Genomic DNA, 55,165 nt, shown 5'->3' with positions numbered 1-55,165 from the left:
CGCGTCATCCGTAATGTGCAGCGCGTATTAACAACTTGCGAATCTGATCATGTCCCACACCACCCGCCGCGCATTTCTGGCAGTCCTGGGTGCCACCGCCGTATCCGCGTGTAGCGCTTCGCCGACCCCGGCCCCTGCCCCAACTGGCCCACCACTTTATCCCAATGAGACGCCTCAGTTGCGCCAAAAGATCAACAAGTGGGCGGATTTTTATGATGTCCCTCGTCCCCTTGTTCATCGGCTGGCCATCCGCGAAAGCACCCACCGCCCCGGTGCGCGCAACGGTCCCTATTATGGGCTGCTGCAAATTCTGCCCGCCACAGCGCGCAGTATGGGTTTTCAGGGCAGTCCGAAAGATCTGCTGGATGCGGACACCAACCTGAAATACGCCGTAAAATACCTGCGCGGCGCATGGCTCTTGGCGGACGGCGACCATGGCACCGCTGTTAAATGGTATTCACGCGGTTATTACTACGAGGCAAAACGCCGTGGCATGTTGGTCGAAACCGGCCTGCGGAGCGGCTGATTTGATTTAATTCTTGTCATGGCATCGTCACAGGCAGACCATATCGGTGTATCGTCACTGAAAAGGAACGCTGTTATGACCCTTCTCCTCAATCGCCGCCATTTCCTTGCCGGTTCTGCCGGATTGCTCGCACTTCATCCGTTTTCCGTCCATGCCGCCGCCAATCAAGCGCATTTGCGGATCATGGAAACAACCGACCTGCATGTGCACGTCTTTCCCTATGATTATTACGCAGACAAGGACGTCGACACCGTCGGCCTTGCCCGCACCGCCGCCATCATCGAAGACATCCGCGCAGAGGCATCCAACGCGCTGCTGCTCGACAACGGTGATTTCCTACAAGGGAACCCGATGGGCGATTACATCGCCTATGAACGGGGCATGAAAGACGGCGATATGCATCCCGTCATCAAGGCAATGAACACCTTGGGTTTTGCCGCATCGACCCTGGGCAACCATGAATTCAACTATGGTCTTGAATTTCTGACCAAATCTCTGGCGGGTGCCGAATTTCCGGTGGTAAGCGCCAATGTTGTGAAAGAAATGGGCGGCGAACCGACAAAAGACACAACCCTGGTGCCGCCCTATGTCATTTTGGATCATCAGGTCACAGACGGTGCCGGGCAAACCCATGCGATAAAGATCGGGATCATCGGTTTCGTGCCGCCCCAGATCATGAACTGGGATCGTCGCCATCTTGAAGGTAACGTTCAGACCCGCGATATCGTCCAGACCGCCCGCGCGTATATCCCACAGATGAAGGAAGCGGGTGCCGATATCATCATCGCTCTGTCCCATTCTGGTATCGGAGCAGCGGACGAAACGGACCTGATGGAAAACGCATCCGTGCCATTGGCCGCCGTTGAAGGCATCGATGCCATTCTGACGGGGCACTCGCACCTCGTGTTCCCATCATCCACCTATGCCGATTATCCGGCCGTTGATGCCGCTGCGGGTACGATCCACGGCAAACCCGCCACCATGGGCGGTTTCTGGGGCAGCCACCTGGGGCTGATCGATCTGATGTTGGAAAACGATGGCGGCACCTGGCGCATCGCCTCTCATATGGCAGAGGCGCGACCGATTTCTCAACGCAACGAAGACCGCAGTGTCACCGCACTGGTCGAAAGTGTGCCTGCGGTGCTGGCCGCAGTGCAGCAGGAACACGACGAAACGCTAGCCTATGTCCGCCGCGCGGTGGGCAAAACAGACGCCAATCTGCACAGCTATTTCGCGCTGGTCGCCGATGACCCGTCGGTGCAGGTCGTCTCGAATGCACAGATCTGGTACATCACCCAGATGATGAAAGGCACCGAACACGAGGGGCTGCCAATCTTATCCGCAGCTGCCCCATTCAAAGCGGGAGGGCGTGGCGGGCCGGAGTATTACACGGATGTGCCCAAAGGGGATGTGGCGATCAAGAACGTCTCGGACCTTTATCTCTACCCCAACACAGTGCGTGCCGTGCGGGTGACCGGCGCTCAGGTCAAGGACTGGCTCGAACGTTCTGCGGGCATGTTCAATCAGGTGCAGCCCGGCGTGGCCGATCAACCGCTGCTGAATGATGCCTTCCCCAGCTATAATTTCGACGTGGTGGATGGCGTCACCTATCAGATCGACCTGTCACAGCCGTCGAAATTCGATCCCAAAGGGGTCCTGATGAATGAGGGTGCCAACAGGATTGTCAACTTGCAGTTCAACGGCGAACCCATTGACCTTGCTGCAGAGTTTATCATCGCCACCAACAACTATCGTGCCTCGGGCGGTGGTGATTTTCCCGGTGCCAAGGGCGATACCATCGTATTCGAGGGGCCCGATACGAACCGCGACGTGATTGTGCGCTATATCGTCGACAAAGGCACGATCAGCCCGCGCGCCGACGCCAATTGGACCTTTGCCCCCATCGAGGGTGCGACCGTTCTGTTCAACACCGGACCCAAAGCATCCGATTACATCGGTGATGTCAAAGGCGTCAAACTCGAACCCGCCGGGGATGGGCCAGACGGCTTTGCGCAGTTCCGCATCACGCTCTGAACCACACGGACCAAAAACTGCCAACGAAAAAGGCCACGCAGCGATGCGTGGCCTTTGTCATTCTGAAATGTGTCGAAACTACGCGTCGTCTTCGAGCGCCTCAACAGCCTTTTGCAGCTTGTCCTTGGTGATTTCCTTCTCGGTCACTTTTGCTTTTTCAACAATGTGATCAATCACTTTGTCTTCAAAGATCGGAGCGCGCATCTGCTGCTGCATCTGCTGGTTTTTCTGCACAAACTCAAAGAACTGGCGTTCCTGACCGGGATATTGACGCGCCTGGTTCATGATCGCCTGCGTCATTTCTGCGTCAGACACTTCGATTTCGGCTTTCTGACCCACTTCAGCCAACAAAAGCCCCAACCGCACACGGCGCTCTGCCAGTGTTTTGTGCTCGTCTGTTGTCTCGATCTCCGGGTGATCATGGCCCTGAACCTCAGGGTTTTCTTCATGCCACAACTGGTGTGCTATCTGCCCTGCCTCTGCGTCGACCAACGAGGGCGGCAAATCAAAGCTGACCAATTTGTCCAGCGCATCAAGCAAACCGCGCTTCATCACCGCGCGTGCGGCCCCTGCATATTCGGCTTCCAGACGCTCGGCGATCTGCGTTTTCAACGCGGCAAGGTCCTCTGCGCCAAACTTTGTCGCCAGCTCGTCGTTGATCTCGGCAGCAACAGGTTCTTTGACCTCTTTGATCGTGCAATCAAAAACCGCTTCCTTGCCGGCCAAATTCTCGGCCTGATAATCGTCAGGGAAGTTGACCGTCACAGCCTTTTCTTCCTCGGCTTTCACGCCAACCAACTGCTCTTCAAATCCGGGGATGAATGAATTCGAGCCCAGCACCAGCGGATAATCCTCGGCTGATCCACCTTCAAACGCCTCACCGTCGACCTTGCCGACAAAGTTCATGACAATCTGGTCACCGTCTTTTGCCTTGGCACCCTTTTTGCGGGCTTTGAAATCCTGCGCCGTTTCAGCGAGGTTTGCGAGCGCCTCGTCTATTGCGGCGTCGTCGGCTTTCGCAACCAGCTTTTCCAGCTTGATCTTGCCCATGTCGATTTCAGGGATCTCGGGCAAGGCTTCATAGCTCATCTCAACCTGAACGTCGTCGCCTTCTTTCCAGTCTTCGTTGGTCATCTTGACCTCTGGCTGCATCGCGGGACGATCGCCGGATTTCTCAAAATGCTCGGACATCGCGCCATCAATGCTTTCCTGCATTGCTTCGCCCATCACACGCTGGCCAAACTGCTTTTTCAGCAATGCCATCGGGACCTTGCCCTTGCGAAAGCCCTTCATCTCAACAGTCGGCTGGGCCTCTGCCAGCTTTTCATTCACTTTGGCTTCCAGTTCGGCCGCCGTCACTGTGATGGCATAGCCGCGTTTCAAACCGTCGTTCAGTGTCTCGTTGACCTGCATGTGTGCTCCATAGAATAAGGCCGCACGAACAGGCGCGCGGACGAAAATTTCCGCCCTTCTATGTGCCTTAAAGGCGGCATGCAAGGGGTGCCGCCGCCCAACGCCTTCTTTAATCAATCATGAGAATGATTGCCGCCAACAGCAGCACCTCAAATCACATGCCAAGCGCTTCTTTGTACATCTCCAACACCGCCTCTTCTTCGGCAATGTCGTCTTTGTCGCGCTTGCGCAGCGCAATCACCTTGCGCAGCACTTTGGTGTCATAGCCGCGTGCCTTGGCCTCGGCCATCACCTCTTTTTGCTGCTCGGCGAGGTCTTTCTTTTCCGAATCCAACCGTTCAATCCGCTCGACAAACTGACGCAACTCATTTGCGGTCACGCGATATGTCGCATCGCCAACGGGGTCGATGACATCGGGGTTTGTGGATGTGTCGCTCATGCTGCGCTCCTTGCGAATTGATCTGGGGCCTGACTACCCGCGCAATTTGACACCCGCAAGCGGGTCTTGCCCAAACCTGCTGATTGTCGTAGCGAACGGGTCATGGAAAACGCAACCTCTTCCCCGCTCGAATGGATCATCTGGACAGGTGCGGCCTTGTCGCTCATCGGTCTTGTCGGGTTGATCTGGTGCATTGTCCGGGTGGCGCGCGCCAAACGTTCAGGTCTTGATGACGCTGCAATGCGGGCTGTGCTGAAATCTGCGATCCCTGTGAACATGGGCGCGCTGTTTCTGTCGGCAATTGGCCTGATGATGGTCATCCTGGGCATTTTCCTGACGTAACCTCTCGCCTTATTTCACCCTTTTTCAAATACCGATGCGCGCCCCTCGCGTCAGGTGCCTGGCCTGATGCCGCCGCAAACCTGCGCTTGTAACACATGCAGAAAACGCTATGTTTCCCTGTAACCAACAGGAGGCCAGCAGATGGACACGACCCTGCCCACCGTTTCCCCAAATGTGACCGCATTTTTTGATGATGCGACCAACACGGTCAGCTATGTGGTGCAAGACCCCGATGGGTCGGCCTGCGCCATCATCGATTCCGTGCTTGATTTTGACCATGCCGCCGGGCGCACCGACACATGCTCTGCCGACAGGATCATCGAGTATGTAACTGCCCACAACCTGCAGACCCAATGGATACTGGAAAGCCATGTGCACGCCGACCATTTGTCGGCTGCCCCCTATCTGCAAGAGAAACTGGGCGGCAAGATCGGCATTGGCGCTCAGATCACCACGGTTCAGGACACATTTGGCAAAGTCTTTAACGAAGGCACCGAATTTCAGCGCGATGGCAGCCAGTTTGATGCGCTTTTTCGGGATGCAGACAGCTTTCACATCGGACAGATGCGCGCGGATGTGATGCACACTCCTGGCCACACGCCAGCCTGTCTGACCTATGTGATCGGCGACGCGGCTTTTGTGGGCGATACGCTTTTCATGCCAGACTTCGGCACGGCGCGCTGCGACTTCCCGGGCGGGTCCGCCCATGACCTCTACAACTCCATTCAGCGCATCCTGTCGCTGCCTGACCAGACCCGCATTTTTGTGGGCCATGATTACAAGGCACCGGGGCGCAATGAATTTGCCTGGGAAACCACCGTTGGTGCCCAAAAAGCGGCCAACGTTCATGTAGGCGGTGGTGCGGGCGAAGATGATTTCGTCACGTTGCGCGAAACCCGTGATGCCAGTCTGCCGATGCCAAAACTGATAGTGCCATCGCTCCAAATCAACATGCGCGCAGGTCATATGCCAGAGGCGGATGACAGCGGCACGGTGATGCTCAAATTGCCCATCAACAAACTCTGAAGGTACAAAATGGAAATGGATTGGATATGGGGCCTGATCGGGGGCCTGATGATAGGCTGTGCCGGCGCGGTCTATCTGCTGGGAAATGGTCGCATCATGGGGGCCAGCGGCATATTGGGCGGCCTGATTGACGGCTCTGCGCGCGGGGCCTGGATGGAACGCGGGGCGTTTCTGGCAGGGCTGATCGCCCTACCAGCATTTCTGCAGGCGCTTGGCACACCCACAGCAGCGACCAATCTGACCTCAAACATCGGGCTGGTCATTCTTGCTGGCCTGCTTGTCGGGCTTGGCACCCGCATCGGCAATGGCTGTACGTCTGGCCACGGGGTCTGCGGCATTTCCCGGCTCAGCCCGCGCGGCATTGCCGCCACTCTGGTCTATATCGCGTCAGGGGCGGTTATGGTCGTGGCGCTGCGCAGCTTCATGGGCGGGCTTTGACATGCGGACAGCTTTCGCTATTCTCTCAGGTTCGCTTTTTGGCCTGGGCCTGCATCTGTCAGGGATGACCAACACCGACAAGGTACAGGGTTTTCTGGATTTCTTTGGGGCATGGGACCCGACACTGGTCTTTGTCATGGGGGGTGCAATCATCCCGATGTTTGTCGCTTGGCGGTTGGCTGCTGCGCGCAAGCCGCTGGTCGGGGGCGACTTTCCGGCACCAGCAGACCCGGTGTTTGATCGTCATCTGATCATTGGGGCGGTGCTGTTCGGGATGGGATGGGGCCTTGTCGGGCTTTGCCCCGGCCCTGCGCTCGCCTCGCTCAGCTATGGCGGCATTGGCGGGCTGACATTTTTGGCAGCAATGATTGCGGGCATGGCATTGGCACCCCGGGCAAAGGGTGCGCTGGACACAAACAGCGCTCGGGCGTAAATCAGCTTATGGATATTCGCCAATTGACCCCCCGCTATTACGTCAGCCCGCAGATCGAACCGGGTGATATGTCCGCGCTCAAAGCGGCTGGCATTACCCACATCCTGTGCAATCGACCGAACGCTGAGGTACCGCCAAGCCATAGCGCAGCAACGATGCAAGCCGCTGCAAAGGCAGCAGGCATCAGCTTTGCGGTGCAGCCTTTGACCCATCAAACCATGGTGCCGGACGTGATCGCCACCAACCGTGCCCTGGGGGCCGATACCGATCATGTCGTCCTGGCCTATTGTGCATCAGGCACCCGGTCCACAATTGCATGGGCCTTGGGACAGGCAGGTCAAATGACGCCGGACGCAATCATCGCGGCCGCGCGCAGTGGCGGATATGACATTGAAAATATGCGACAGGTTTTGGCACAGCCCTTTAGCTAAGCTTCTTTTCCCTTTCGCCATCTTCCTGCAACCGCCCGCTATCCAGCACCTGCACGCGGCAAGTCGGTAAGATCGTCCTCTTGCGTGAACCCCGGCAGATCCGACATGTCGGGCAAATCCGGCAGATCCGGCAGTTCAGCGAAATCAGGCAGGGCTGACACGCCGTTCATCGCGTTGCCAACGGGCAATTCTGCCAAATCCGGGCTTGGAGCGGACAGTTCCGCGTTCGGATCTGTGGCGCGGGTGCCGGTGCCGTCGCCCGTGACGTCCGGAAGGTCCAGCCCCTCACGGTCGCTGGCGCGGCGTTTTGGCGTTGTGGCCGCAATGTTCTGATGCTCGACCCGCAGCGCCCGCACCCCGTCAATCTGACCCAAAGTGCCACGGCCAACCCCGGTCCCGCACATGGTCAGCACCCGTGACTGGTCAAACGCAGTGATCCCAAGTTCAAAAACATCACCGGGGGCAAGCGCGCCAAGCGTACTCACCGGCATGGATATCCGCGCCAGGGCCACATTGAGATCGACATGCAGCGCCATGACGGTATCGTTCAACGAGTTTTGCCGTCGTGGTCCCGCGCCGTCAGTTAAGGTGCCATCGTCGTCCCGGCCCCGCGATATTTCAGACGGTTTGGGCACGATGGGCAGACATAAAATGATCTGCCCCTGCCGACAACCGCCCGCGATGTCCACGGTGATGTGCACAACCTGATACTCTGGCGCTTCCAAGCTCATCAGCAGGATTCTGGCATCCTCGGCCCGGATGCCAAACCGATACCCTTGCAAAAGCTGCCGTTCGATTTCGGTTTCCGGCAACACTGCCGCCCTGTCCAGCAGGGCGTCAAGAAACGGCGCACAAATGGCAGCGTCCGTTGCTGTCTGGGGGCGCGTTGCACCCCCGACCTCAGGCATCACTTTGCCCATCGTCTGCTGTTGGATCAGCCCACCCACCAGATTTGGATCAAAAACTGCGGCCCCCCGCCTGCCTGATGGCCCATCAAGCGCCATCAACAAAGCCGGCATTTCAAACAATTCGGCAAGGGCGTCACCGTCTCGTTTTTCCATCCGGATGCCGATTGCGGCCATGGCCATGCCAAACATTTCATTTGCCACCTTGGCCAGTGTCAGCCGCAATGCTTTGGGCACAGACATTGCATGGGTCTGATGCTCAACCCGCCCGACCTGCGCCTTGCGATGCAGCGCGGAGTGCGGTTGATCGCGTTCCGATTGTCCCGATGTCTGTGCGGTCATAATCTGCTGGTCGTGTCCCATCGCCTCCACCCGCGTTTTGCGGGCCTTGGGACACACTTAGACGATGATTGGTTACCAACGCCTTTATGTCAGCGTGGCAAGCGTGCGTTTTTCCGGCTTTGTGTCTTTGCCTTTCAGCGGCAAGGTCACACGAAAAGCGGTGCCGGCATCCCGTGGCAGATAGGCGATATCGCCGCCAAGCCGGGTCATGATCTCGTGACAAATGGCCAACCCCAGCCCGGCCCCTTCGCCCTCTACCCCGCTGATCCGAAAGAACTTTTCAAAGATGACAGCCTGCGCATCGGTGGCAATGCCATCGCCATTGTCAATAAAATCAATGGTCAGCGTCTCCCGGTCATGCTGCACATTGATCGTCAATTGGGGATCGTTCGCGCGGCAGTATTTTTGCGCATTGGCCGCAAGATTGATAAATACCTGCGCCAGCCGGTCCAAATCAGTGGTCAAGGTGACGGCCTCGGCCTTCTTATCGCGGATAATCCTGAGCGGCCGGGCCGCACCGGCAAGCGCCGTGATCACCGCCTGATCCAGTACATCCGCCAATTGCCCGGTGCGCATGTTGAGCGTCACCTGACCGTTTTCAAGCACCGACAGGTCCAGCAGATCATCGAGCAGACGCGTCAGGCGAATGGTCTCTGAATGGATAATCGAGGCATAGCGTGTCTTGTCAGCGGCTTTCATGCCCTTGGCATCGCGCAATATCTCTGAAAAGGACCGGATTGACGTCATCGGCGTGCGCAATTCATGGCTGATCTGGCTGAGAAAGCTGTCTTTTTGCAGTGACAATTGTGTCAGCTTTTCATTGGCGTTGCGCAGTTGTGCGGCGGTCTCGGACAATTCGCGCGATTTCGCCTCAAGCTGGCTGGAATATTCCAGCATCTGTGCGGATTCGTCGGCAACCGCCAAGAGATCCTGAACCGATACGGATGTGCCGCCGACGATCTGGGCCACCATCGCATGGGCCGTTGCCGCCCCCACGGATGCGGCCAGTTCACGTTCCAGCGCCTGAACAAACTGTGGGGTGGGTTCCGGCAACCCGCCCGTCACTCCTTGCGCTTTTGAATGTGTCCCAAAGAACGCCCGCGCCTCTGCGGCACCCAGAATGCGCTGCGCCATGATCATCAGGTCTTCGCTGCCCGCCACTGACGCGGTCCAGCCGCGTGTCGGGCTGGAATGGTCAAACACATTCACAAACTGCGCCCCCTGCAGCCGTTCAACCGGGTCCGGAAAGGTAAAGAGCGAGACGAGACCAAAAACCAATGTGTTCAACGACAGGCTCCATACCACGGCATGGACCGTCGGGTCCAACCCGTCGATGCCAAAAAGCGCCTCTGGCCGCAGCCATCCGATGCCCGCCAGCCCCTGTTCAAACGTCGCCACAGAAAGCGCGGTACCCGGCCCAAAGCTGGGCAGCAACATCGTAAAGACCCACAAGGCGAACCCGGTGCCAAGTCCGCAGAGCGCGCCCATCCGCGTGGCCCCACGCCAGAATATGCCGCCAAGCAAGACAGGCAGGAACTGCGCAACGCCGCCAAATGAAATGGTGCCAATCGCCGCCAGCGCGCCACTGCCCCCTGAGGCACGATAATAAAGGAAACCCAACGAAATGATCAGCAAGATTGACACCCGGCGCGCCAGGATCACCACATTGCGGACATCCCCCGATTGTGTCGCGCCATCCTGTCGCAGCGCCAGCCAGATCGGCATGACGATGTGGTTGCTGACCATGGTGCTCAGCGCAAGCGTGGCCACGATGACCATCGAGGTGGCCGACGAAAAGCCCCCCAAGAAACTAAACATCGCAAGGCCGTTCTGCCCTTGGCTCAGCGGCAGGCTGAGTACAAAAAGATCCGGGTTCGACCCCACGGGCATGAGGTCAAGACCAATCACGGCGATCGGCACCACAAAAAGGCTCATCAACATCAGATACAGCGGAAATGCCCATGAGGCGATTTGCAGGTACCGTTCATCATCGTTTTCCACGACCATGACCTGAAACATCCGTGGCAAACACAAGAAAGCCGCCGCTGACAGCATGGTCAATGCAACCCAACGGCTGCCCTGCACATGCCATTCACCGATGGCCGAAGCATCGATGCGGGTCAGGGTTTCGCTGACCCCTCCGGCCAGCCCCCAGACCACAAAGATACCGACAGCCAAAAGCGCCACCAGTTTGACCACCGCCTCAACCGCCACGGCAATGACAACACCGTGATGGCGTTCATTGACGTTCAGGTTTCGGGTGCCGAAAAGCACGGTAAAAAGCGCCAGACCCGTCGCGACCCAGAAGGCCGCCTGACCTTTGTTGATCACCTCATGTTCGGTGCCCACCAGGGCCGTATCTGGGGCCGCAAAAATCGACAGAGACAGAATAACGGATTGTAATTGCAGCGCAATATAAGGCGTCACCCCGATCACTGCCATGATCGTGACAACAATGGCCAGCGTATTCGATTTGCCGTATCGCGATGAAATCAAATCAGCAATCGAGGTCACACGCTGACTGCGCCCGATGCGCACCAACCGGCGCAATATCCACCACCAGCCGATCATCACCAACGACGGCCCCAGATAGATTGTCACATATTCAAGGCCCGACCGCGCGGCATATCCAACCGCCCCGTAAAACGTCCAGGCCGTGCAGTAGATCGACAGCGACAGCGTATAGACCAAAGGCGAGCGCAGAAGCCATCCGCCCTGCCCCTTCAGGGCCGCCCGCTCTGCCATAAAGGCAACGATGAACAGCCCAGCAACATAAAGCAGGCAAACCATGACAAGCTGATTGAGCGAAACCATCAATCAGCCTCGGCGCTTGGTTCACCATCTTTTGTGGCTTGCTCTCGGGTGTGCCGCCACAGGCCCCATGCGGCCAGCACCAGCAGGGCCCAGATGCCAAAAATATACTGCAGCGCCATGCTCAGCGGCATTGAGTCGAGGTCACCTTGTGCGGTCGTCTCTGACGCCGGCCACAGCAACGGCACCATCCATAAGCCCAATCCCAACAGCGGCAGAAACCGCAGCGCATCCATCATCCTGCGCAACCGGTAGCCGCGCCGTTCCAAAAAGATAGGGCTGCGCGCCATGGGTCAGACCTCCGTCATTGTTGGGTCAATTCGCGCACCGCTTCCAGCATTTCAGCATTGGAAAATGGTTTGGTCATGAACCGGCTTACGCCAGCTTTTTCGGCCATCTCGCGGTCCCTGCTTTGGCCGCGTGCGGTCAGCATCAATATCGGCATATCGGCAAATACCGGATCAGCGCGCAATTCGTTCAGGATTTCAAAACCGCTCTTGCCCGGCAACATGACGTCGAGCATCACCAGATCGGGCATCACCTTGCGGATCACATCAACCGCGGCGGCCCCGTTGGCCAGAGTTTCCACCCGCCAGCCCTCTTGAGACAGCAAAAAACGGATGGCCTCGGCGATGTTTATTTCGTCCTCGACCAGCACCACATGTTTGCCCATCGGCTTTGATCCTCCCCCTCGCGCGGCACCGCCCCTGTCTGACGCAAGGTGCTTGTGCAGCACGGATCAGGATGCACCGGAATGAAAGGTCTGTCAAAGCACCAACGTGTCTAAACGCCCTTTGCCAGGATCGAGGGTTCGCGCCGGGCACCGCAGTCGTCATGCGGACAGATCCGGCAGGTTGATCCCACCAGTTGTGCGGCCCCGGAATCCGTTGGCGCGGGCACCAGCAGCATGACGGCCTGCACCAAAGGTGGGGTGTTGTAAGACGGGGTGCCAATGGCTTCGCTTGCCGCAAAACAGTCGAACTGAGCTTGCGCCGGACCCATTTGTGACACGCGGCCCGCCACCACGGCCCCATGCTGCCCCAGCGCTGCAAACAACGGCCAGAGCGGGCAACAGGCACCGTGCCGCGGCACTGTGAACGCCTCGATCGACTTGCGAAAAATAACCGTACCAGAGCGGTCACAGACCACCAGTCCAGCACCGTGTTCGGGCAATGCAGCCAATCGGCGCAGCACGCGCACGACGGGTTGGCGCAGTTTGCGGGCAAGTGTGACGGGGTCTGACCCAACCTCAGCCACTGCTGCGCGCAGATCGGATATCGACAGTCGCGCCGCGTCACGGCCAACCTGATGCAAGACCGCTCTGGCGATGTGTTGCGCGGCCAGCGATTGCAGCTGCGGGGCCTGCATGACCACCGCCTCAACAACCTCTGCCACGTCGTCACCGTTTTCCAGAGCGTCAAAATGAAACCCATGCGCGGTCAAAAACGCCTCGACTTCTTCCTGGGGGGAACTCGCGGTTTCCGGGGCTTCAGGATTAGAATCCAGATAGGCCACCAGCGCCTGAGCACTGTCCGACAATCGCCGGCTGTCTTCGTTGATGTTGGCATGAAAACGGTCGCGCCATTCGGGTTGCAATGTCTTTGTTTCTGCCAGAATGGACGCGGTGGAGCGGATCGCCGCTGCGGTGGTCAACAATTCATGCATCGAGGCGGCCAGATGCGGGTCGTGCGCCAGACGGTCAGTCAATGCCTCAACCGTCTGTTCCAATGCTGCAATACGCCTGCGCGTGCCGGCCAGCACATCCGCCCAGCCGGGAAAACGCCCCGCAAATTCATCAGCGCGTGAAGCATCAGGACCGGTCAGGCCCGCATCCATCGCCGCCTCGCGCAGCGTCGCAATCAACGCGGCCTCTGCCCCTTCGGTCAGGGCCTGCGGTTCCACCCCCAGTGCCGCGGCGATGTTGAGCAACAGTTTACCGCCGATTCTGCGGCGATTATGTTCAATGAGGTTCAGATAACTGGCCGAGATTCCGATCTGACGCGCCAGATTGGCCTGCTTTTGCCCCGCCATCACCCTGCGTTCGCGAATGCGGCTGCCTGTCAATGCTTCCCGTACCATCCCCAGCCCTCACATTATCGCGCAATATCAATGGGTTTCTGCGCTGCAACATCATTTTATTTACAGAAAGGACAAAGCCTTTGCGAAGATATTTACAGAATAGTCGTGTTTATCAAGGGGCTTATTGATCCGTTTTCACAATACAGGCGATAAGATATTTGCACTTTGTGTGTTGTGCGTCCGCTCAACGATAGCGGACGCGCAGTTTCAACAATTGGGAGGAATTCATGTCATTTTCTAAATTGACACGTCGTGGTCTGATCAAAACCAGCGCTGTCGCTGGCGCAGGTCTGGCGCTGCCGACGTACCTGCGTGCCGATGGCCACACAGGTTTCACAAACGCACCAACAGGCGACACCGTCACGCTGGGCTTTAACGTGCCACAAACCGGCCCCTACGCCGAAGAAGGTCTGGACGAGCTGCGTGCACAGGAATTGGCTGTTCAGCACCTGAACGGCGAAGGCGACGGCGGCCTGCTGAACACATTCAGCTCCAAGGCGTTGCAAGGCAACGGTATCCTGGGCAAGAAGGTCACTTTTGTGACCGGTGACACCCAGACAAAGTCAGATGCGGCGCGTGCCTCGGCCAAGTCGATGATCGAAAAAGACGGCGCTGTGATGATCAACGGCGGCTCATCTTCGGGTGTGGCTGTGGCTGTTCAGGGCCTTTGCCAAGAGGCAGGCGTGATTTTCATGGCCGGTCTGACACACTCAAACGACACCACAGGCAAAGACAAGAAAGCCAATGGTTTCCGTCACTTCTTTAACGGTTACATGTCTGCGGCAGCACTGGCACCCGTGCTCAAGAACGCCTATGGCACCGACCGTCGCGCCTATCACCTGACGGCGGACTATACATGGGGCTGGACTCAGCAGGAATCGATTGCCGCGGCAACCGAAGCCATGGGTTGGGAGACCGTCAACAACGTGCTGACGCCGCTTGCGTCCACTGACTTCTCTGCCTACATCGCGCCGGTGTTGAACTCTGGTGCCGACGTCCTGGTTCTGAACCACTACGGTGGCAACATGGTCAACTCACTGACCAACGCGGTTCAGTTTGGCCTGCTCGACAAAGAAGTGAACGGCAAGAAGTTCGAGATCGTCGTGCCACTTTATTCTGAGTTGATGGCCGCTGGTGCGGGTGCCAACGTGCAAGGCGTTATCGGTTCGATGAACTGGAACTGGCAGTTGCAGGATGAGGGTTCAAAGGCGTTCACCAAATCATTTGGTGAAAAGTACGGTCGCCCCCCATCCAACTCTGCGCACACATGCTATGTTCAGACGCTGCTTTATGCGGATGCGGTTGAGCGTGCAGGCACCTTCAATCCATGTGGTGTTGTCGAAGCTCTTGAAGACTTTGACTTTGACGGCATGGGCAATGGTCCAACCACCTATCGCGGTGCCGATCACCAGTGCTTCAAAGACGTGCTTGTCATGAAGGGTAAAGAGAACCCGACAAACGAATACGACACACTGGAAATCGTCGAAGTGACACCACGGGCGCAGGTCGAATATGCACCTGATCACCCGATGTTTGCCGGTGGCGAATTGGGCAAGTGTAACCCAGGCGCGTAAAATCGTTCCAAAGAAAAGCCGTAGGGCGCGACATCTCGCGCCCTACCCCCTCATCCTGCTTGGGTGTTGGCCCGGCACGACTTCTTAATCCAATCGGTGGGGACCATGGACGCAATTCTTCTTCAAATTCTCAACGGCCTCGATAAGGGATCCGCATATGCGTTGATCGCCCTTGGCCTGACACTTATCTTTGGCACGCTTGGGGTGGTCAATTTCGCCCACGGTGCCTTGTTCATGATCGGGGCATTCTGTTCCGTTACCTTGCAGAAAATCCTGACACTCAGCACCGAAACGGTGAGTGAGACTGCGAAGGATTTTCTCGGAAACCCCCTGAAAGTTAAAACGCCCTATGTCGAAAGCTGGTTTGGCCCAGAGGTGGGTGCCAGCATCATCGACTGGTCCGTTCCGCTGGCCATTTTGTTTGCGATTCCTGTGATGCTCGCCATCGGTTTCATCATGGAGCGCGGGCTGATCAAACATTTCTACAAGCGCCCCCACGCCGATCAGATCCTTGTGACCTTCGGGTTGGCGATCGTTCTGCAGGAAGTGATCAAATATTTCTATGGGGCCAACCCGATCCCGACACCTGCACCTTCCGCATTTGTCGGCAGCTTTGACTTCGGGCCGATGCTGGGGCTCGACACCTCGCTGGCCTATCCGTACTGGCGTCTGGTCTATTTTGGTTTTTCCACGTTGATCATCGGTGCCGTCTTCGCCTTTTTGCAATTCACCACGTTTGGCATGGTTGTACGTGCCGGCATGGCGGACCGCGAAACCGTGGGACTGCTGGGCATCGACATTGATAAGCGGTTTACCTTTATGTTCGGCATCGCCGCTGCGGTCGCGGGTCTGGCGGGCGTCATGTACGCGCCCATCAACTCACCCAATTATCACATGGGTATGGACTTTCTGGTCCTCAGCTTCGTTGTGGTTGTTGTGGGTGGCATGGGCTCTTTGCCCGGCGCGGTGCTGGCGGGCTTCATGCTTGGCATTCTGGAAAGCCTCGCATCCCTGACCGAAGTAAAAGCCGTCATCCCCGGCATCGACCAGATCATCATTTATGTGGTCGCCATTATCATCTTGCTGACACGTCCCCGTGGCCTGATGGGCCGCAAAGGTGTGATGGAGGAATAGAACATGTTTGGACTAGAAAAACGCGATACCCGCCTGCTGATCGTTGTCGCCGTTATGGCGCTAGCGGCCCCTTTTCTGCTGAACCCCTTTCCGACAGCATCGGCGATGGCACAATTCAACGCTGGCTATCCCGACCTGATGCAGCGCTTTGTGATCTTCGGCATTCTTGCGATTGGCTTTAACCTGCTCTTTGGGCTCACAGGCTACCTCAGCTTCGGTCACGCCGCCTTCCTGGGTGTGGGGTCTTACTCAGCCGTTTGGATGTTCAAGCTTCTGGGATACAACATCATCCCCGGCATCTTTCTTTCCATCGTTGTTTCGGGCATCTTCGCGCTGGCGATCGGATACATATCCTTGCGGCGCTCTGGGATCTATTTTTCAATCCTCACCCTTGCTTTCGCTCAGATGCTGTTCGCCATCGCCTATTCCGACCTGATCGGACGCTTTTTTGGCACGCCGATTACCAATGGCGAAACCGGCTTGCAGGTCTATACCTCTGACCCGCAGTATTTCCACAATGATGCGCTGCCCAATATTCCGCATTTGTTCGGGCAGGAGATGCAATCAACCTACACGATGAATGTCGGGGGCTGGAGCTTTGATTTCTCTACCGGCTATTACCTCTGCGCAATCATCATGCTCTTGGCCTTTTACCTCGCCATCCGCATCTTCCGATCGCCTTTTGGGATGATGCTGCGCGCGGTGAAATCGAACCAGCAGCGGATGAACTACACAGGGCTGAACACGCGGCCCTACACGCTCGCAGCATTTGTAATCTCGGGCATGTATGCCGGTCTTGCGGGGGGGTTGCTGGCCTCAATGGACCCGCTTGCCGGGGCCGAACGGATGCAATGGACCGCCTCGGGCGAGGTTGTGCTGATGACCATCCTTGGCGGTGCTGGCACGTTGATCGGACCTGTCCTTGGTGCCGGTTTCATCAAGTACTTCGAAAACATCTTTGCCAAGATCAACGACAACGTGTTGCACAGCTGGTTTTCATTCATGCCCGACGGGCTTGAGGATTTCATGGTGTTTATCATCCACCCGTTTGTGGGCAAAGGCTGGCACCTGACGCTTGGTCTGATGTTCATGCTGGTTGTGATCTTCCTGCCCGGTGGGCTTGTCGAAGGGGGCCAACGCATCGGCCGCCTGCTGAAACGCAAAAAACCATCGGATGACACCGCCGATGGCAAAACAACCCCCGCAGAATAAGGAGCAACCGCAGATGGCCATTCTTGAGGTTAAAAACGTCGGCAAACGCTTTGGGGGTCTTCAGGCCTTGGGCGATGTCAATCTGAACATCGAAGAAAACACTGTTCACGCGATTATCGGCCCCAACGGGGCTGGCAAATCGACACTGCTGAATTGTCTTGTCGGCAAGCTGATCCCGGACACGGGGTCGGTCATGTTCGACGGTCAATCGGTCCTGGGCCGCAAGCCCTATGAGATCAACCAGATGGGCATTTCACGGGTCTTTCAGACGCCTGAGATTTTTGGCGATCTGACGGTCCTGGAAAACATGCTGATCCCCTGCTTTGCCAAACGTGATGGCGCGTTTCGGATGCATGCGATCGAAAGCGTGATGAACGAAAAAGAGATATACGACAAAGCGATGCACATGCTTGAAGAGATGAAACTGGTCGAGAAACGCGACATGCATTCGGCCTCCATGTCACGTGGTGACAAAAGGCGGCTTGAGATTGCGATGTGTCTGGCGCAGGACCCGCGCCTGTTGCTGCTGGATGAACCCACCGCTGGTATGGCGCGCGCAGACACCAACAACACCATTGATCTGCTCAAACAGATCAAAGAGGAACGCGACATTACCATCGCGATTATCGAACACGACATGCATGTGGTGTTCTCGCTGGCCGAACGCATCACCGTGCTCGCCCAGGGCACCCCGCTGGTTGAAGACACACCCGACAAGATCAAAGGCCACCCCAAAGTGCGTGAAGCGTATCTGGGCGAGAGCCAAGACGCGGCCTGAACGAGGGTGGACGGCGCGTCCACCTTACGACACATCCGCAAAAGGAATAGACATGACAACCCAAACCATTGAACGCAACGCCAATCATGCCGCCACGGCCCCCGCATTTCTGTCTGTCTGGGACCTGCACGCCTATTACGGCGAAAGCTATATCGTGCAAGGCGTCAGCTTTAACGTACACGAGGGCGAAATTCTGGCGTTATTGGGCCGAAACGGCGCGGGCAAAACATCTACCCTGCGCGCCATCGCCCGGTTGGACAGTCCCGAAGCGCGCAAAGGCGAAATCTGGCTTGACCACCAACCGCTGCACAATATGGCCAGCCATCAGGCCTCAGCTGCCGGTATCGCGCTGGTACCCGAAGATCGCCGCATCATCGCCGGCCTGACCGTTGAAGAAAACCTGAAACTGGCGCAAATCGCGCCGCCCATCGGCTGGTCACTTGAGCGGATATACGACCTTTTTCCCCGTCTCGGTGAACGCAAATCCCAGGAAGGCATCACATTGTCCGGGGGCGAACAGCAAATGCTCGCCATCGCCCGGGCCCTGGCGCGCGACATCAAAGTGTTGCTGCTGGATGAACCCTACGAAGGGCTGGCCCCGGTGATCGTGGACGAGATCGAAAAGACGCTTTCGCTGATCAAGGATCAGGGCATCACCACGATCCTGGTCGAACAAAACGCGGTGCGGGCGCTGAAACTGGCCGACCGCGCGGTGATCCTTGATACCGGGGGCATCGTCTTTGACGGCACCGCTGCCGAAGTGCTGGAAAACGCCGAACTGCGGGCCGAATATCTCGCGATCTGATCCGCCCTTTTTCCATTCACCCTTTCTTAAATACCGAAACCAGAGCGTCCAGCGGGCGCATCTGGTTTCGGTTTGATGCCAAACCTGGCAACGCGGCCCTGGAAAATTTCCGATTTTCCATCCCGGACAGGGCGTAGATATACCAACATAACTGGCGGCTTTCCTTGGCACCGCCCATGTCTTATAAGCATGGGAAATGGCAGAGCATATACCAACAATGCCAACCCAACCGGTTGAGGAAAACATGACAAAAAATACCCATGATTCAGATGTCGCTTTTATTCGGGCACTGGCCGAATTGCTGAACGAAAACGACCTGACAGAGTTGCAGGTCAAGCGTGACTATGCAGAAGACGACAGTCTGAACGTGCGCGTCAGCCGCAAACCTCCACAACAAATCATGGCACCGCAGCAGATGCACGCGGCACCAGCGCCGACACCTCAACCTCATGCGCCCTCAGTATCCCCTGCCCCCGCAGCCGGTAACGATGGCCCAGCAGACCCCGCAGATCACCCCGGTGCCGTGACCTCACCCATGGTTGGGACGGTCTATATGCAGGGCGAACCGGGCGCGCCTGCCTTCATCTCGGTTGGTGCAACTGTCGCCGAAGGCGACACATTGCTGATCGTTGAGGCGATGAAGACCATGAACCACATCCCCGCCCCCCGCTCAGGCACGGTCAAGCGCATCATCGTGGGTGATGGCGATGCGGTCGAATTCGGTGCGCCGCTTGTGATCCTCGAATAGGGCGCTGACAATGTTCAACAAAATCCTTGTCGCAAACCGGGGCGAGATTGCCCTGCGCGTCATCCGCGCCGCCCGTGAAATGGGCGTCAAATCGGTCGCTGTGCATTCAACGGCGGACAGTGACGCGATGCATGTGCGGATGGCGGACGAATCTGTTTGCATCGGCCCGCCATCAAGCCAGCAATCCTATCTTTCGATCCCAGCCATCATCGCCGCCTGCGAGATCACAGGTGCCGAGGCGATCCACCCCGGATATGGTTTTCTGTCAGAGAACGCCGGTTTCGTGCAGGTGATCGAGGATCATGGCCTTACCTTTATTGGCCCCACAGCAGAACACATTCGCATCATGGGCGACAAGATCACCGCCAAGGATACGATGAAAAAGCTCGGCGTGCCCTGCGTTCCGGGATCAGAGGGCGGCGTGGCCACCCTTGACGAGGCCAAGAAGCTGGGTGCCGAAATCGGGTATCCGGTGATCATCAAAGCCACCGCCGGCGGTGGCGGCAAAGGCATGAAAGTTGCCCAGACCGCCAAGGATATGGAACGCGCCTTTCAGACCGCGCGTGCGGAAGGCAAATCAAACTTTGGCAACGACGAAGTCTATATTGAGAAATATCTGACCACGCCGCGGCACATTGAAATTCAGGTCTTTGGCGATGGCAAAGGCCGCGCTGTGCATTTGGGCGAACGCGATTGTTCGCTGCAACGCCGCCACCAGAAAGTGTTTGAAGAGGCCCCCGGCCCCGCGATCAGCGCCGAAGAACGCGCACGGATTGGCAAGGTCTGTGCCGATGCGATGGCGGATATCAGTTATATCGGCGCTGGCACCATCGAGTTTCTCTATGAGAACGGCGAATTCTATTTCATCGAAATGAACACCCGGTTGCAGGTCGAACACCCCGTGACCGAAGGCATTTTTGGCGTCGATCTGGTGCGCGAGCAGATCCGCGTCGCGTCTGGCTTGCCGATGGAATTCACACAAGAAAACCTCAAAATCAACGGTCATGCCATCGAAGTGCGGCTGAACGCTGAGAAACTGCCAAATTTCCGCCCCTCACCCGGTCGGATCAGCCAGTATCATGCCCCCGGAGGTCTGGGCGTGCGGATGGATTCCGCCTTGTATGACGGCTATTCGATCCCTCCCTATTACGACAGCCTGATTGGCAAACTGATCGTTCATGGCCGTGACCGCCCCGAAGCCCTCGCCCGGTTGGGACGCGCCCTGGGCGAGTTGATCATTGATGGCGTCGATACCACGATTCCGCTGTTTCGCGCCTTGCTGGAAGAAGAAGCGGTGCAAACCGGCGCTTACAACATCCACTGGTTGGAACATTGGCTGGAAACCAACCTCGGCGAAGCCTGATCTGCAATGGCCGAGCTGACGCCGGAACTGTTGTTGCACGGCTATTCCATTGGAATCTTTCCAATGGCCGAACACCGGGACGATCCGGAGATTTTCTGGGTCGATCCACGCCGCCGCGGGGTGATGCCGCTTGATGGCTTTCATTTGTCGCGTTCTTTAATCAAAGACATGCGGCGGACGGCGTTCACCACCAGTATCGATCAGGATTTCGCGGGCGTCGTTGCGGGATGCGCAGACCGCACCGACACTTGGATCAACGAAGAAATATCGAAAATATACAGTGCGCTACATGACAAGGGTCATGCACATTCGGTTGAGATTTGGGACGGTGAAATGCTTGTTGGCGGTGTTTACGGGGTCACATTGGGCACTGCGTTTTTCGGGGAAAGCATGTTTTCACGGCGCACAAACGCCTCAAAAATGGCACTGGCGGTATTGGTGGACCGTTTACTTCGCGCGGGCTTTACACTGTTTGATACGCAGTTTCTGACCGAGCATCTGGCGTCGCTGGGTGCAGTTGAGATTACCAAAGCGGCCTATCATGCAGAACTGGACCGGGCCAAATCAGGGCATGCGCAGTTTGCAGCCCCGCCGCCGACGACGATTTATGATGTCGTACAGCGCATGACCCACACATCGTAGCGTTGATGCTCCATCGCGGAAAGCGCTGGCGAGGATGCGATCATCCAACCGGAAAAAACCGTCCCGGACTTACCTCTTTCAGATATTTCCAGGGCGGCATAGGCGTTGCCGGCCGGGTTGCCAGCCGGATAACGGCAATCAGACATCACAATCTGCAAGGTGCCAAGGGTCGCGGATTGACCTGAGATCATCTCGATATCTGTGGTCTGGCCGGATGTCTTGTCCAGTGCGCGCAGCACCCCACCCGGTGCCGACGTCACTTGTTGCGCCGCGAGTGGGGACGCAAGCAAAGGCAGCAATATCAAAGACTTCCACATCATGCAGTTCCAATTTGACATCAATTGTGCACTCTAAAGGGGCAAAGCCCGGTCTTATTCCGGGCTCCAGGCCTCATAATCGGAACGGTCCGCTGGATTTGCCTGACGGATCGACCCGGCGGGCGCATAGGCCAGCGCAGTCCCGGTCAGGTTCTCCACATGGGGTTTTTCCCACTTCTTATGGGTCAAAGGCTTGTCTGTGGGCGTCTCATTCCATGTGTGGTGCAGCCAGCCGTGCCAATCGGGGTTCACCCGGCTTGCTTCCATTTCACCGTTAAAGATAACCCACCGCCTGCTGTCGTCTGCATTGCGGTAATAGATATTGCCTTGATCATCCTCGCCCACCTTGGTGCCCTTGCGCCAGGTGAAAAGCTGGGTGTTCAACGTTTGGCCATCCCACCACGTGAGCGCCCTGAAAACTGATTTGAGAATGCCCATTGGTGGTCTCCGCTCTTGCTGATTTTCTTATGCACCATGGCGCGCGCGGCGTCCAGCCTGCGCCGATGTGTTGCAGCAAAGACTCCCCTCTTCAAAAGTCAGCAGCGGTTCGCGGTCAAAGCTCTTGGCCTGTTCACCCGGCCCCCCTAGTGTTTCCAAAACGGAGACAGTCCTCATGGCAGCCAAGACCAAACCCAAAACAAAGGTAAAAACCACGGCCAAAAAGGCGGCTCACGTCGCAGAATGCCATGGGGTCAAGGTACCCGACAGCCCCATGATCACGCCAGGACGCGTCGAGCGGATCAATGCGGCACGCTATGAAGGTCAGGAAATTGCGGGTGCATTGGAAGTCATTCGTGCCGGTGATCATGTGCTGGAACTGGGCGCGGGATTGGGTCTGGTCGGTGCGATTGCCGCCAAAAACGGCAAGCCAGCCAAAGTGCTGTCGTTTGAGGCGAACCCAAACCTGATCGAACATATCAATGCGCTTTATCGCCTTAATGGCCTTACCAAAAAGATCGAGGTACGCAATCAGGTGCTGATGAGCGCGCCGGATGCGCCCGACACGATGGCGTTTCACATCCGCAATTCCTTTCTTGGGTCCTCGCTGATTGACGCGGAAGGCAAGTCCACCACCCGTGTTGATGTGCCCACAGCCGATTACGCCAAGATTCACGCCGATTTCAAACCCGATGTTCTTTTGATGGACATTGAAGGGGGCGAACTGGACTTCCTGCGTCATGCATCGCTGGATGGTGTGCGCGCCATTGTGATTGAATTCCACCCCAATGCATACGGAAGGGAGGGGATACAGGAATGCAAATCCATCCTTCAGGCGGCAGGATTTACCAAAGTAAACAGCCACAGCACAAGACTTGTCTGGACCTGCACCTATGATCCCAGCCTGCAGCCTCCTGTCCCCGACAGCGGTTGGGCGACGGAAAAACAGACGTTGGAAAATGCGATTATCGTGCCGCCGAGCGAACAGGATTTCGTGCAAAATGCGGGTGTGTTGAACGCTGATGGGTCTTATTGCAGTTCCGGGGCGCTCTGGCGCAATGGGCGCGTGCTGACGGTGGTGCCGAAAATGCCAAAGGGTGATCTGGCAACGCGAAAAGGCACCTGGCTTTGGGGCGGGTTGCTGTGGATGCACTTTGGTCACTTTCTGGTCGAAAGCACTGCACGGCTCTGGGCACTTGATGCGCTGGATGAACCGATTGAAGGCATTCTTTTTGCCCCCAAACGTCCACGCAACGGCGGCGAAGTGCACACGTTCCAACATGAATTTGTAAAATTAATGGGTTCTGACGTGCCCGTTGTCTGCCTTGACGCGCCAACGCGCGTTGAACGCCTGATAGTGCCGGGTCAGGGGTTTGGGCTGGGGACAATGATCGACGGGACGCAACAGTTCCGCGATGCCATTGCCCGAAATTTCGCCAAGGATATCAAAGCGAAAGGCCCAAAGAAGATCTATATCAGCCGCAGCAGCCTGCCTGCCCGGCGTGGCAGTCTGATTGGCGAAGCGGAGCTTGAAGCCGAGTTGGCCAAACAGGGATACACCATATTCCACCCCCAACAGCACGACCTGAGCACCCAGATCGCCACCTACAAGGCCGCGCAACAGATCATCGCCGCCGAAGGCTCTGCGCTGCATCTTTTGGCGATGGTGGCAGAGGCAAAACAGGAAGTGGCAATCATTGTGCGCCGCCCGTCAGGGGCGACCCGGCAATTGGAAAGGCACTTGAAAACCTTCGCTGGCATCACACCTCTTACGCTTAACCGGTTGACCCGCTCCTGGAAACCCACAGGTCCGGCACGATCGCGGCTCTGGATGGGGGAGTTGGACATGCCCGCATTGCAAAAGGATCTGGCTGATGCAGGATTTATCACGTCCAGCCGATCCAAATGGAAATCACTGAACCGGGATGATGTCAGTGCCCGTTTGGGTGAAAAGTTTGAAGAAGTCAGCTAGGCAGCAGTGCTGTGACTTCGATCTCGATCCGGTATTTCGGGTTGATCGTCCCGCATTCGATCATTGTGGCCGCCGGAGGATTTTCGCCAAAAACCTCTGACAGGATTGGCCAGCAAGGTTCAAATTCGGTCCGATCCGGCAATATATATGTAACCCGCACCACATGCGCAAAATCGGTGCCTGCTTGTTCCAGTGCGGCCTTGATCGTCGCCAATGCCGAACGACATTGCGCCACCACGTCATGCCCCTGCCCGACGGTTCCCGCAACATGGACCCAGCCGCCTGCGACAACGGCCCGGCAATAACCGACTTTGGCCTCAAATTCGCCACCCGATGAGATGCGTTTCATAGGCTCACTCTGCAATAGATCGAACGTTTCCAAAAAACGGCCGGCTACCCCGCCGAGGCCGGCTCTTTTTCAGCATCTGCATGGATCATCAGAGGTGCCGCATCTGACATCACGGCCTCTTCGTTCACGACCACTTCGGTCACGCTGTCCAATCCGGGCAGATCGAACATTGTGTTCAACAGGATGTCCTCAAGGATCGACCGCAAGCCACGGGCACCTGTTTTCCGTTCAATAGCGCGTTTGGCAATCGCTACCAGCGCATCATCGGTAAAGGTCAATGTCGTGTCTTCGAGTTCAAACAAACGCTGGTATTGTTTGACCAGTGCATTTTTGGGCTGCGTCAGGATCGTGACAAGCGCGTCTTCATCCAGATCCTCAAGCGTTGCCAAAACCGGCAAACGGCCCACGAATTCCGGGATAAGACCAAATTTCAACAGATCTTCTGGTTCCAGATCGGTGAAAATTTCGCCCACGCCGCGCGCGTCCTTGTCGCGGACATCGGCACCAAAGCCCATCGCCGATCCTTTGCCCCGTGCGGCAATGATACGGTCAAGGCCTGCAAAGGCCCCGCCACAGATGAACAGGATGTTGGTGGTGTCGACCTGCAAGAATTCCTGCTGTGGATGCTTGCGCCCGCCCTGGGGTGGCACGGATGCAACCGTGCCTTCCATCAACTTCAACAGCGCCTGCTGCACGCCCTCGCCCGATACGTCACGGGTGATCGACGGGTTCTCAGACTTGCGGGTGATCTTATCCACTTCGTCGATATAGACGATGCCGCGCTGTGCGCGCTCAACATTGTATTCGGACGATTGCAACAGTTTAAGGATAATGTTTTCAACGTCTTCGCCCACATAACCCGCTTCGGTCAATGTGGTTGCATCGGCCATGGTGAACGGCACATCCAGGATCCGTGCTAGCGTCTGAGCCAGCAATGTCTTGCCGCAGCCCGTCGGACCGATCAGCAGGATGTTGGATTTCGCCAGCTCGATATCCCCGCCCTTTTGCGCGTGATTGAGGCGTTTATAGTGGTTGTGCACCGCCACCGAGAGCACCTTTTTCGCATTGGCCTGACCGATCACATAATCGTCGAGCACATCGCAAATGTCCTTGGGTGTCGGGACGCCGTCGGTCGATTTGAGGCCAGATGCCTTGGTTTCCTCGCGGATGATGTCCATGCACAATTCGACGCATTCATCACAGATGAACACGGTCGGCCCCGCAATCAGCTTGCGCACCTCATGCTGGCTCTTTCCGCAAAAGCTGCAGTAGAGGGTATTTTTGCTGTCGCCGCCGGAAGAATTCGCCATTTTAACCCTTTCAGGTCATCGTTTCGAGTGCGCCCAAATCAGGGCCTTGCGATTTGGCCCCAACCCTAGGCCAGTGCCCCCGGCGCTACAATCGCAAAATCGTCAGTTGCGAGACAGCGCCGGGATCAAATCTTATTTACCCTTCTTGCCCTTTTCCGGGGCGTCAGGGTCATCCGCCTTGCCACGGCTTTCCACAATCTCGTCGATCAGGCCCCAATCTTTGGCCTCTTGGGGAGACATGAAATTGTCGCGCTCAAGCGCTTCTTCAACTTTCTTCAGAGTCTGACCCGTATGCTTAACGTAGATCTCATTCAACCGCGTTTTCAGCTTTTGAGTTTCCTGCGCGTGGATCATGATATCGGTCGCCTGTCCCTGATATCCGCCCGACGGCTGGTGCACCATCACGCGGGAATTCGGCAACGAGAATCGCATGTCTTTTTGCCCGGCAGTCAGCAGCAAAGACCCCATCGAGGCCGCCTGCCCGATCACCAGCGTGCTGACCTTGGGTTTGATGTATTGCATCGTGTCATAGATCGACAGACCAGAGGTCACAACGCCACCGGGGCTGTTGATATACATGGATATTTCCTTGGACGGGTTTTCCGCCTCAAGGTGGAGCAGCTGCGCCACGACCAGCGTGGCCATACCGTCCTGCACCGGACCTGAGATAAAAATAATCCGCTCTTTGAGCAGTCGCGAAAAGATGTCGTAGGCGCGTTCGCCACGGCTGGTTTGTTCAACCACCATGGGGACGAGCGTGTTCATATAGGTGTCGATAGGATCGTTCATGTATGCCTGCCTGATTTGCCGTTCGCAGGACCATACCCGCAAAACTCTTACCCAGAGATTAGTCTCGGGGGATTAGGGGTTCAAGGGGGGGCGTGGGATCAACCCCTGCTAGAACGACATTATCGGGGGCGCTTACGGGGTGGTCGATTTCAGATAGGCAATCACAGCAGCAACTTCCGCTTCCTTTCTGAGCCCGGCAAAAGACATCTTTGTGCCCTTCATATAATCCTTGGGTTTTGTCAGAAACGCCGACAATTCGGTTTCGGTCCAGACCAATCCGCTTTCCGATGCTGCCTGCAGTGCTTTGGAATATTTAAAACCGTCTATGGCCCCCGCCTTGCCGTCCACAATCCCTGTCAGGATCGGACCAACACGGTTCTTGGCACCCTCGCCAACCTGATGGCAGGCTTTGCATTTCTTGAACACCTTCTCACCTTCTTCAATGAGCGCGGGATCACCTGTTTCCGGCGTGGCCACAGCCTCTTGCGGGGTCTCTGGTGCAGTGACGCCGGTTTCGACCATTTCCGCCGCCTTTGCAGCGGTTTCTTCTGGCGTCACATCCAACACGGCCGCCCGCATGGTGATTTCAACGCTGTCCTTGCAGTTTTCCATGCAGGGTTCACCGGTGAAAACAGCCATTTCTGTCTCCGGTCGATCATCGGGTTTGAAGGCGTCTTCATTCGGCAGACGGGTCTGCACAAAATTCTCTGAGGACAGCTCAAAATCATCATCGACTTCGTCATTAAGATACAAAAGATACGCGGTGATCGCATAGACCTCGTCGGCCTCAAGCGACTGCGCCTCGCCAAAGGGCATGGCCCGGTTCACGTAATCATAAACCGTTGAAAGATAGGGCCAATAACTGCCGATGGTCTTGACCGGGCGGCTGTCTGTCAGGCTGTCCTGACCGCCCGCAAGCACCGGCCAACGACCTGCACCTTCCCCGAAAACGCCATGACAGACCGCGCATTTGGCGGCGAATATCTTGTCGCCCTGTTCGACGGTGCCGCTGCCGGCCGGCAGGCCCACACCATCGGGCCGCACGTCAATGTCCCAGACTGCAATCTCGTCTTCGCTGACCGTCTGCCCCAAACCCAGCGGCTCTGCCACAGCGGGTCCGGCAAAAAGCGCGGCAACACATACGCCTTTAAGAAATCTCAACATTTTCCGCCCTCCCGTCTGCATCCACGGCCCAGGTCTGTATCCCGTTGTTATGATAGATCGAATTCACCCCGCGTACCGCCCGCAACGCGTCCTTTGTGGGCTGCACATAGCCGGTGCTGTCATGGGCACGGCTTTGCAGCAGCAAGGGCGATCCGTCCCAGTCAAATTCATAGTAAAACCGATGCATGGACTTCATCAGGCTTGGCCCGTCCATCCGGGCCTGATGCCAGTTCATGCCGCCATCAATGGTGACATCCACACGTGGAATCGTGCCACGGCCAGACCACGCCACACCGGTCAGCACGGTTGGCCCCGGCCCATGGGTGATCGGTGCTTGCGGGCTGGGGTTGGTGATGACGGACTTTGCGTCCATTTCCCAGGTAAAGCGCCGCGCCACGCCGTCTTCCAACAGATCGGTGTATTTGCTGGTCTCTTCGCGGTGATGCCAGGGCTGATCGCCCACCTCGATGCGGCGCAACCATTTGATCCACATGTTGCCTTCCCAGCCCGGCACAACCAGCCGCACAGGATAGCCTTGTTCGGCGCGCAACGCCTCGCCATTCATCTTGAAAGCGACCAGACAATCGTCCAGCGCCTTTTCCATCGGGATCGAACGGGTCATCGCCGCCGCATCTGCGCCTTCAACCAAAAGCCATTTACCAGAAGGCTTTACGCCCGCTTCTTCAAGTAAAAGGCGCAAGGGAATCCCGGTGTACATTACATTGTGGATCATGCCATGGGTGAACTGACAGCCGTTCAACTGCGCGCCGCGCCACTCCATCCCGGAATTGGCCGCACATTCCAGAAAGTACACGTGATTTTCGCGGGGAAACCGTTTGAGGTCTTCCATTGTGAACACCAAGGGCTTGTCGACAAGACCGTGGATCATCAGACGGTGAATCGCCGGATCAACCCGCGCCACGCCGCCGTGATGACGCTCAAAGCACAGGCCATTTGGTGTGATGATCCCGTCGAGATCGTGCAGCGGGGTAAAGTTGATCGACGACACCGGATCGGCGGTCAACCATTCGACGCTGCGCCGTTTGACATCCTTTTCATACTCGGACGGCATGCCATAAGGTGCGACGTCCACACCATCGCCCAGCTCCTGCATCCACGGCTGCACCGCAATGGCCGGATCCTTGGCCGAGGCCGCAGTTGCCAGCCCCGCCCCCGTTGCCGCGGCCCCGGTCAGAAACGCCCGCCTGCTAGGCTTTTTGCCTTTGAATGAAAATGTCATGGTGGCTTCCCCACATATCTACAAATTCAACTTATTGAATTTATCGGGCTCTGAGAACCCCCAAATTCAGATAAATTCAGTCTGGCAGCACAACATCAACCGGCGTCCGTGCGCCCGTACCTACTGTCCCCAGCTTGCTGATGTGGCTTTCGACCACGTCCCAAATCGGCGGGCCTTCTGTGCTCTCATTGACGCTGGCCCATCCTGCCACGACATAGCTGCGCGCGGGGTCAATCGCCTCACCTGACGACAACAGGGTCATTTCGCTGACCCGCTCGCCCTGAGGTTTGGCGATATCCATCTTAAAGCCCATGCCACCAACCCGCACCATGTCACCGCCTTGCTGGTAATACGGATCAGGATTGAACAGGTTGTCGCCCACATCTTCCAACACCACTTTCAGGAATTCACCTGTCATTTCAGTGCGGTAGGCATTTGGATAGGTCATGGCAGTGACGTTGAAAATATCCTCGCGGGTGATGTCCTGCCCCGGCAGGATCGACGGCCCCCAGCGCACACCGGGCGACAGCGCAATTTCCGCATCGCGCTCCGACAGCAGTGCATCGCAAATCAGATCGTCCCAAGTGCCGTTGAAATTGCCGCGGCGGTACAAAAGCGCATCGGATTTGCCAACCACATGGGTGAGGTCATCCAGGAACGGCGCGCGTTGCGCATCGATCAACGCGGTCACGGCAGGGTCAGGCGTGATGAGATCGCTGAAGATCGGGATCAACTTGTGCTTGATGCCCATCATCTTGCCGTCGCGCACGTCCAGATCGACGCGCGATACGAATTTGCCATTGGATCCTGAGGCGATGATATGGGTCTGCCCAACCAGCACAGGTTCGGGCAGCGCGTCATGGGTATGGCCCGACAGGATCACGTCTATGCCTGTGACGATCCCGGCCATTTTCTTGTCCACATCAAAGCCATTGTGGCTGAGACACACCACCAATTCCGCGCCTGCTGCGCGGACCTCATCCACCATTTCCTGCATATGTTCATCGCGGATGCCGAACGAGTATTCCGGGAACATCCAACCCGGATTGGCGATGGGCATGTAGGGGAACGCTTGACCTATTACAGCAATTTTAACACCACCGCGTTCAAAAAACTCGTATGGCTTGAACAATTCCGATGGTTCATCCCATTCGGCGTCAAAGATGTTTTGACCAAGTGCTGCAAAGGGCAACCCTTCGACGATCTCTTGAACACGCTCTGATCCGAGGGTGAATTCCCAGTGGAATGTCATCGCATCAGGCTTCAATGCATTCATCACATTAACCATGTCCTGCCCTTGGGTCTTGAGACAGGTCATTGATCCGTGCCACGTGTCGCCGCCATCAAGCAGCAGCGCATCGGGCCGGTCTGCCCGAATGGCATTCAAAACGGTCGCGACCCGGTCAAGGCCGCCCACTTTGCCATAGGCCTGCGCATGGGTCACAAAATCATCGTATGTCAGTGCGTAATCCATCGGTGTGCCACCGCCGACACCGTAGCGCACGCGAAAATCCTCGCCGGTCAGGTGGGGCACTTTGCCCCTGTTGTCGCCCACCCCAATGTTCACGGAAGGCTCGCGGAAATAGATCGGTTTGAGTTGTCCGTGAATGTCGGTGACATGCATCAATGTCACGTTGCCGAAGGTTTCAAATTCCAGCAGCGCATCCTGATCAAAGCGGTCCTGAGCGGCCAGTCGCGCCCAATTGCCAAAGCCAGAGCCGCCGTAAATTGAGGCCGCAGCCATGGACATTTGCAAAAAATCACGACGCGACAACATTGATCAGGCTCCGTTCATTGGGTGCAAGGGACTGAACCGACCCCAAGAATTCGGGGTCAGTATCATGTCTGTATTACGTCGGTATGGCTTTAGTTGCGGACGGAAGGTGCCTCTACCGACAGACCGTTGCCACGGCTCGCCACATAAAGTTCAAGCGCAATAAATTCGGCGCTGCCGGGATTGAAGGTCTCGGCCCGCGTATCGCGGATGCAGCCTTTGAACCGGGAATGCGAACCGTTCAACTTGGTATTCTTCAGACGGTACACCGGAAAGCCGTTGATCTGACCTTGGCTCAGGTGATCCGCGCGGATCATGTTGCCGTAGTTATCTTCGTGGCAATTCGCGCAGGACAGCTCAAGCTGGCCGTAGCGGGTGTAATACATCTCTTTGCCCTGCTCCCACGTGCTTTGGGCCGGGCCGTCGATGGCCACATTCACCGGCATGCCGCGCGATTGCACCGAAATCAGCGCCTCCATCGAGATGATGTCGGTCTTATCGTATTTCCAAGGCTCCGCACCCATCTGATTTTCGCGGCAATCATTGATCTGCATCGCCAGGGTGCGGACTTCTTCGGCACCCTCGTTCCACTTGGGATAGGTCGCGCGCACGCCCTTCATGCTGGTGGCAATGTCTTCGTGGCATGAAGAGCAGGATTTGCCTTCGGACCCTTCGACGGCGTTCCAGGATTCAATCGCCTGATCAACAAAAATCATGCCGGGGTTGTCGAAATCATCCATTTGCAGGACCTGGGTTTCATCCGACCGGAAACGCCAGCCTGACAACACCTCATCGCCCAGCACACCCTCAAGATGGGCGGGGGCCGGAACCTTGGTCATGATCTCGATTTCATCGTTGATGACCAGTTCCGCTTCCTCATCCGCAAAGCCTGCCATTGGCACGGCGACCAGAAGTGCTGCGACCGCTGTCATAGCCTTGAATTTCATAGCGTTTCCTCCCTGTTCCATACGTCGTCAAAAACCCTTGAGGATCATTCAATCGCGATGGATTTTGTTTCTTCGTAGACGCTTCCGTCGTCGTCGTACCATGTGAATTTGAACTCGCCTGCCTCTGGCACGGTTGCGTCAAATTCAAAGTATGGGTTGGTCGACATGGCCGGTTCCATCGTCACGTCGATGATGTTCTGGCCGTTGAAATCGCAGGTAAACCGGTTGATGATCGACCGTGGAATGAGGTTGCCATCGTCGTCTTTGCGCTGACCTGATTCCATCGGGTGACTGATCAAGGTCTTGATCGTCACCACATCCCCAGCCGCTGCCTTTTTCGGGACTTTGACGCGGGGTGTTACACCTTCTGCCATGTTTTAATTCTCCTCGATGAGGGGACGCGCGGGTTTAACCGCCGCAGCCCCCGATTGTGACTTTGACCTCGGCGCTGGTGCGGGCAAATGTGCCGTCTTCCAGTTTGGCGATGGCGACGACATCCTGACTTTTGGCCAGACGGATGCGGGTAGAGGCCGCACGCTTGCCGGCCAATGGGCCAAAGTTGAAAGTGCCTGCTGGCGGTGTCGGATTACCGGTGGCCAAAAGCATGATTGCGCTTGCGCCCGGTGCTTCGACCTCGATCGGGACAGTGTTGCCGTTCTCGGCGATCTCTGGTGCTGTCAATGTGACGCCGGTGTCTGCCATTTCAGCGCCACCAGTGAATTCAGCGATCAGTTCATCCACCGTCGCGGCAGATGCCCCCATTGGCAGGGTGATCAGTGCAATTGCGCCCAGTCCCAACCCCAGTGTTTCACGTCTTGAGAAATCCATCGTTCTCTCCTTTATCCTGAAAAGGCGCAATTGCGCTCTAGTCCTTGAGCGTGGCAAGGAATGCCACGACATCCTCAATCATCTGCGCATCCAGCAACGGCGGCAGCGGTTCGGATGCTGCATCACCGGTAAAGGCGTCGCCGGGCCGGATGTATCCGACGGTTTTGTAGTATGACGGCATCATCGTGCCCTCAAAGGTCATTTTGGAATTCGCAACGATGCCGCGCAATTCTGCTTCGGTCCAGCGGTCCCCGGCCCCATCCAGCGGCGGGCCAATTTCACCCTGAAACGCGATATCGGACAGCGCACCAACCTGATGGCAGGCCACGCAGTTGCCTTGTTTCTTGTCACCAACAATTGCCGCGCCATTTGCGGCATCCCCTGCCACGCCGGACAGCGACACCTCGACAGCGCCGGCATCGTCAAATGCCACATCTGTGGGCGCGACCATCTCTGCCGCCGCCATGCCAGCACTTGTCGCGAATGCTGCCGCTACGATCCATTTCATCATTGCAATCGTCTCCTCCCGAGTTCGACCACATCTGCGTGTGATCTTTGTTGTCTCACCCTAAGTCAGCGCGGCCCAAAAGCGCAAGAACAAATTCAAATATATGAATGGCTATTGCCTGAGCCGCCACTCAGTCCGTGGTACCATCGTCACGTTCCTTTATCATGCGGGCATGGTAGCGCTGAAAATCTTCATCCCCGTCAAGGGCATAGCGTTTCTCGTTGACCCAGGTGAACATATCAAGCGTTGTCCCTCTGCTGAACGCACCGGGCATCACCGCCACCGCCGCACGGGGGGCTGTCGCATCTTCTGGCACCTCTTCGGGCATGAACATCAACGTGGGCGTAAACAGAATCCCCCATTTGCGCGCCATGTCTTTTTCTCTCAACGTCTCGCCGTCAAAATCAGTCACTTCGATGTCGCCATGCAGGTTCAGTTGCACGACAAAATAATTATCCGTGATGTAATCCGCGACAACCGGCTGTGGGTACACCTCTTCGTGCATCTTGGAGCAATAGACACAGCCGCGCTGTTCAAACATCAGCAGCAAGCGCTTGCCCTCGCCATTGGCCTCGTCCAAATCCTCGCGCAGATCCTTGAATGTGTCGCGCATCCACGGCGCTTTGTGCAGGCCATCGTCGCCCAGTTCAGCCGCCCAGAGCGGTAGCGCGATCAGCATGGCAGAAATGAAAGCTAGAAGTCTCATGGCAGTCTCCTTTTTTATCAACCTAGTGAGGTGAAGGCAGGGAACCAGCGGATCATTGCATCCGCAATCAGGCGTACCCCCCCTGTGACGATCAGAAGCGCGAACAAGATCAGCATTGCGCCCATGATCTTTTCCACGCGGACGACCAGCGCACGGTTACGCGCGGCCCAATTCAGAAACGGTTTGGCAAAAACCGCAGCAACAATGAACGGCGCGGTCATGCCAAGCCCGTATACCAGCAAAAGCAAACCGCCGCGCCAGATTTCGCCCATGCCCGATGCGATCATCAGGATCGCGCCCAGGGCCGGACCGACGCAGGGTGTCCAGCCAAAGCCAAAAGCGAGGCCCATCACATAAGCCCCCCAGATGGACGTCGGTGCGCCACCCGCCTCCAGCCGCGCCTCACGGTAGAGCAGCGGCACTTTGATCACCCCCAGAAAATGCAGGCCAAAGACCACCAAAATCGCTGCCGCCACCCATGACAGCGGATCAAGATATTGCGCAAATACCTGACCCAATGCTGTGGCCCCCATGCCCAGCATCACAAATATACTGCTGACCCCAAGCGCAAACAACATCGACGACGCGATCAGCCTGCGCTGTGCGCCCGGGGCAATCTGTCCGTCGCCGCGCAGCTCAGAAACGCTTAACCCGCCCATATAAGACAGGTAAAACGGCACCATCGGCAGGATACAGGGGGTGAAAAAGCTTAGCAGTCCCGCCAGTATCGCCCCTGCATAGCTGATGTCGAACATTGCCTTGGGCTTTCCTGAGCTTGATCAATTCACATATTCAAATTACGTTGAGTGTTATACATTCGTCAATCAGGCTTGCTGACATGCCCCCGCTTTTTGCCTTTTTCGTCGCGGCCCTGACCGCCCTGCCCGTCTGGGCAGTCGAACTGGTGATGGTTGATCAGCCCGGCTGTGTCTATTGCGCGCGGTGGGAGGCCGAAATTGGCCCGATCTATCCAAAAACCTCTGAGGGGCGCTTTGCCCCGCTGCGCCGGGTCAATATCAGAGACGTGCAAGAAGACGTTGATCTGAAACGTCGGGTGGTGTTCACGCCGACGTTTCTGGTTGTCGAAGACGGGGCCGAACTGATCCGCCTCGAAGGATATCCGGGAATGGATTTCTTTTGGCCCTTACTGGACGAAATTCTGCGCGAAACCACGGATTATATTGGAGAGACGCCATGAAGACCCTCGCGATTACGCTTTGCCTTACCGCATCAACTGCCCTTGCCGGGGCCGATGATGCCTTTGTCGAATACCGAAGCCTCAAGCCGGAATTTGCGCTGCAAATGGCGCAGGCCGCGATGGACAGCTGTCAGGAACAGGGATTTCAGGTTGGCGTCACGGTGGTGGACCGGATGGGCGTGCCGCAGGTGTTCCTGCGCCATCGCTTTGCGGGTGCCCATGTCTATGAAACATCCCGCCGCAAAGCGTGGACCGCCGTAAGTTTCCGCACCAACACCACCGATCTGGCCGCCACCACCCAGGCCGGGATGCCCGCCTCTGGCATCCGCCACCTAAGCGAGGCCCTGCCGCTGGGCGGGGGATTGATGGTGCAGGACGGGGATGGTGCGACGGTCGCCGGGATCGGGGTCAGCGGCGCGCCGGGCGGTGACGCAGATGACGTTTGTGCGCAAGCCGGGATTGATGCTATTGCCGATGACATTGCATTCTAGGACTTGCATTTCAAAGGACAGTTTATGGCCCTGCCGGTAATCACCCCTGACATTTCTGACGAAGACATGGATCGGATGTTGGAAAACGCCGTGACCGCAGCCAACTTTCTCAAGGCGATCAGCCATGAGGGGCGTCTGATGATCCTGTGCCATCTGGTGTCCGGGGAAAAATCTGTGACCGAATTGGAAGACCTGCTGTCTGCGCGCCAGGCGGCGGTCAGCCAGCAATTGTCCCGGCTGCGCCTTGAGGGGTTGGTGATTCCACGGCGCGAGGGCAAGACGATCTTTTACCGTTTGGCCAACGACCGCCCGCGCAAGGTGCTTCAGGTGGTCTACGACCTCTTTTGCAAAGATGATTGATCTTCTGGGTCAGCCAATGACCGCGGCTTTGCTGGGCGCGGTTGGGGGCATCCTGTTGGGTCTGGCCGCGCGGTTGGGGCGGTTTTGCACGCTGGGGGCCATCGAAGACGCGCTTTATGGCGGTTCTGACACGCGTTTACGGATGTGGGGTCTGGCCATCGGGGTCGCGATCATTGGCACATTCGGGTTGGCGGCTGCAGGGTTTATCAACCTCGACAATGCGTTCTACTTCAGCGTGGCGTTTTCATGGCCTGCCGCAATTGTCGGTGGGCTGCTTTTTGGCTACGGCATGGCGTTGTCGGGCAACTGCGGGTTTGGCGCGATCGCGCGGCTTGGCGGCGGTGATCTGCGGTCGTTTGTGATTGTGCTGGTGATGGGCCTTGCCGCTTTTGGCACGCTCGCCGGACCGTTTGCATATGTGCGTGCTGCGCTGTTTCCACGGGTGGCTGACACTGGCACACCGGATGGCATAGCGCATGTTGTGGCGCAGATGACCGGGGTTCCGCTTGTCATTGCAGGGTTGTTCATCGGCGCTCTGATCATCGGCGCGATGTTGTCTGCCGCCGATTTTCGGCGCAATCGCTCTGCCATCATCTGGGGCGCAATCGTGGGCCTTGCCATTGTCACCGGTTGGGCCGGCACCGCGTGGATCGCGCAAAATGGTTTTGCCCCGCAGGTCCTGATTTCGCATACCTATGCGGCCCCTGTGGGCGAGACACTGCTTTATGCGATGCAGGGATCCGCACGCCCGCTGTCATTCGGTGTCGGATCGGTTGCAGGCGTCTGGATCGGTGCATTCATCGGATCCTTGTGGAAAGGGCATTTCCGCTGGGAAGCCTGCGAAGACCCCCGCGAGCTGCGCCGCCAGATCATCGGTGCCGCAATCATGGGTGCTGGTGCTGTGATTGCCATGGGGTGCACGGTTGGTCAGGGTCTGTCCGCCGCCTCAACGCTCGCCTTCAGCGCCCCTGTGACACTGATTGCAATCTTTGCAGGGGCTGCATTGGGGTTGCGGCAGCTGATTGTGGGTTTTGGCGGCGAAAGGGTCTGAACTGTCATATGGCTGTGACAGAATCGCGGCATTGGGGTGGCATTGAAAGCCACCAACAAGGAAGCACCATGACCCGCAGCGATATCATGAATGACCCGTCGATCGGGAACAAAGCCGAGGCGTTTGAAGCCTTTGATGACATTCCTACAAATCCCAACCTCAGCCGCACCATTGGCGATGTGATCAACGCGCGTTTTGGCCGCCGCGATATGCTGCGGGGCATGTTGGGGGTGTCAGCCAGCACGGCGCTGTTCGGTACTGCGGCCCTGATCGCGCCGACCAAGAGCGAGGCCGGTGCCAAGGCCGCCAGCCGCTATGTGTTTGACGAACTGACATCGGGCAATGACGCGACCCATCATGTCGCGGAAGGCTATGACGCAAATGTTCTGCTGCGCTGGGGCGATCCGATCATTGCAGATGCGCCAGAATTTGACGTGATGAACCAGACGGCCGCAGCGCAGCTTAAGCAATTCGGCTATAACAACGACTATGTCGGCTTTGTGCCGCTGAACGACGAAGGCACACGCGGTTTGCTTTGTGTGAACCATGAATACACCAACGAAGAGGTGATGTTCCCCGGTCTTGGACGTCAGGACAGCAACGGCTTTGCCGGTATGACGCCAGACCTCATCGACATTGAAATGGCAGCACATGGCGGGTCTGTTGTGGAAATTGCCAAAGACAGCGCCGGTGCATGGGCAGTTGTGCGCGATGGCAAGATGAACCGCCGCATTTCCCCGTTGCAAACCGCCATGACCCTTGATGGCCCCGCCGCCGGACATCACAGGTTGCAGACCAATGACGACCCTGCCGGCCTGAACGTCATCGGCACGATCAACAATTGCGCAGGTGGTCTGACGCCCTGGGGCACATGGTTGATGGCCGAGGAAAACTTTCACGGCTATTTCTGGACGGACAAATTGGACGGCGCAGGCAAGCCCGACATTTCCGCCCAACCCGAGGCCGCACAAATGGCACGCTATGGTGTGCCGGGCATGTGGTACGCGTGGGGTCAGCATTATGACCGCTATAACATCGACAAAGAGCCGAACATGCCGAACAAATTCGGCTGGGTTGTCGAAGTTGATCCGATGGACCCGACATCGACACCGATCAAGCACACTGCTCTGGGGCGTTTTCGCCATGAAGGGGCCGAAACCACAGTCTCGACCGATGGCAAGCTGGTCATCTACATGGGCGACGACAACCGCTTTGACTATCAGTACAAATATGTCTCGAACGGGTCCGTATCCGACGACCGCGCCGCCAATTCGGCCCTGCTGAGCGAGGGCGTGCTCTATGTCGCCCGGTTCGAAGAGGATGGCATCATCAACTGGCTGCCGCTGGTGCATGGAGAGGGTCCACTGACGGCTGAAAATGGATTTGAGGATCAGGGCGATGTGTTGATCGACACCCGGATCGCCGCTGATCTGCTGGGGGCCACACCGATGGACCGCCCCGAAGACGCGCAGCCGCGTGGCGATGGCACGGCCTATATTTTGCTGACCAACAACAACAAACGCAAAGCGGGTGAAACCAATGCCGCCAACCCGCGCGCTGCCAGTGATTTTGGGCATATCATCGAGATCAAGGAGAACGGCGGCGATCATGCGGCGACGTCTGGTACCTGGTCGATCCTGCTTAAATGTGGCGACCCGGCGATTGCTGAGGTGGGCGCAGAGTGGAACCCCGATACATCGCAAAACGGTTGGTTCGGATCGCCCGACAATGCCGCCATAGATGCAGATGGGCGGCTCTGGATTGCGACCGATCAGGGCAGCAAATGGGGCAAGACAGGCAAATCGGACGGCCTTTATGCGGTGGAAACTGAGGGCGACGCGCGCGGCACCTCAAAGTTGTTTTTTCGCTGCCCGGTGGGGGGCGAGATGTGCGGGCCTTACTTTACCGACGATGGCGAGACATTGTTTGTTGCCGTGCAACACCCCGGCACCGACGGGACCAAAGATTTGGCCGGGTTTGAGCGCGAAAGCACGTTCGAGGACCCCGCCACACGCTGGCCAGATTTTAATGACAAGATGCCGCCGCGCCCGGCGGTGGTTGTCATCACCAGGCAGGGCGGTGGCAAGATCGCTGTGTCTTGACACAGCGCCTGCTCATTTTAGCACGTTCAGGCCTCGTCGTTTTGCGACGGGGCCTTATTTATGGCTCAGGCATGCCACCATACTGTCGGCCATCGCGCCCAACAGCGCTGGGTATTGCCCCGGCCCCAGCGGCAGGCCCGCACCCAGCGGGTCCAGCACGCCTATTTTCACATCCAGCCCTTCGGTTACAGTCTCCAGCAGGCTTGCGTTGATCTGTGGTTCGCTAAAGGCACAGCGCACACCGCTGTCCGCCAGCTGAGCCCGAAGCGATGCAATACGCGCGGCCCCCGGTTTGGCCGCGTCCCCGGCGCTGACCGCGGCAATCGCCTCAACCTCGAAATGGGATTCGAAATAGTGAAATGCGTCGTGCAGAACCACGAAAGGCGTGCCCGAAAGCGGTGTCAGTTTTTCAGCAATGGCTTTTTCCTGAAGCGCGATTGCGACCTGCCCCCGGTTGGCATTGGCGTGATAGACCTCGGCGTTGTCGGGATCAGCATCGGCCAGCACTGTTGCAATCGCGGCAAGCCAGACCGACGCGTTTTCCGGATCAAGCCACAGATGTGGGTCGCTGGGTTCATCCTCACCATCAGCGTGCCCATGAGTGTGCTCATGTTCATGATCATGCGCCTCAAACGCCTCGCCCTCGCGAAACGGCAATACGTTGATCCCGTTGACCTCGGCCAGAACCAATTGTTCTGCCTGCGCGCCAAGCGCATTTACCGGGCCTTCAAGCCAGGGCGTCAAGGTCGGCCCGACCCAGACGACAATGTCCGACTGCGCCAGATTGCGGGCTTCGGATGGGCGCATTGCATAGCCGTGGGGCGATGCGTTGGCCGGGATGATAAGATCAGGCGCGCCAAGACCGTCCATCACCTGAGCGACCAGCGCATGCACCGGCGCGATATCGGTGACAACCTTGGGAGCGTCGGCAAAAGCGGGTGCGGTGGTCATCATCAACAGACAGAAAAGACGGGACATGGTGGCTCCTATTGTTATAATATTACAATTGCTATCCTGCATGTTATAACATATCAAGTGGAAAATTTCGGGAGTTTGCAATGGCCGCCATCGGATTTGAACGCCACGATCATGCTGCATGTGTGCGCACCACACTGGACAGAGCAGAAGCGCATTGCGCCCAAACCGGACTGCGCCTGACACCTGTGCGCCGCCGCGCGCTGGAAATCCTGTTGGCGGAACACCGCGCTTTGGGGGCCTATGACCTGCTTGAAGTGCTGGCCGCTGAAGGTCTTGGCGCGCAGCCGCCTGTGGCATACCGCGCGCTGGATTTTCTGGTCAAAGCCGGGTTCGCCCATAAGATCGAAGCGCTCAACGCCTACATCGCCTGTGCGCATCTGGGGTCAGACCACGCGCCCGCATTTCTGATCTGTCGGGGGTGCAATTCGGTGGCCGAGACCGATACGGCACCGGCTCAGGGCAGATTGGGTGAGGCTGCCCGTGCTGCCGGGTTCAGGATTGAACGCACGGTGGTTGAGGCCGAGGGCCTGTGCCCCGAGTGCCAGAAAGACGCCGCATGAGCCTGATCGAGACGCGCGATCTGAGCTTGAGCTATGGCGGGCAAGTCGTTCTGAAGAATGTCAATTTCCGCATTGACCGTGGTGAAATCGTGACCATCGTCGGGCCCAATGGCTCAGGCAAATCCAGTTTGCTGCGCGCGCTCATCGGGGCGCTGACCCCCAGTGGGGGTGAGGTGATCAGGGCTGCTGGGCTGCGCATTGGCTATGTGCCACAAAAGCTGCAGATTGATGCGACCCTGCCGCTGACCGTACAGCGGTTTCTGAATTTGCCACATCGGCAAAGCAGTGCCACGCTGGACGCCGCCCTTGCCCGTGCGGGCGTGCCGGAACTTGCGAAACGACAGATGAGCGACCTTTCGGGCGGGCAATTTCAGCGGGTGCTGCTGGCGCGTGCTTTGTTGGGCAGCCCTGACATCCTGATCCTCGATGAGGCGACGCAGGGGCTGGACCAGCCCGGTGCCGCCGCATTCTACCGCCAGATCGAAGAGGTCCGCACCGAGATGAACCTTGCCGTGCTGATGGTCAGCCATGACTTGCATGTGGTGATGGCCGCCTCTGACCGGGTGCTGTGTCTGAACGGGCATGTCTGTTGCGAAGGCGCGCCAGAACATGTGGCCGATGCCCCCGAATACCGCGCGTTGTTTGGCACCGGCACCCAAGGGGCATTGGCGCTATATCGGCATGATCATGATCACGACCATGGACACGGCCATTCTCATGACCATGGGACCCGCTGATGCTGGATGATTTTGCATTGCGCGCCGCCCTTGCCGGCCTTGGCGTCGCTTTGGCCGCCGCCCCTTTGGGCTGTTTCGTGGTCTGGCGGCGGATGGCCTATTTTGGCGATGCCACCAGCCACGCGGCCTTGCTGGGTGTGGCGCTGGCACTGGCCACAGACCTGCCGATTTTTGCGGGCGTTCTGATCGTAGCACTTGTCATGGCGCTGATTGTCAGCAGCTTGTCAGAGCGCCACGTGAGTGCTGATGCCCTGCTGGGCGTGCTGGCTCATGCGGCACTGGCGCTTGGCCTGGTGGCCGTGTCGCTGTTGCCGGGGCAACGGGTGGACCTTTCGGCCTATCTTTTTGGTGAAATACTGGCCGTCACGCGCGTGGATCTGGGTGTGATCTGGCTTGGGGCCATTGCGGTGGCGGTGCTGCTGGTCTGGCGCTGGCAGGCCTTGCTGACAGCCACGCTCAACCCCGATCTGGCCACCGCGTCGGGGGGCAAACCGCGCCGCGAGCAATTGATCCTGACGCTGGCGCTTGCCATCACCGTTGCGGTCGCGATCAAAGTTGTGGGGGCACTGCTTATCGCTGCCATGCTGGTGATCCCGGCGGCCACCGCCCGCCCCTTTGCCCGCACCCCGGAAATGATGGCACTTTGGGCGATTGTCCTTGGGGCAATTGCGGCGCTTGGCGGGTTGGCGGGGTCTTTTGCTTTCGACACCCCCACCGGGCCAAGCATTGTGACATTGGCTGCCGCGCTCTTTGCGCTGTCGGCCGCACTGGCACCGATATTTCGACGGGGCTGACGCGGGCGTCGTTACCACTGGCCTTAAGGTCAAATTGCGGTAATCTGATCCCAACTCAGGAGGACAGATGCGCACTCAGGTTGTGATCATTGGCGGCGGGCCATCGGGGCTTTTGCTTGGTCAGCTTTTGCACCGCGTCGGCGTCGAAGCCGTGGTGCTGGAACGCAAGACCCGTGACTATGTGTTAAGCCGCATCCGCGCTGGGGTGTTGGAACAGGGCATGGCATCGCTGTTGAAAGAAGCAGGCGTTGACGCCCGCATGCGCGCCGAAGGGCTGGCACATGACGGCACGCTGATTGCCTATGAAGACGCGATGTTTCGGGTCGATTTTGCCAAACACACCGGGCAGCCCGTCATCGTTTATGGCCAGACCGAAGTCACCCGTGATTTATATGATGCCCGCGCAGCGGCGGGCGCGCAGACGCTGTTCAATGTTGAGGATGTTGTGATTGACGGGGCTGACACCGATGCGGTGAGCGTGCGTTTCGTCGTGGAGGGCACTGAGCATCAGATCGAATGCGATTTTGTTGCGGGATGTGACGGTTTTCACGGGGTCAGCCGCAAGACCATCCCCGAGGACGTGCGCCGGGAGTACGAAAAGGTTTATCCCTTTGGCTGGCTTGGTATCCTGTCCGAAACGCCCCCTGTGAACCATGAACTGATCTATGCCAATTCACCGCGCGGTTTCGCGCTTTGTTCAATGCGGCATGCCAATCTCAGCCGCTATTACGTGCAATGCTCCATGGCCGATACGGTCTCAAACTGGTCCGATGCGCAGTTCTGGACGGAATTGAAACGCCGCCTGCCCGCTGAGGTCGCCGAGGCGCTGATCACCGGGCCATCCATCGAAAAATCCATCGCACCGCTGCGGTCATTTGTGACCGAACCGATGCGCTGGGGGCGGCTGTTTCTGTGCGGGGATGCAGCACACATTGTACCGCCCACCGGGGCCAAGGGGCTGAACACTGCCGCCTCTGACGTGCATTACCTCTATCAGGGGCTCAAGGCATGGTACGCTGACAAGGACGCCGATGGGTTGGACCGCTATTCGGAACGCGCGCTTGCGCGGGTCTGGAAGGCAGAGCGGTTTTCGTGGTGGTTTTCATCGCTGATGCACCGCTTTCCCGATCAATCGGACTTTGATCTGCGCATGCAGCGCGCCGAGCTTGATTTCCTGCGCAGCAATGATGCAGCACAAAAGGCGATGGCAGAAAATTATGTGGGGCTTGCGTACTGATGACTGAAGAATTGAAACCACTCGGCGGCTATGTCGCGCGTGATCACAGCAACCACCCCCGCGCCTTGCATCCGGAATATCGCACCTCCATCAAACGCAGTCCGCAGGCCGCCCCACTGTCCTTTCCCACCACGCTGAGCGAAGAAACGGGGCCGGTATTTGGCCACAACATGCTTGGCCCGCTCGATGCCGACCTGTTGCATAATTTCGCCGCTGAGGGGCATTCGGCGATCGGCCCACGTATTGTTGTGCATGGCCGGGTTCAGGACCAATTCGGGCGGCCCGTTGCGGGGGCCTTGCTTGAAGTCTGGCAAGCCAACGCCGGCGGTCGTTATCGGCATGCAAAAGAAGGCTATATCGCGCCACTCGACCCCAATTTTGGCGGCTGTGGGCGGGTGATCACCAATGCGGATGGATGTTATGAGTTTCGCACGGTGCAGCCCGGCCCCTATCCCTGGCCCAACGGACCCAACGACTGGCGGCCCGCGCATATTCATTTCAGCGTCTTTGGCGCAGGTTTTGCGCAACGTCTGATCACGCAGATGTATTTTGAGGGCGATCCGCTGATCCCGCTGTGCCCGATTGTCCGCACGATCCCGAACAAAGAGGCTGTTGCGCGGTTGATCGCACCGCTCGATATTGCCCGCACCGTGCCGATGGATGCGCGGGCATATCGGTTTGACATCACCCTGCGGGGACGCCGACAGACGATGTTTGAAAACCGCATGGAGGGGTTGTGATGACCGATTATCCCGAGACCGCAAGCCAGACCGCCGGGCCTTACGTTCATATCGGCTGCACGCCAAATTTTGCGGGGATAACAGGCGTTTATGACCGTGACATAGGTCAGCAGATGATCACCAGGGACGCCGCAGGGCCCCGCATCACCCTCGTCGGTCAGATATTTGACGGCACCGGCACGCCGCTGCGCGATGCGATGGTTGAGGCATGGCAGGCAGATGCCAACGGTCGTTATGCAGGTGCCGATGGCGCTGACCCCCATTTTACCGGGTTTGGGCGCTGTCCCTGTGATCCGGACACCGGCGAATTTCGCTTTGAAACGGTCAAACCCGGCGCGGTGCCCTGGCCAAAGGGCGGCATGCAGGCACCCCATATCACGCTCTGGATCGTGGCGCGGGGCATCAATATCGGGCTGCACACCCGCGCGTATTTTGCGGATGAGGAAGGCAACGCGGATGATCCGGTGCTGGCGCGGATAGAACACAAGGTGCGGGTAAAAACGCTATTGGCGCAGCCGGAAAAAGACCTCACATATAGGTTTAATATCAACCTGCAAGGCTCTGATGAAAGTATATTTTTCGATGTTTGAGACGGCGTCTATTTCTTGCTGATCACTGCCGTCGCTTCAATCTCGACCTTTGCCTCATCTTCGACCAACGCGGCGACCACGACCATGGCCATTGCCGGAAAGTGCCGGCCCATCACCTCACGGTAGGCCTGGCCAACCTCTGCCTGTGCTGCGAGATATTCGGCCTTGTCGGTCACGTACCAGGTCAGGCGCATGATATCTTCTGGCACCCCGCCTGCGGCCTCGACCACGGCGCGGATGTTTTTCAGCGCCTGTTTCATCTGACCGATGAAATCATGGGCCTCGAATGTCTGATTTGCGGTCCACCCGATCTGCCCTCCGACAAACAAATGTCCATCCGCACTGAGCATGCCGTTGGCATAGCCTTTTGCAGGTGCCCAGCCTTCGGGTTGAATGATCCGGTGTGTCATGAGTGTTCCTTCCCTCTCGCCGATCACGTCACGCGTGCGCGGATTTTATAGGTTTCATTGTCCCACAGGTCATTGTCCATCACGTCTTTGATCACCGCCACAGCGCGGCTCACGTCCGCCGCATCAAGATAGAGCGGTGTGAAGCCAAATCGCATTATGTCTGGCGCACGGAAATCGCCAATCACGTCACGGTCAATCAGCGCCTGCATTGCGGCATAGCCGTGTTCAAACTGAAACGACACCTGCGAGCCGCGCACCGCACTGTCACGCGGGCTGGCCAAAGTCAGTTGCGGCACGTTTGCCTCTACCTCAGCGATGAATTGTTCTTGCAACGCCACGGAAGCCGCGCGCACATCTTGCATATCAATGCCGTCCCAAACCTTCATCGCGACCTCAAGGGCGGCCATCTGAATGATCGGTGGGGTACCAACGCGCATCCGTTCAATACCTTTGGCAGGCGTATAATTGAGATCAAAATCAAAGGGCTGGCGATGCCCCAACCAGCCGCTCAGCGCAGGTTCAACGGTATCCGCCAGATCAGGACGCACATAGATGAACGCAGGCGCGCCCGGCCCGCCGTTGAAATATTTATACGTACATCCCACCGCAAATTCACAGTTGGACCCGTGCAGATCGACCGGTATCGCGCCCGCCGAATGGGCAAGATCCCAGATCATCACCGACCCGTTGTCATGGCAGCGTTTGGTGACAGCTTTCATATCATGCATGCGGCCTGATCGGTAATCGACCTCGGTCAACATCACCACAGCCACGTCATCGCTGATCGCTGATGTGACCTCTTCTGGGGCGACTGTGCGCAATTCATACCCCTGGCCCAACAGGCCCACCAACCCTTCGGCAATGTAAAGATCACTGGGAAAATTGCCGGTGTCAGACAGGATCACCCGCCGGTCCGGGACCATCTTGACGGCGGACGCCAATGCCTGAAACACCTTGATCGACAATGTGTCGCCCATCACCACGGATCCTGTTGGCGCGCCAATCAGATTGCCAACCATATTGCCAACCTGTTCGGGCAAGGCCATCCAGCCCGCCTTGTTCCACCCCTTTATCAGCATTTGGGACCATTCATCGCGCAGCATAGTGGCCACGCGGTCAGGCACGCCCTTGGGCATCGGACCGAGCGAATTGCCATCGAGATAAATCATGCCCTCTGGCAGGATAAATGCTTCTTTTCTCAAAACATTTGCCACTTACAATGCTCCTCTGACATGCCACAATTCTGGGAATAATTCGACCTCAAGCATCTTCCGCAGATAGGCCACGCCGCTGGTCCCGCCGGTGCCGCGTTTGAAACCGATGATGCGTTCGACCGTCGTCACGTGGTTAAAGCGCCAGCGGCGGAAATAATCCTCAAGATCAACCAGTTTTTCCGCCAATTCATAAAGTTCCCAATGGGTTGCAGGGTCTTCATAGACGCGCTGCCACAGGTCCTGCACCTCAGGTTTGGCACTCCATGCTGTTGGCTCTGGCTTGCCAGACAACGGTTCCGCCCCCAACCGCGCGCATAAAAGGTCAATCGCCACCTGATACAGGCTCGGTTCTTCCATCTCAGCCACCAAAGCGGCGTGGGGTGCGGGCGTGTGTTCGTGCAGTTTGGTCAACGCCCTGTTGCGGTTGCCCAAAAGATATTCGATCAACCGGTATTGGTAGGATTGAAATCCCGATGACGCCCCCAGATGTGGGCGAAATGCGGTGTATTCGCTGGGCGTCATGGTGCGCAACACATCCCAGGCTGAATTGAGCTGTTCAAATATCCGCGCCACGCGGCTTAACATCTTGAAAGCGGGTTGCAAATCGCCAGACCGGATCGCCAGACGCGCCGCAGTAAGTTCATGGATGACCAGCTTCATCCACAGCTCAGACGTCTGGTGCTGGATGATAAACAACAGCCCGTCATGCGCCATGTCCAGCGGGTTTTCGACGGTCAGAATCTGGTCCAGACCCAGATAATCGCTATAGGATTTGTCCCTGGCAAAATCCATCTTTGCGCCTTTTGAGGCGTCGTCAAAGCTGCTCATGGTGTGACTTTCATTTCTGGTTCCTCAACGCAAAACGCTGGATCTTGCCGGTGGCGGTTTTTGGCAGAGCGTCGATAAATTGAATATCACGCGGGTACTTATAGGGGGCAATCTGTGCTTTAACATGATCCTGCAAAACCTTGATTGTATTCAAATCTTTCGGGACACCATCGTTCAGAACCACATGCGCCTGCACAATTGCGCCGCGCGCCTCGTCCGGGGCGGCAACCACACCACATTCGCTGACAAAGGGATGGCTGAGCAGCGCCGCCTCAACCTCAGGTCCGGCGATGTTATACCCAGCCGAGACAATCATATCGTCATTGCGCGCGGCAAAATGCAGATACCCCTCGTCGTCCATCATGAAACTGTCGCCGGTGATGTTCCACCCGTCCTTGACATAGCTATGCTGTCGGTCATCCGCGAGGTATCGACACCCCGTTGGGCCGCGCACGGCGAGCCTGCCGACGGTGCCGCGCGGCACTTGCGCCCCCGCCTCATCAATCACTTTGGCCTCATAACCGGTCACGGGCTTGCCGGTGCAGGCGGCCTTGTGATCGGTGAACCTGTTTGAGATGAAAATATGCAACATTTCAGTCGCGCCAATCCCATCCAACATGGGTTTCCCGGTCTTTTCCTGCCAGTCGTGATAGACAGGTGCCGGCAGGGTTTCTCCGGCTGATACGGCCGCGCGCAGCGATGACAGGTCCGCGCCTGCGTCCATCGCCTGCAACATCGCGCGGTATGCGGTGGGTGCCGTAAAGCAAACCGTCGCCTTATATTTTTCAATGATTTCAATCATATTGGGTGGACTTGCGGTTTCGAGCAATGTCGCCGCCGCCCCAAAGCGCAACGGAAATATCGCCAGGCCGCCAAGCCCAAAGGTGAAGGCCAGAGGCGGTGATCCGACAAAAACATCCTCAGGCGTGACCCCCAAAACCTCGCGCGCATAACCATCCGCGATGATCAACAGATCGCGGTGAAAATGCATCGTGGCTTTGGGGTCGCCCGTGGTGCCAGAGGTAAAACCAAGCAACGCCACATCGTCCTGCGCCGTTGCAACCGCATCAAACTGGACTGGCTTTTCCAACGCCAGGCGGTCCAGTTCTGCGTCATGGTTCGACGTGCCATCAAACCCCACCACGGTTTTCAGAAATTCAGACGATTTGGCACAGATCGCCATTTCATCCATCAGCCTTGTGTCGCACAGCGCATGGCTGACCTCTGCTTTGTCGACAATCGCGCTCAACTCGCCCGCACGCAGCATCGGCATCGTGTTCACCACCACCGCACCGGCCTTGGTTGCCGCCAACCAACAGGCCACCATCGCCGGATTATTCGCACTGCGGATCAACACACGGTTTCCCGGTTTCACGCTAAGGTTTTCAACCAGTGCACGGGCCAGTTTGTTGGTCCAGTCAGCGAGTTCCTTATAGGTGCGCCGCCGCCCATTTCCGATCAGGGCCGTGTGATCACCAAAACCCTTTTCAACCATTGAATCAGTAAGTTCCACAGCGACATTCAGGCGTTCCGGATAGTCAAATCCTTCCAAAAGCAGGTCCGGCCAGCTTTCTTGTGGCGGCAGGTTGTCACGGGAAAATGTATCGCTGTGGGCAGATTGGAAAAGTGTCATGTGTTGCCCCCCAAAGTCTGTCGTGCGATCACCACACGCTGCACGTCTGACGCGCCTTCATAGATCCGCAAGGCCCGGATCTCACGGTAAAGTCGTTCGACCGTCTCGCCGATGCGCACGCCGTCCCCGCCATGCAGTTGCACCGCCATATCAATCACCTTTTGCGCCTGATCGGTGGCGAAAAGCTTGGCCATTGCGGCCTCGCGTGTGACCCGCGCCGCGCCCATGTCCTTGGCCCAGGCGGCCCGGTAGACAAGCAGCGCACTTGCATCCACATCGACCGCCATATCAGCGATGCGGCACTGAACCATTTGCAGATCGGCCAACGGCGCATTCTGAACGTGACGGGTATTCACCCGCACGACCGCTTCATCCAGCGCGCGGCGGGCAAATCCCAAGGCCGCTGCCGCCACGGTGGAACGGAACACATCCAAGACCGCCATCGCAATGCCGAACCCCTTGCCGGGCTCCCCGATCATCGCCGATGCAGAGACCCGACAATCAGTGAACTTCAGCCGTGCCAGCGGATGCGGCGCCATGACCTGCAAACGCTCTGCGATCTCAAACCCGGGCAGGCCTGCAGGGACGATGAGTGCGCTCAGCCCGCGTGCGCCGGGTGCCTCGCCGGTTCGTGCAAATACCGTGTAGACATCTGCGATCCCGCCATTGGATATCCATGTTTTCTCGCCATTGAGCACATACTCATCGCCGTCGCGTGTCGCGGTCATTGTGGAATTGGCCACATCCGATCCCGATTGCGGCTCGGTCAATGCAAATGCAGAAATCGCCGACCCCGACCGGGTCTGTGGCAACCAGTCAGACTGCTGTTCTACGGTGCCAAAAAGCGAGATTGCGCCGGTCCCAAGTCCCTGCATCGCAAAGGCAAAATCCGCCAGACCGTCATGGCGCGCCAAAGTCTCGCGGATCAGACACAGGCTGCGCACATCCAGTTTCTGACCGGCCTCGGCACCGGAATATTGCAACCACCCTGCGGCCCCCAACATCGCGACAAGCGACCGGCACGCAGCGTCTGTGTCAATGTGGTCAATTGCTGACAGTTCTTTGCCCGCCCACTGATCCAGCGCCTCGGCCAATTCCTTGTGACGTGTCTCAAAAAATGGCCATTCCAGAAAACTGCGGTCAGACATGGTGCAAAGCCCCCCGTTTCATTGTTCCCAAAATACACATGTCCAGACGCTGCACCGCTCAATCCCCTTCAAAAACCGGGCGCTCCTTTGCAACGAACGCCTGATACGCCCGCTCAAAATCCCCGGTTTGCATGCAGATGGCCTGCGCCTGTGCTTCGGCCTCGATTGCCTGTTCGATCGACATCGACCATTCCTGCGCCAGCATTGTCTTGGTCATCATATGTGCAAAATTCGGACCCGCCTGAATCTTCTGCGCCAGATCACGGGCGGCACTTTCCAGATCAGCTGCGTCTGTCAAGCGATTGAAAAAGCCCCATCTTTCGCCTTCCTCCGCCGTCATCGACCGGCCCGTGTAAAGCAACTCAGCCGCGCGGGTTTGGCCGATGACACGCGGCAGGATCGCACAGGCCCCCATGTCACAGCCCGCCAAACCGACACGGGTGAACAGAAAGGCCGTCTTGGCTTCGGGCGTTGCGATGCGCAGGTCCGAAGCCATTGCGATAATCGCGCCCGCGCCCACACAAATGCCGTCCACTGCCGCAATCACCGGTTTGCCACAGTTCACAATGGCCTTGACCAGATCACCGGTCATGCGGGTAAACCGCAGCAGTTCCTTCATATTCATGCGCGTCAAAGGCCCAATGATATCATGGACATCGCCGCCAGAGCTAAAGTTACCGCCGTTGGAGCCAAAGATCACCACATCGACATCGTCAGCATAGACCAGATCGCGAAACCAGTCGCGCAGTTCGGCGTAGCTGTCAAAGGTCAGCGGGTTCTTGCGGTCCGGACGGTCCAGCCGCACGGTGGCGATGCCGGCGTCGATCTCGCAGATAAAATGTTTCACATCACTGCGCATTGGCATTTTCCTTTTCTTCCACATGGGCGGCAAAGCTGTTGAGGCGGGTTGCCATCGCGCGGGCATCCTCGGCGCTGACACTGGCAAGCATCTGATCAATCCACGCTTCATGGGCCGCCGCCTGCCGCGCGAATTCGACCTCACCTGCCTGCGTCAACCGCAGGATCATCGCCCGGCGGTCCCCCGGCACAGGCACCCGTTTCACCAGACCTTCTTCTGCCAGTCGGTCCGCGATGCCGGTGACATTGCCGTTGGAGACGCGCAGCACGCCGGACAAGCGGCTCATCTTCAGGCCCTCAGGGTGGCGTGACAGGGCGGCGAGCATGTCAAAGCGCGGCAAGGTGGTTGCGAATTCCTGTCGCAGATTTTCACGTAATTGACCTTCGATGCCGCGCACCACTTTGAGCAGCCGCAGCCAGAGGCGTAGGCGGTCTTTGGGGCCGTTCATACCTCGCCACCCGACAATGACAACGTATGCCCATTCACCGCCCCGGCGGCGTCGGACATGAGGTAAAGAGCGGCGGCGGCAACCTCTTCGACCTGAACAAACCGGTTTTGCGGGCTGGCGCGTTGCAGAATTGCGCGGGCTTCTTCGGCTGTCTTTCCGGTACTCTGGGTGATGTTTTGGATGGAATTTTCCAGCAACGGTGTGTCGATGAACCCCGGACAGATGGCATTTACCGTGATGCCGGTGCGCGCCAGTTCGAGAGCCAAGGCGCGGGTCAGCCCCACAACCCCGTGTTTGGCCGCGACATAGCCCGCAACATAGGGATAGCCTTTGAGCCCAGCTGTTGAGGCAATTGCAATCAGACGCCCGTGGCCTGCCTCTTTCATCTCGGCCAGGGCGGCCTGCCAGACGTTGAACACGCCGGTGACGTTGACGGCCAGCATATCCGCCATGTCCTGGGCGGTAATTTTGTCAAAAGGCGCGGAATGGGCCGCGCCTGCGTTGGCAATGACGCCCGTAATCGGACCGTTTTCTGCGCGTGCCGATGCAAATGCCTGCCTGACGGCGGTCGCGTCGGTCACATCGCAGATTTGATAGGGCAGACCCTGTTCGACCAGCGGCTCCTTCCGCCGAGCCATGATCGTCACCCGGTCCCCGGTTAAGGCGACAGCCTGTGCAATGGCGGCCCCAACGCCTGACCCGCCCCCGGTGACAATCACGTGCCCCGGTCGGTAAGACGCATTTTTTGAGCGAACAGATTGCGCCAAAAACTTCCTCCAATGCTGACGTTTGGGAAAGCCTATGGGAGGTTTTGATGTATTTCAAGCCAAAATATTTTAAGCCTAAAACATTACCTGAGCCGCAGACCGGATTTCCCATCAAAGAGCATCAGACGCCGTGGTTCAAAGGTGATGTCAACGGTATCGCCTTCGCGGGCCCGGTCATCGCCGCGTTCCTCGGCAATGATGCGTTCTCCGGTCGGTGTATCAAGGTGCAGATAGCTGACCCCGCCCAGCGCCTCGGACAGATCCGCATGTAACGCCCCCTTGCCCGGATGCACCTCCATGTGTTCGGGGCGCAATCCGACAGTCACCGCCGTGCCATCGGGTGGTAATTTCACTGTAGGTGAGACTGCCCGGCCCAGTGCAGGCACATCGACAGCGCCATCTTTGACCGTGCCGTTCAGAAAATTCATTGCGGGCGAGCCGATAAAGCCCGCCACAAAGCGGTTGTCGGGGTCGCGGTAGAGCTCAAGCGGGGCACCTACCTGTTCGATCACACCAGCGCGCAGCACGACAATTTTGTCAGCCAGCGTCATCGCTTCGACCTGATCATGGGTCACATAGATCATCGTCGCCCCGATTTCCTTGTGCAGTCGGGCAATTTCAACGCGCATTTCAACGCGCAGTTCGGCGTCCAAATTCGATAAAGGTTCATCAAACAGAAACACCTCGGGACCGCGCACAATTGCACGGCCAATGGCCACACGCTGCCGTTGCCCCCCGGACAGGTTCGCAGGTTTACGTTTCAGGTAATCATCCAGTTTCAGGATATCGGACGCCGCTTTGACCTTTTTGGCGATCTCGGCCTTGGGCACGCCGTTCATCCGCAAGCCAAAACCCATGTTCTCGGCAACCGTCATATGCGGATAAAGCGCGTAGGTCTGAAACACCATCGCCACCCCGCGCTCTGACGGGTCGGCTTTGGTCACGTCACGACTGCCGATGCTGATCTGACCTTCGGTGGTCTCTTCCAACCCTGCAATCATGCGCAGCAACGTCGACTTGCCGCAGCCTGACGGGCCGACAAAGACGCAGAACTCACCGTCTTCAACGACCAGATCAATGCCGTGGATCACTTGCACATCGCCATAGCGTTTGATGGCACCGTTTAGCGTTACACCTGTCATATGCTTCAAGTTCCTGTTTGTTGAATGGGGTGATCGCCCGGAAACCGCCACGCCTCGGCGTGTTGTGCGATGGCCAGTGCTGCTGCCTTGAGATCCGGCACCAGCGCGTCGAGCTTTTGATAATTGGTTGTTTGGGTGGAACCGGTGATCGACAGACCGCCCAGCACCTTGTCATGTCCCGTCAAAATGGGCACGGCGACACAGATGATGCCCGGTTCATGTTCTTCGCGGTCATAGGCATGGCCGCGTTCAACGATATGGGCCAGTTCCGCCTTGAGCGTTGCAGGCTCTGCGAGGGTTTGAGGTGTAAAGCGGTGATAGCTTTGCTGGGTCAGAACGCGGCGTTGCTCAAGCTCGGGCAAAAAGGCGAGCATCGCCTTGCCCACGCCGGTGCAATAGGCGGGACCGACCTTGCCGGCCTGACTGAACATCTCGACCGGGTGCACAGCGTTGCGCTTGTCCACGTAAAGGACCTGACCATTGTCCAATTGTGCCAGATGCACGGTCAGCCCGATCTTGGCACTCAGTTGGTCCAGATGAGGGCGCGCGATCGGGGCAAGGCTGGATTGCGTCCAGGCCGCGTGGGCCAGACGCACAAGCCGCACCCCCAATGAATAGGTCTGGTGTTCAGCGTCATATTCCAACAGCCGCTGATTGGTGAGGGTTTGCAGGAACCGATACAACGTCGCTTTGGGAAAGGGGCTGGCGCTCAGCAGGGCACCGAATCGCACCGGACGGCCAAAAGCAGCCACCTGATCGAGCACATCCATTGCTTTTCCCACTGTGCCGTCGCCGGACATTTGGGCATCCTCCCTTTCGCGCAAGTGATGCTCTTATTGGCACCAACCCACTTGACAAGCATGGCAGGTTGCGGTGTAGTTTTCAATATATAAAACCAAGTTTCATATAATGGAACCTCAAACGTTGAACGAAGAAGCTGTCTGGGAGGACAATCATGACTTTTAGAAAATCACTCATGCTGGCTGCATTGGCCGGTTCAACCATGTTGGGCGGCGCTGCGTTTGCAGATGGCCATGCCAAGCTGTCCGGGGATCTCAAGATTTTCCTCGATACATCCAACCCTGCCCCCCGCGCCGCGATGGAAGGTGCGATTGGCCGATTTGGCGAAAAGCACCCTGATCTGAATATCGAAACGACCGTGATTGACCGCGAAGCCTACAAGACGCAGATTCGCAACTTTTTGACGGCTGATGCACCAGACGTGGCGACATGGTACGCCGCAAACCGCATGCGCCCTTATGTCGAAGCGGGCCTTTTTGAGGACGTGAGTGACCTGTGGGAAGAGGACATGTTCAAAGAGGACCTCGCCTCGACCAAAGGTGCGATGACCATTGATGGCAAACAGTGGGGCGTGCCTTACACATATTATCAGTGGGGCGTCTATTACCGCGAAGACATCTTCAAGGAGCTGGGTCTGACTGAGCCAACCACATGGGAAGAAGAAAAGGCCAACTGCGCCAAGATCGTTGAAAGCGGTCGGGCCTGCTATACCATCGGGACCAAGTTTCTGTGGACCGCCGGCGGCTGGTTTGACTACATGAACATGCGCACCAACGGCTTTGATTTCCATATGCAATTGCTGCAAGGCGATGCGTCGTGGGAATCAGATGAGGTCAAGGCGACTTTCGCAAACTGGAAAGAGCTGATCGACATGGGCGGCTTTATCGCCAACCACCAGACCTACAGCTGGCAGGAAGCCCTGCCCTTCATGGTGAATGGCGAAGCGGTCGCCTATCTGATGGGTAACTTTGCCGTGGCACCGCTGCGCGAAGCGGGTCTGAGCGATGACCAGATCGACTTCTATCAGTTCCCGGCGATCAACCCGGATGTGGCACTGGCCGAAGACGCGCCAACCGACACGTTCCACATCCCGGCCAACGCCCAGAACAAGGATGCCGCACGTGAATTCCTGCGTCACATGGCAAGTGCCGAAGAGCAGACCATCATCAATGCTGGCGACGCTCTGGGCCAACTGCCCGTCAACGCCAAGGCCTCTGTGGATGACGACGAATTCCTGAACCAGGGCTTTGCGATGCTGTC

Annotated in this window: 60 protein-coding genes (1 of these 60 cut by a window edge); 28 read left to right on the top strand and 32 right to left on the bottom strand. The window is 57.6% G+C overall.

What is annotated here, in order from left to right:
• The first annotated feature begins 49 nt into the window (after nt 1–49).
• Nucleotides 50–526: a lytic transglycosylase domain-containing protein gene (locus tag C1J02_RS09550; protein WP_114878368.1), complete on the top strand. Its 477-nt coding sequence runs from the start codon at nt 50–52 to the stop codon at nt 524–526.
• Between the two features lie 75 nt (nt 527–601).
• Nucleotides 602–2,560: a bifunctional 2',3'-cyclic-nucleotide 2'-phosphodiesterase/3'-nucleotidase gene (locus tag C1J02_RS09545; protein WP_114880490.1), complete on the top strand. Its 1,959-nt coding sequence runs from the start codon at nt 602–604 to the stop codon at nt 2,558–2,560.
• Between the two features lie 78 nt (nt 2,561–2,638).
• Here C1J02_RS09545 and tig read toward each other — a convergent pair whose 3' ends face one another.
• Both tig and C1J02_RS09535 read right to left on the bottom strand, forming a co-directional pair.
• Entirely contained in the window at nt 2,639–3,973 is a 1,335-nt protein-coding gene (tig, locus tag C1J02_RS09540) for a trigger factor (protein ID WP_114878367.1), read from the bottom strand.
• A 154-nt stretch (nt 3,974–4,127) separates the two neighbouring features.
• The gene (locus C1J02_RS09535; protein ID WP_114878366.1) at nt 4,128–4,412 is read right to left on the bottom strand and encodes a DUF2312 domain-containing protein; all 285 of its coding nucleotides are present in this window, start codon (nt 4,410–4,412) and stop codon (nt 4,128–4,130) included.
• Between the two features lie 102 nt (nt 4,413–4,514).
• On the opposite strand from C1J02_RS09535, the gene C1J02_RS09530 reads away from it, so the two are divergent.
• The 5 genes from C1J02_RS09530 to C1J02_RS09510 all read left to right on the top strand — a co-directional run bounded on the left by C1J02_RS09530 (nt 4,515) and on the right by C1J02_RS09510 (nt 7,082).
• Complete coding sequence (locus C1J02_RS09530; protein ID WP_114878365.1) at nt 4,515–4,754, top strand: hypothetical protein; 240 nt, start codon at nt 4,515–4,517, stop codon at nt 4,752–4,754.
• Nucleotides 4,755–4,895: 141 nt separating this feature from the next.
• Complete coding sequence (locus tag C1J02_RS09525; protein WP_114878364.1) at nt 4,896–5,780, top strand: MBL fold metallo-hydrolase; 885 nt, start codon at nt 4,896–4,898, stop codon at nt 5,778–5,780.
• Between the two features lie 9 nt (nt 5,781–5,789).
• Nucleotides 5,790–6,218 carry a YeeE/YedE family protein gene (locus tag C1J02_RS09520; protein WP_114878363.1) on the top strand — a complete coding sequence of 143 codons (429 nt, stop codon included), beginning with the start codon at nt 5,790–5,792 and terminating at the stop codon, nt 6,216–6,218.
• Nucleotide 6,219: 1 nt separating this feature from the next.
• Nucleotides 6,220–6,651 carry a DUF6691 family protein gene (locus C1J02_RS09515; RefSeq protein WP_114878362.1) on the top strand — a complete coding sequence of 144 codons (432 nt, stop codon included), beginning with the start codon at nt 6,220–6,222 and terminating at the stop codon, nt 6,649–6,651.
• Nucleotides 6,652–6,659: 8 nt separating this feature from the next.
• Nucleotides 6,660–7,082: a TIGR01244 family sulfur transferase gene (locus C1J02_RS09510; protein WP_114878361.1), complete on the top strand. Its 423-nt coding sequence runs from the start codon at nt 6,660–6,662 to the stop codon at nt 7,080–7,082.
• Nucleotides 7,083–7,120: 38 nt separating this feature from the next.
• Here C1J02_RS09510 and C1J02_RS09505 read toward each other — a convergent pair whose 3' ends face one another.
• The 5 genes from C1J02_RS09505 to C1J02_RS09485 form a co-directional block, all read right to left on the bottom strand.
• Nucleotides 7,121–8,350, bottom strand: a complete 1,230-nt coding sequence (locus C1J02_RS09505; RefSeq protein WP_162798295.1) for a FliM/FliN family flagellar motor C-terminal domain-containing protein — start codon at nt 8,348–8,350, stop codon at nt 7,121–7,123.
• Between the two features lie 63 nt (nt 8,351–8,413).
• Complete coding sequence (locus C1J02_RS09500) at nt 8,414–11,143, bottom strand: ATP-binding protein (protein WP_114878359.1); 2,730 nt, start codon at nt 11,141–11,143, stop codon at nt 8,414–8,416.
• Complete coding sequence (locus C1J02_RS09495; protein WP_114878358.1) at nt 11,143–11,430, bottom strand: hypothetical protein; 288 nt, start codon at nt 11,428–11,430, stop codon at nt 11,143–11,145. Before C1J02_RS09495 ends, C1J02_RS09500 begins: the two co-directional genes overlap by 1 nt.
• 14 nt (nt 11,431–11,444) lie before the next feature.
• Nucleotides 11,445–11,813, bottom strand: a complete 369-nt coding sequence (locus C1J02_RS09490) for a response regulator transcription factor (RefSeq protein WP_114880489.1) — start codon at nt 11,811–11,813, stop codon at nt 11,445–11,447.
• Nucleotides 11,814–11,923: 110 nt separating this feature from the next.
• A complete protein-coding gene (locus tag C1J02_RS09485) occupies nt 11,924–13,219 on the bottom strand; it encodes a short-chain fatty acyl-CoA regulator family protein (RefSeq protein WP_114878357.1) in 1,296 nt (431 codons plus the stop codon).
• Nucleotides 13,220–13,446: 227 nt separating this feature from the next.
• Between C1J02_RS09485 and C1J02_RS09480 the strand changes: the two genes are divergently transcribed.
• From C1J02_RS09480 to aat, 8 genes are all read left to right on the top strand, one after another.
• Nucleotides 13,447–14,793, top strand: coding sequence for a substrate-binding protein (locus C1J02_RS09480; RefSeq protein WP_114878356.1), 1,347 nt, complete (start codon nt 13,447–13,449; stop codon nt 14,791–14,793).
• Nucleotides 14,794–14,898: 105 nt separating this feature from the next.
• Complete coding sequence (locus C1J02_RS09475; protein ID WP_114878355.1) at nt 14,899–15,927, top strand: branched-chain amino acid ABC transporter permease; 1,029 nt, start codon at nt 14,899–14,901, stop codon at nt 15,925–15,927.
• A gap of 3 nt (nt 15,928–15,930) precedes the next feature.
• Nucleotides 15,931–17,139, top strand: a complete 1,209-nt coding sequence (locus C1J02_RS09470) for a branched-chain amino acid ABC transporter permease (RefSeq protein WP_114878354.1) — start codon at nt 15,931–15,933, stop codon at nt 17,137–17,139.
• Between the two features lie 13 nt (nt 17,140–17,152).
• Nucleotides 17,153–17,917, top strand: a complete 765-nt coding sequence (locus C1J02_RS09465; protein WP_114880488.1) for an ABC transporter ATP-binding protein — start codon at nt 17,153–17,155, stop codon at nt 17,915–17,917.
• A 52-nt stretch (nt 17,918–17,969) separates the two neighbouring features.
• The gene (locus tag C1J02_RS09460) at nt 17,970–18,722 is read left to right on the top strand and encodes an ABC transporter ATP-binding protein (protein ID WP_114878353.1); all 753 of its coding nucleotides are present in this window, start codon (nt 17,970–17,972) and stop codon (nt 18,720–18,722) included.
• 244 nt (nt 18,723–18,966) lie between these two features.
• Complete coding sequence (gene accB, locus C1J02_RS09455; protein ID WP_114880487.1) at nt 18,967–19,470, top strand: acetyl-CoA carboxylase biotin carboxyl carrier protein; 504 nt, start codon at nt 18,967–18,969, stop codon at nt 19,468–19,470.
• A 10-nt stretch (nt 19,471–19,480) separates the two neighbouring features.
• Nucleotides 19,481–20,833 carry an acetyl-CoA carboxylase biotin carboxylase subunit gene (gene accC, locus C1J02_RS09450; protein WP_114878352.1) on the top strand — a complete coding sequence of 451 codons (1,353 nt, stop codon included), beginning with the start codon at nt 19,481–19,483 and terminating at the stop codon, nt 20,831–20,833.
• Between the two features lie 6 nt (nt 20,834–20,839).
• Nucleotides 20,840–21,475, top strand: coding sequence for a leucyl/phenylalanyl-tRNA--protein transferase (gene aat / locus C1J02_RS09445; protein WP_114878351.1), 636 nt, complete (start codon nt 20,840–20,842; stop codon nt 21,473–21,475).
• On the opposite strand, the gene C1J02_RS09440 is transcribed toward aat, so the two are convergent.
• A complete protein-coding gene (locus C1J02_RS09440; protein ID WP_368073781.1) occupies nt 21,439–21,795 on the bottom strand; it encodes a DUF2155 domain-containing protein in 357 nt (118 codons plus the stop codon). The genes aat and C1J02_RS09440 overlap by 37 nt on opposite strands.
• Before the next feature lie 51 nt (nt 21,796–21,846).
• On the bottom strand, nt 21,847–22,230 hold the full coding sequence (locus C1J02_RS09435; RefSeq protein ID WP_114878350.1) for an NADH:ubiquinone oxidoreductase subunit NDUFA12: 384 nt from the start codon (nt 22,228–22,230) through the stop codon (nt 21,847–21,849).
• Nucleotides 22,231–22,405: 175 nt separating this feature from the next.
• Here C1J02_RS09435 and C1J02_RS09430 point away from each other — a divergent pair, with 175 nt between their 5' ends.
• Nucleotides 22,406–24,202 carry an FkbM family methyltransferase gene (locus C1J02_RS09430; RefSeq protein WP_114878349.1) on the top strand — a complete coding sequence of 599 codons (1,797 nt, stop codon included), beginning with the start codon at nt 22,406–22,408 and terminating at the stop codon, nt 24,200–24,202.
• On the opposite strand, the gene C1J02_RS09425 is transcribed toward C1J02_RS09430, so the two are convergent.
• From C1J02_RS09425 to C1J02_RS09370, 12 genes are all read right to left on the bottom strand, one after another.
• The gene (locus C1J02_RS09425) at nt 24,195–24,551 is read right to left on the bottom strand and encodes a RidA family protein (protein WP_114878348.1); all 357 of its coding nucleotides are present in this window, start codon (nt 24,549–24,551) and stop codon (nt 24,195–24,197) included. The two genes, C1J02_RS09430 and C1J02_RS09425, sit on opposite strands and share 8 nt — an antisense overlap.
• Before the next feature lie 44 nt (nt 24,552–24,595).
• Nucleotides 24,596–25,861, bottom strand: a complete 1,266-nt coding sequence (clpX, locus tag C1J02_RS09420) for an ATP-dependent Clp protease ATP-binding subunit ClpX (protein WP_114878347.1) — start codon at nt 25,859–25,861, stop codon at nt 24,596–24,598.
• Between the two features lie 132 nt (nt 25,862–25,993).
• Entirely contained in the window at nt 25,994–26,650 is a 657-nt protein-coding gene (locus C1J02_RS09415) for an ATP-dependent Clp protease proteolytic subunit (protein WP_114878346.1), read from the bottom strand.
• A 132-nt stretch (nt 26,651–26,782) separates the two neighbouring features.
• On the bottom strand, nt 26,783–27,814 hold the full coding sequence (locus C1J02_RS09410) for a c-type cytochrome (RefSeq protein ID WP_114878345.1): 1,032 nt from the start codon (nt 27,812–27,814) through the stop codon (nt 26,783–26,785).
• Nucleotides 27,798–29,054: a sulfite dehydrogenase gene (gene soxC / locus C1J02_RS09405; RefSeq protein WP_114878344.1), complete on the bottom strand. Its 1,257-nt coding sequence runs from the start codon at nt 29,052–29,054 to the stop codon at nt 27,798–27,800. Before soxC ends, C1J02_RS09410 begins: the two co-directional genes overlap by 17 nt.
• A gap of 76 nt (nt 29,055–29,130) precedes the next feature.
• Complete coding sequence (gene soxB, locus C1J02_RS09400) at nt 29,131–30,831, bottom strand: thiosulfohydrolase SoxB (protein ID WP_114878343.1); 1,701 nt, start codon at nt 30,829–30,831, stop codon at nt 29,131–29,133.
• An 89-nt stretch (nt 30,832–30,920) separates the two neighbouring features.
• Nucleotides 30,921–31,775: a sulfur oxidation c-type cytochrome SoxA gene (gene soxA / locus C1J02_RS09395; protein ID WP_114878342.1), complete on the bottom strand. Its 855-nt coding sequence runs from the start codon at nt 31,773–31,775 to the stop codon at nt 30,921–30,923.
• 44 nt (nt 31,776–31,819) lie between these two features.
• Nucleotides 31,820–32,149 carry a thiosulfate oxidation carrier complex protein SoxZ gene (gene soxZ / locus C1J02_RS09390; RefSeq protein ID WP_114878341.1) on the bottom strand — a complete coding sequence of 110 codons (330 nt, stop codon included), beginning with the start codon at nt 32,147–32,149 and terminating at the stop codon, nt 31,820–31,822.
• A gap of 34 nt (nt 32,150–32,183) precedes the next feature.
• Complete coding sequence (gene soxY, locus C1J02_RS09385) at nt 32,184–32,603, bottom strand: thiosulfate oxidation carrier protein SoxY (RefSeq protein ID WP_114878340.1); 420 nt, start codon at nt 32,601–32,603, stop codon at nt 32,184–32,186.
• Nucleotides 32,604–32,640: 37 nt separating this feature from the next.
• Entirely contained in the window at nt 32,641–33,111 is a 471-nt protein-coding gene (soxX, locus tag C1J02_RS09380) for a sulfur oxidation c-type cytochrome SoxX (RefSeq protein ID WP_254693283.1), read from the bottom strand.
• Between the two features lie 130 nt (nt 33,112–33,241).
• Nucleotides 33,242–33,817: a thioredoxin family protein gene (locus C1J02_RS09375; protein WP_254693254.1), complete on the bottom strand. Its 576-nt coding sequence runs from the start codon at nt 33,815–33,817 to the stop codon at nt 33,242–33,244.
• Nucleotides 33,818–33,834: 17 nt separating this feature from the next.
• Nucleotides 33,835–34,572 (bottom strand): cytochrome c biogenesis CcdA family protein, encoded by a 738-nt coding sequence (locus tag C1J02_RS09370; protein ID WP_114878337.1) that lies wholly within the window; start codon nt 34,570–34,572, stop codon nt 33,835–33,837.
• 83 nt (nt 34,573–34,655) lie between these two features.
• On the opposite strand from C1J02_RS09370, the gene C1J02_RS09365 reads away from it, so the two are divergent.
• The 5 genes from C1J02_RS09365 (at nt 34,656) to C1J02_RS09345 (ending at nt 39,019) form a co-directional block, all read left to right on the top strand.
• A complete protein-coding gene (locus tag C1J02_RS09365; protein ID WP_114878336.1) occupies nt 34,656–35,015 on the top strand; it encodes a hypothetical protein in 360 nt (119 codons plus the stop codon).
• Nucleotides 35,012–35,506, top strand: a complete 495-nt coding sequence (locus tag C1J02_RS09360; protein WP_114878335.1) for a heme-binding protein — start codon at nt 35,012–35,014, stop codon at nt 35,504–35,506. The genes C1J02_RS09365 and C1J02_RS09360 overlap by 4 nt, the downstream gene beginning before the upstream one ends.
• A gap of 24 nt (nt 35,507–35,530) precedes the next feature.
• Complete coding sequence (locus C1J02_RS09355; RefSeq protein ID WP_114878334.1) at nt 35,531–35,866, top strand: helix-turn-helix transcriptional regulator; 336 nt, start codon at nt 35,531–35,533, stop codon at nt 35,864–35,866.
• Between the two features lie 16 nt (nt 35,867–35,882).
• Nucleotides 35,883–36,917: a YeeE/YedE family protein gene (locus C1J02_RS09350; RefSeq protein WP_254693253.1), complete on the top strand. Its 1,035-nt coding sequence runs from the start codon at nt 35,883–35,885 to the stop codon at nt 36,915–36,917.
• A gap of 68 nt (nt 36,918–36,985) precedes the next feature.
• Nucleotides 36,986–39,019, top strand: coding sequence for a PhoX family phosphatase (locus tag C1J02_RS09345; RefSeq protein ID WP_114880485.1), 2,034 nt, complete (start codon nt 36,986–36,988; stop codon nt 39,017–39,019).
• 54 nt (nt 39,020–39,073) lie between these two features.
• Here the strand turns inward: C1J02_RS09345 and C1J02_RS09340 are convergent, their stop codons facing one another.
• Complete coding sequence (locus tag C1J02_RS09340; protein ID WP_114878332.1) at nt 39,074–39,997, bottom strand: zinc ABC transporter substrate-binding protein; 924 nt, start codon at nt 39,995–39,997, stop codon at nt 39,074–39,076.
• An 80-nt stretch (nt 39,998–40,077) separates the two neighbouring features.
• Between C1J02_RS09340 and C1J02_RS09335 the strand changes: the two genes are divergently transcribed.
• The 6 genes from C1J02_RS09335 (at nt 40,078) to pcaG (ending at nt 44,655) form a co-directional block, all read left to right on the top strand.
• Nucleotides 40,078–40,557 (top strand): transcriptional repressor, encoded by a 480-nt coding sequence (locus C1J02_RS09335; RefSeq protein WP_114878331.1) that lies wholly within the window; start codon nt 40,078–40,080, stop codon nt 40,555–40,557.
• Entirely contained in the window at nt 40,554–41,294 is a 741-nt protein-coding gene (locus C1J02_RS09330; RefSeq protein WP_114878330.1) for a metal ABC transporter ATP-binding protein, read from the top strand. Before C1J02_RS09335 ends, C1J02_RS09330 begins: the two co-directional genes overlap by 4 nt.
• A complete protein-coding gene (locus tag C1J02_RS09325; RefSeq protein WP_114878329.1) occupies nt 41,294–42,088 on the top strand; it encodes a metal ABC transporter permease in 795 nt (264 codons plus the stop codon). The genes C1J02_RS09330 and C1J02_RS09325 overlap by 1 nt, the downstream gene beginning before the upstream one ends.
• 67 nt (nt 42,089–42,155) lie before the next feature.
• A complete protein-coding gene (pobA, locus tag C1J02_RS09320) occupies nt 42,156–43,325 on the top strand; it encodes a 4-hydroxybenzoate 3-monooxygenase (RefSeq protein ID WP_114878328.1) in 1,170 nt (389 codons plus the stop codon).
• On the top strand, nt 43,325–44,065 hold the full coding sequence (gene pcaH, locus C1J02_RS09315) for a protocatechuate 3,4-dioxygenase subunit beta (RefSeq protein ID WP_114878327.1): 741 nt from the start codon (nt 43,325–43,327) through the stop codon (nt 44,063–44,065). The genes pobA and pcaH overlap by 1 nt, the downstream gene beginning before the upstream one ends.
• Nucleotides 44,065–44,655 (top strand): protocatechuate 3,4-dioxygenase subunit alpha, encoded by a 591-nt coding sequence (gene pcaG, locus C1J02_RS09310; RefSeq protein ID WP_114878326.1) that lies wholly within the window; start codon nt 44,065–44,067, stop codon nt 44,653–44,655. The genes pcaH and pcaG overlap by 1 nt, the downstream gene beginning before the upstream one ends.
• Nucleotides 44,656–44,663: 8 nt before the next feature.
• On the opposite strand, the gene C1J02_RS09305 is transcribed toward pcaG, so the two are convergent.
• The 10 genes from C1J02_RS09305 to C1J02_RS09260 all read right to left on the bottom strand — a co-directional run bounded on the left by C1J02_RS09305 (nt 44,664) and on the right by C1J02_RS09260 (nt 53,904).
• Nucleotides 44,664–45,065 (bottom strand): RidA family protein, encoded by a 402-nt coding sequence (locus C1J02_RS09305; RefSeq protein WP_114880484.1) that lies wholly within the window; start codon nt 45,063–45,065, stop codon nt 44,664–44,666.
• Between the two features lie 23 nt (nt 45,066–45,088).
• On the bottom strand, nt 45,089–46,279 hold the full coding sequence (gene kynU / locus C1J02_RS09300) for a kynureninase (protein WP_114878325.1): 1,191 nt from the start codon (nt 46,277–46,279) through the stop codon (nt 45,089–45,091).
• Entirely contained in the window at nt 46,280–47,107 is an 828-nt protein-coding gene (locus C1J02_RS09295; RefSeq protein ID WP_114878324.1) for a tryptophan 2,3-dioxygenase, read from the bottom strand. It lies immediately after the preceding gene.
• 10 nt (nt 47,108–47,117) lie between these two features.
• Complete coding sequence (locus tag C1J02_RS09290; protein WP_114878323.1) at nt 47,118–48,740, bottom strand: AMP-binding protein; 1,623 nt, start codon at nt 48,738–48,740, stop codon at nt 47,118–47,120.
• Nucleotides 48,737–49,888: an acyl-CoA dehydrogenase family protein gene (locus C1J02_RS09285; protein ID WP_114878322.1), complete on the bottom strand. Its 1,152-nt coding sequence runs from the start codon at nt 49,886–49,888 to the stop codon at nt 48,737–48,739. The genes C1J02_RS09290 and C1J02_RS09285 overlap by 4 nt, the downstream gene beginning before the upstream one ends.
• Before the next feature lie 58 nt (nt 49,889–49,946).
• Nucleotides 49,947–50,747, bottom strand: coding sequence for an enoyl-CoA hydratase family protein (locus tag C1J02_RS09280; protein WP_114878321.1), 801 nt, complete (start codon nt 50,745–50,747; stop codon nt 49,947–49,949).
• The gene (locus C1J02_RS09275) at nt 50,737–51,195 is read right to left on the bottom strand and encodes a MarR family winged helix-turn-helix transcriptional regulator (RefSeq protein ID WP_114878320.1); all 459 of its coding nucleotides are present in this window, start codon (nt 51,193–51,195) and stop codon (nt 50,737–50,739) included. The genes C1J02_RS09280 and C1J02_RS09275 overlap by 11 nt, the downstream gene beginning before the upstream one ends.
• Entirely contained in the window at nt 51,192–51,962 is a 771-nt protein-coding gene (locus tag C1J02_RS09270; protein WP_114878319.1) for an SDR family NAD(P)-dependent oxidoreductase, read from the bottom strand. The genes C1J02_RS09275 and C1J02_RS09270 overlap by 4 nt, the downstream gene beginning before the upstream one ends.
• An 83-nt stretch (nt 51,963–52,045) precedes the next feature.
• A complete protein-coding gene (locus C1J02_RS09265; protein ID WP_114878318.1) occupies nt 52,046–53,104 on the bottom strand; it encodes an ABC transporter ATP-binding protein in 1,059 nt (352 codons plus the stop codon).
• 5 nt (nt 53,105–53,109) lie between these two features.
• Nucleotides 53,110–53,904: an IclR family transcriptional regulator gene (locus C1J02_RS09260; RefSeq protein WP_114878317.1), complete on the bottom strand. Its 795-nt coding sequence runs from the start codon at nt 53,902–53,904 to the stop codon at nt 53,110–53,112.
• A 203-nt stretch (nt 53,905–54,107) separates the two neighbouring features.
• Here C1J02_RS09260 and C1J02_RS09255 point away from each other — a divergent pair, with 203 nt between their 5' ends.
• On the top strand, nt 54,108–55,165 hold the 5' portion of the coding sequence (locus C1J02_RS09255; RefSeq protein ID WP_254693282.1) for an ABC transporter substrate-binding protein. It continues 163 nt past the right edge of the window; the window shows 1,058 of its 1,221 coding nt (coding positions 1–1,058); it begins with the start codon at nt 54,108–54,110; its stop codon lies beyond the right edge, outside the window.

Source organism: Sulfitobacter sp. SK011 (assembly GCF_003352065.1).
Classification (GTDB): Bacteria; Pseudomonadota; Alphaproteobacteria; order Rhodobacterales; family Rhodobacteraceae; genus Sulfitobacter.
The sequence above is the reverse complement of the archived record's forward strand: the minus strand, read 5'-3'. Positions and strand labels throughout refer to the sequence as shown.

What these genes read in the sequence shown, in the direction of transcription:
- C1J02_RS09550 (WP_114878368.1), top strand. Translation starts at nt 50, where the DNA reads ATGTCCCACACCACCCGCCGCGCATTTCTGGCAGTCCTGGGTGCCACC.
- C1J02_RS09545 (WP_114880490.1), top strand. Translation starts at nt 602, where the DNA reads ATGACCCTTCTCCTCAATCGCCGCCATTTCCTTGCCGGTTCTGCCGGA.
- tig (WP_114878367.1), bottom strand. Translation starts at nt 3,973, where the DNA reads ATGCAGGTCAACGAGACACTGAACGACGGTTTGAAACGCGGCTATGCC.
- C1J02_RS09535 (WP_114878366.1), bottom strand. Translation starts at nt 4,412, where the DNA reads ATGAGCGACACATCCACAAACCCCGATGTCATCGACCCCGTTGGCGAT.
- C1J02_RS09530 (WP_114878365.1), top strand. Translation starts at nt 4,515, where the DNA reads ATGGAAAACGCAACCTCTTCCCCGCTCGAATGGATCATCTGGACAGGT.
- C1J02_RS09525 (WP_114878364.1), top strand. Translation starts at nt 4,896, where the DNA reads ATGGACACGACCCTGCCCACCGTTTCCCCAAATGTGACCGCATTTTTT.
- C1J02_RS09520 (WP_114878363.1), top strand. Translation starts at nt 5,790, where the DNA reads ATGGAAATGGATTGGATATGGGGCCTGATCGGGGGCCTGATGATAGGC.
- C1J02_RS09515 (WP_114878362.1), top strand. Translation starts at nt 6,220, where the DNA reads ATGCGGACAGCTTTCGCTATTCTCTCAGGTTCGCTTTTTGGCCTGGGC.
- C1J02_RS09510 (WP_114878361.1), top strand. Translation starts at nt 6,660, where the DNA reads ATGGATATTCGCCAATTGACCCCCCGCTATTACGTCAGCCCGCAGATC.
- C1J02_RS09505 (WP_162798295.1), bottom strand. Translation starts at nt 8,350, where the DNA reads ATGGGACACGACCAGCAGATTATGACCGCACAGACATCGGGACAATCG.
- C1J02_RS09500 (WP_114878359.1), bottom strand. Translation starts at nt 11,143, where the DNA reads ATGGTTTCGCTCAATCAGCTTGTCATGGTTTGCCTGCTTTATGTTGCT.
- C1J02_RS09495 (WP_114878358.1), bottom strand. Translation starts at nt 11,430, where the DNA reads ATGGCGCGCAGCCCTATCTTTTTGGAACGGCGCGGCTACCGGTTGCGC.
- C1J02_RS09490 (WP_114880489.1), bottom strand. Translation starts at nt 11,813, where the DNA reads ATGGGCAAACATGTGGTGCTGGTCGAGGACGAAATAAACATCGCCGAG.
- C1J02_RS09485 (WP_114878357.1), bottom strand. Translation starts at nt 13,219, where the DNA reads ATGGTACGGGAAGCATTGACAGGCAGCCGCATTCGCGAACGCAGGGTG.
- C1J02_RS09480 (WP_114878356.1), top strand. Translation starts at nt 13,447, where the DNA reads ATGTCATTTTCTAAATTGACACGTCGTGGTCTGATCAAAACCAGCGCT.
- C1J02_RS09475 (WP_114878355.1), top strand. Translation starts at nt 14,899, where the DNA reads ATGGACGCAATTCTTCTTCAAATTCTCAACGGCCTCGATAAGGGATCC.
- C1J02_RS09470 (WP_114878354.1), top strand. Translation starts at nt 15,931, where the DNA reads ATGTTTGGACTAGAAAAACGCGATACCCGCCTGCTGATCGTTGTCGCC.
- C1J02_RS09465 (WP_114880488.1), top strand. Translation starts at nt 17,153, where the DNA reads ATGGCCATTCTTGAGGTTAAAAACGTCGGCAAACGCTTTGGGGGTCTT.
- C1J02_RS09460 (WP_114878353.1), top strand. Translation starts at nt 17,970, where the DNA reads ATGACAACCCAAACCATTGAACGCAACGCCAATCATGCCGCCACGGCC.
- accB (WP_114880487.1), top strand. Translation starts at nt 18,967, where the DNA reads ATGACAAAAAATACCCATGATTCAGATGTCGCTTTTATTCGGGCACTG.
- accC (WP_114878352.1), top strand. Translation starts at nt 19,481, where the DNA reads ATGTTCAACAAAATCCTTGTCGCAAACCGGGGCGAGATTGCCCTGCGC.
- aat (WP_114878351.1), top strand. Translation starts at nt 20,840, where the DNA reads ATGGCCGAGCTGACGCCGGAACTGTTGTTGCACGGCTATTCCATTGGA.
- C1J02_RS09440 (WP_368073781.1), bottom strand. Translation starts at nt 21,795, where the DNA reads ATGATGTGGAAGTCTTTGATATTGCTGCCTTTGCTTGCGTCCCCACTC.
- C1J02_RS09435 (WP_114878350.1), bottom strand. Translation starts at nt 22,230, where the DNA reads ATGGGCATTCTCAAATCAGTTTTCAGGGCGCTCACGTGGTGGGATGGC.
- C1J02_RS09430 (WP_114878349.1), top strand. Translation starts at nt 22,406, where the DNA reads ATGGCAGCCAAGACCAAACCCAAAACAAAGGTAAAAACCACGGCCAAA.
- C1J02_RS09425 (WP_114878348.1), bottom strand. Translation starts at nt 24,551, where the DNA reads ATGAAACGCATCTCATCGGGTGGCGAATTTGAGGCCAAAGTCGGTTAT.
- clpX (WP_114878347.1), bottom strand. Translation starts at nt 25,861, where the DNA reads ATGGCGAATTCTTCCGGCGGCGACAGCAAAAATACCCTCTACTGCAGC.
- C1J02_RS09415 (WP_114878346.1), bottom strand. Translation starts at nt 26,650, where the DNA reads ATGAACGATCCTATCGACACCTATATGAACACGCTCGTCCCCATGGTG.
- C1J02_RS09410 (WP_114878345.1), bottom strand. Translation starts at nt 27,814, where the DNA reads ATGTTGAGATTTCTTAAAGGCGTATGTGTTGCCGCGCTTTTTGCCGGA.
- soxC (WP_114878344.1), bottom strand. Translation starts at nt 29,054, where the DNA reads ATGACATTTTCATTCAAAGGCAAAAAGCCTAGCAGGCGGGCGTTTCTG.
- soxB (WP_114878343.1), bottom strand. Translation starts at nt 30,831, where the DNA reads ATGTTGTCGCGTCGTGATTTTTTGCAAATGTCCATGGCTGCGGCCTCA.
- soxA (WP_114878342.1), bottom strand. Translation starts at nt 31,775, where the DNA reads ATGAAATTCAAGGCTATGACAGCGGTCGCAGCACTTCTGGTCGCCGTG.
- soxZ (WP_114878341.1), bottom strand. Translation starts at nt 32,149, where the DNA reads ATGGCAGAAGGTGTAACACCCCGCGTCAAAGTCCCGAAAAAGGCAGCG.
- soxY (WP_114878340.1), bottom strand. Translation starts at nt 32,603, where the DNA reads ATGGATTTCTCAAGACGTGAAACACTGGGGTTGGGACTGGGCGCAATT.
- soxX (WP_254693283.1), bottom strand. Translation starts at nt 33,111, where the DNA reads ATGAAATGGATCGTAGCGGCAGCATTCGCGACAAGTGCTGGCATGGCG.
- C1J02_RS09375 (WP_254693254.1), bottom strand. Translation starts at nt 33,817, where the DNA reads ATGAGACTTCTAGCTTTCATTTCTGCCATGCTGATCGCGCTACCGCTC.
- C1J02_RS09370 (WP_114878337.1), bottom strand. Translation starts at nt 34,572, where the DNA reads ATGTTCGACATCAGCTATGCAGGGGCGATACTGGCGGGACTGCTAAGC.
- C1J02_RS09365 (WP_114878336.1), top strand. Translation starts at nt 34,656, where the DNA reads ATGCCCCCGCTTTTTGCCTTTTTCGTCGCGGCCCTGACCGCCCTGCCC.
- C1J02_RS09360 (WP_114878335.1), top strand. Translation starts at nt 35,012, where the DNA reads ATGAAGACCCTCGCGATTACGCTTTGCCTTACCGCATCAACTGCCCTT.
- C1J02_RS09355 (WP_114878334.1), top strand. Translation starts at nt 35,531, where the DNA reads ATGGCCCTGCCGGTAATCACCCCTGACATTTCTGACGAAGACATGGAT.
- C1J02_RS09350 (WP_254693253.1), top strand. Translation starts at nt 35,883, where the DNA reads ATGACCGCGGCTTTGCTGGGCGCGGTTGGGGGCATCCTGTTGGGTCTG.
- C1J02_RS09345 (WP_114880485.1), top strand. Translation starts at nt 36,986, where the DNA reads ATGACCCGCAGCGATATCATGAATGACCCGTCGATCGGGAACAAAGCC.
- C1J02_RS09340 (WP_114878332.1), bottom strand. Translation starts at nt 39,997, where the DNA reads ATGTCCCGTCTTTTCTGTCTGTTGATGATGACCACCGCACCCGCTTTT.
- C1J02_RS09335 (WP_114878331.1), top strand. Translation starts at nt 40,078, where the DNA reads ATGGCCGCCATCGGATTTGAACGCCACGATCATGCTGCATGTGTGCGC.
- C1J02_RS09330 (WP_114878330.1), top strand. Translation starts at nt 40,554, where the DNA reads ATGAGCCTGATCGAGACGCGCGATCTGAGCTTGAGCTATGGCGGGCAA.
- C1J02_RS09325 (WP_114878329.1), top strand. Translation starts at nt 41,294, where the DNA reads ATGCTGGATGATTTTGCATTGCGCGCCGCCCTTGCCGGCCTTGGCGTC.
- pobA (WP_114878328.1), top strand. Translation starts at nt 42,156, where the DNA reads ATGCGCACTCAGGTTGTGATCATTGGCGGCGGGCCATCGGGGCTTTTG.
- pcaH (WP_114878327.1), top strand. Translation starts at nt 43,325, where the DNA reads ATGACTGAAGAATTGAAACCACTCGGCGGCTATGTCGCGCGTGATCAC.
- pcaG (WP_114878326.1), top strand. Translation starts at nt 44,065, where the DNA reads ATGACCGATTATCCCGAGACCGCAAGCCAGACCGCCGGGCCTTACGTT.
- C1J02_RS09305 (WP_114880484.1), bottom strand. Translation starts at nt 45,065, where the DNA reads ATGACACACCGGATCATTCAACCCGAAGGCTGGGCACCTGCAAAAGGC.
- C1J02_RS09295 (WP_114878324.1), bottom strand. Translation starts at nt 47,107, where the DNA reads ATGAGCAGCTTTGACGACGCCTCAAAAGGCGCAAAGATGGATTTTGCC.
- C1J02_RS09290 (WP_114878323.1), bottom strand. Translation starts at nt 48,740, where the DNA reads ATGACACTTTTCCAATCTGCCCACAGCGATACATTTTCCCGTGACAAC.
- C1J02_RS09285 (WP_114878322.1), bottom strand. Translation starts at nt 49,888, where the DNA reads ATGTCTGACCGCAGTTTTCTGGAATGGCCATTTTTTGAGACACGTCAC.
- C1J02_RS09280 (WP_114878321.1), bottom strand. Translation starts at nt 50,747, where the DNA reads ATGCGCAGTGATGTGAAACATTTTATCTGCGAGATCGACGCCGGCATC.
- C1J02_RS09275 (WP_114878320.1), bottom strand. Translation starts at nt 51,195, where the DNA reads ATGAACGGCCCCAAAGACCGCCTACGCCTCTGGCTGCGGCTGCTCAAA.
- C1J02_RS09265 (WP_114878318.1), bottom strand. Translation starts at nt 53,104, where the DNA reads ATGACAGGTGTAACGCTAAACGGTGCCATCAAACGCTATGGCGATGTG.
- C1J02_RS09260 (WP_114878317.1), bottom strand. Translation starts at nt 53,904, where the DNA reads ATGTCCGGCGACGGCACAGTGGGAAAAGCAATGGATGTGCTCGATCAG.